General features: G+C 63.3%; 52 protein-coding genes, 2 tRNA genes and 1 other RNA gene (2 of these 55 cut by a window edge). 21 read left to right on the top strand and 34 right to left on the bottom strand.

Annotation, left to right across the window (positions count from 1 at the left end):
- A protein-coding gene (mptB, locus tag Q0877_RS03300) for a polyprenol phosphomannose-dependent alpha 1,6 mannosyltransferase MptB (RefSeq protein WP_299165701.1) crosses the window boundary here: on the bottom strand, positions 1 to 1,496 show its 5' portion. It extends 19 nt beyond the left edge of the window; only the first 1,496 of its 1,515 coding nucleotides appear in the window; its start codon is at positions 1,494 to 1,496; the stop codon falls past the left edge of the window.
- Between the two features lie 156 nt (positions 1,497 to 1,652).
- Between mptB and orn the strand changes: the two genes are divergently transcribed.
- The 4 genes from orn (at position 1,653) to def (ending at position 4,352) form a co-directional block, all read left to right on the top strand.
- Complete coding sequence (orn, locus tag Q0877_RS03295) at positions 1,653 to 2,261, top strand: oligoribonuclease (protein WP_299165700.1); 609 nt, start codon at positions 1,653 to 1,655, stop codon at positions 2,259 to 2,261.
- Between the two features lie 140 nt (positions 2,262 to 2,401).
- A tRNA-His gene (locus Q0877_RS03290) sits at positions 2,402 to 2,477 on the top strand.
- 123 nt (positions 2,478 to 2,600) lie between these two features.
- Positions 2,601 to 3,755 carry an acyl-CoA dehydrogenase family protein gene (locus tag Q0877_RS03285; protein WP_299165699.1) on the top strand — a complete coding sequence of 385 codons (1,155 nt, stop codon included), beginning with the start codon at positions 2,601 to 2,603 and terminating at the stop codon, positions 3,753 to 3,755.
- Positions 3,756 to 3,782: 27 nt separating this feature from the next.
- A complete protein-coding gene (gene def, locus Q0877_RS03280) occupies positions 3,783 to 4,352 on the top strand; it encodes a peptide deformylase (RefSeq protein WP_299165698.1) in 570 nt (189 codons plus the stop codon).
- 28 nt (positions 4,353 to 4,380) lie between these two features.
- On the opposite strand, the gene Q0877_RS03275 is transcribed toward def, so the two are convergent.
- On the bottom strand, positions 4,381 to 5,646 hold the full coding sequence (locus Q0877_RS03275; protein WP_299165697.1) for an MFS transporter: 1,266 nt from the start codon (positions 5,644 to 5,646) through the stop codon (positions 4,381 to 4,383).
- Positions 5,647 to 5,781: 135 nt separating this feature from the next.
- Positions 5,782 to 6,166, bottom strand: an RNA gene (gene rnpB, locus Q0877_RS03270) — RNase P RNA component class A.
- A 96-nt stretch (positions 6,167 to 6,262) separates the two neighbouring features.
- On the opposite strand from rnpB, the gene Q0877_RS03265 reads away from it, so the two are divergent.
- Entirely contained in the window at positions 6,263 to 7,030 is a 768-nt protein-coding gene (locus Q0877_RS03265; protein WP_299165696.1) for a YaaA family protein, read from the top strand.
- Between the two features lie 32 nt (positions 7,031 to 7,062).
- Here the strand turns inward: Q0877_RS03265 and Q0877_RS03260 are convergent, their stop codons facing one another.
- From Q0877_RS03260 to Q0877_RS03250, 3 genes are all read right to left on the bottom strand, one after another.
- A complete protein-coding gene (locus Q0877_RS03260; protein ID WP_299165888.1) occupies positions 7,063 to 7,953 on the bottom strand; it encodes a reverse transcriptase-like protein in 891 nt (296 codons plus the stop codon).
- 88 nt (positions 7,954 to 8,041) lie between these two features.
- Positions 8,042 to 8,782 (bottom strand): zinc ribbon domain-containing protein, encoded by a 741-nt coding sequence (locus Q0877_RS03255; RefSeq protein WP_299165695.1) that lies wholly within the window; start codon positions 8,780 to 8,782, stop codon positions 8,042 to 8,044.
- Between the two features lie 91 nt (positions 8,783 to 8,873).
- Positions 8,874 to 9,764: a Nif3-like dinuclear metal center hexameric protein gene (locus tag Q0877_RS03250; RefSeq protein ID WP_299165694.1), complete on the bottom strand. Its 891-nt coding sequence runs from the start codon at positions 9,762 to 9,764 to the stop codon at positions 8,874 to 8,876.
- Positions 9,765 to 9,875: 111 nt separating this feature from the next.
- Here Q0877_RS03250 and msrA point away from each other — a divergent pair, with 111 nt between their 5' ends.
- From msrA to epsC, 3 genes are all read left to right on the top strand, one after another.
- Positions 9,876 to 10,400 (top strand): peptide-methionine (S)-S-oxide reductase MsrA, encoded by a 525-nt coding sequence (msrA, locus tag Q0877_RS03245; protein WP_299165692.1) that lies wholly within the window; start codon positions 9,876 to 9,878, stop codon positions 10,398 to 10,400.
- Positions 10,401 to 10,473: 73 nt separating this feature from the next.
- Positions 10,474 to 11,409 (top strand): cysteine synthase A, encoded by a 936-nt coding sequence (cysK, locus tag Q0877_RS03240; protein ID WP_299165691.1) that lies wholly within the window; start codon positions 10,474 to 10,476, stop codon positions 11,407 to 11,409.
- A 25-nt stretch (positions 11,410 to 11,434) separates the two neighbouring features.
- Complete coding sequence (gene epsC / locus Q0877_RS03235; RefSeq protein ID WP_299165690.1) at positions 11,435 to 12,022, top strand: serine O-acetyltransferase EpsC; 588 nt, start codon at positions 11,435 to 11,437, stop codon at positions 12,020 to 12,022.
- 70 nt (positions 12,023 to 12,092) lie between these two features.
- Here epsC and gndA read toward each other — a convergent pair whose 3' ends face one another.
- Positions 12,093 to 13,529 carry an NADP-dependent phosphogluconate dehydrogenase gene (gene gndA / locus Q0877_RS03230; RefSeq protein ID WP_299165689.1) on the bottom strand — a complete coding sequence of 479 codons (1,437 nt, stop codon included), beginning with the start codon at positions 13,527 to 13,529 and terminating at the stop codon, positions 12,093 to 12,095.
- A gap of 207 nt (positions 13,530 to 13,736) precedes the next feature.
- Here gndA and Q0877_RS03225 point away from each other — a divergent pair, with 207 nt between their 5' ends.
- Positions 13,737 to 15,824 carry an acyltransferase family protein gene (locus Q0877_RS03225; protein WP_299165688.1) on the top strand — a complete coding sequence of 696 codons (2,088 nt, stop codon included), beginning with the start codon at positions 13,737 to 13,739 and terminating at the stop codon, positions 15,822 to 15,824.
- A gap of 68 nt (positions 15,825 to 15,892) precedes the next feature.
- On the opposite strand, the gene Q0877_RS03220 is transcribed toward Q0877_RS03225, so the two are convergent.
- From Q0877_RS03220 to Q0877_RS03205, 4 genes are all read right to left on the bottom strand, one after another.
- Positions 15,893 to 15,968: transfer RNA gene (locus tag Q0877_RS03220), tRNA-Val, on the bottom strand.
- 76 nt (positions 15,969 to 16,044) lie between these two features.
- Complete coding sequence (locus Q0877_RS03215) at positions 16,045 to 17,001, bottom strand: NAD-dependent protein deacetylase (RefSeq protein ID WP_299165687.1); 957 nt, start codon at positions 16,999 to 17,001, stop codon at positions 16,045 to 16,047.
- On the bottom strand, positions 16,998 to 17,483 hold the full coding sequence (locus Q0877_RS03210; RefSeq protein WP_299165686.1) for a redoxin domain-containing protein: 486 nt from the start codon (positions 17,481 to 17,483) through the stop codon (positions 16,998 to 17,000). The genes Q0877_RS03215 and Q0877_RS03210 overlap by 4 nt, the downstream gene beginning before the upstream one ends.
- The gene (locus Q0877_RS03205) at positions 17,484 to 17,903 is read right to left on the bottom strand and encodes a DUF3052 domain-containing protein (protein ID WP_299165685.1); all 420 of its coding nucleotides are present in this window, start codon (positions 17,901 to 17,903) and stop codon (positions 17,484 to 17,486) included.
- Between the two features lie 427 nt (positions 17,904 to 18,330).
- Between Q0877_RS03205 and aceE the strand changes: the two genes are divergently transcribed.
- The 6 genes from aceE (at position 18,331) to fabF (ending at position 26,199) form a co-directional block, all read left to right on the top strand.
- Positions 18,331 to 21,075, top strand: a complete 2,745-nt coding sequence (gene aceE, locus Q0877_RS03200; protein ID WP_299165684.1) for a pyruvate dehydrogenase (acetyl-transferring), homodimeric type — start codon at positions 18,331 to 18,333, stop codon at positions 21,073 to 21,075.
- Between the two features lie 132 nt (positions 21,076 to 21,207).
- On the top strand, positions 21,208 to 22,446 hold the full coding sequence (locus Q0877_RS03195) for a CdaR family transcriptional regulator (RefSeq protein WP_299165683.1): 1,239 nt from the start codon (positions 21,208 to 21,210) through the stop codon (positions 22,444 to 22,446).
- A gap of 78 nt (positions 22,447 to 22,524) precedes the next feature.
- Entirely contained in the window at positions 22,525 to 23,490 is a 966-nt protein-coding gene (locus tag Q0877_RS03190; RefSeq protein ID WP_299165682.1) for an ACP S-malonyltransferase, read from the top strand.
- On the top strand, positions 23,487 to 24,542 hold the full coding sequence (locus Q0877_RS03185) for a beta-ketoacyl-ACP synthase III (protein ID WP_299165681.1): 1,056 nt from the start codon (positions 23,487 to 23,489) through the stop codon (positions 24,540 to 24,542). Before Q0877_RS03190 ends, Q0877_RS03185 begins: the two co-directional genes overlap by 4 nt.
- A gap of 82 nt (positions 24,543 to 24,624) precedes the next feature.
- Entirely contained in the window at positions 24,625 to 24,870 is a 246-nt protein-coding gene (locus Q0877_RS03180; protein ID WP_299165680.1) for an acyl carrier protein, read from the top strand.
- 93 nt (positions 24,871 to 24,963) lie between these two features.
- Positions 24,964 to 26,199 (top strand): beta-ketoacyl-ACP synthase II, encoded by a 1,236-nt coding sequence (gene fabF / locus Q0877_RS03175; protein ID WP_299165679.1) that lies wholly within the window; start codon positions 24,964 to 24,966, stop codon positions 26,197 to 26,199.
- A 98-nt stretch (positions 26,200 to 26,297) separates the two neighbouring features.
- Here fabF and Q0877_RS03170 read toward each other — a convergent pair whose 3' ends face one another.
- The 18 genes from Q0877_RS03170 to ffh form a co-directional block, all read right to left on the bottom strand.
- Entirely contained in the window at positions 26,298 to 26,801 is a 504-nt protein-coding gene (locus tag Q0877_RS03170; RefSeq protein ID WP_299165677.1) for a DUF3145 domain-containing protein, read from the bottom strand.
- A 242-nt stretch (positions 26,802 to 27,043) separates the two neighbouring features.
- Positions 27,044 to 27,973 (bottom strand): tyrosine recombinase XerC, encoded by a 930-nt coding sequence (locus Q0877_RS03165; RefSeq protein ID WP_299165676.1) that lies wholly within the window; start codon positions 27,971 to 27,973, stop codon positions 27,044 to 27,046.
- Positions 27,974 to 27,992: 19 nt separating this feature from the next.
- The gene (locus tag Q0877_RS03160; RefSeq protein ID WP_299165675.1) at positions 27,993 to 28,556 is read right to left on the bottom strand and encodes a methylated-DNA--[protein]-cysteine S-methyltransferase; all 564 of its coding nucleotides are present in this window, start codon (positions 28,554 to 28,556) and stop codon (positions 27,993 to 27,995) included.
- A gap of 63 nt (positions 28,557 to 28,619) precedes the next feature.
- Positions 28,620 to 29,825: a DNA-processing protein DprA gene (gene dprA / locus Q0877_RS03155; protein ID WP_299165674.1), complete on the bottom strand. Its 1,206-nt coding sequence runs from the start codon at positions 29,823 to 29,825 to the stop codon at positions 28,620 to 28,622.
- Positions 29,822 to 31,360, bottom strand: a complete 1,539-nt coding sequence (locus tag Q0877_RS03150) for a YifB family Mg chelatase-like AAA ATPase (protein ID WP_299165673.1) — start codon at positions 31,358 to 31,360, stop codon at positions 29,822 to 29,824. Before Q0877_RS03150 ends, dprA begins: the two co-directional genes overlap by 4 nt.
- Positions 31,360 to 31,716 carry a YraN family protein gene (locus tag Q0877_RS03145; RefSeq protein ID WP_299165672.1) on the bottom strand — a complete coding sequence of 119 codons (357 nt, stop codon included), beginning with the start codon at positions 31,714 to 31,716 and terminating at the stop codon, positions 31,360 to 31,362. Before Q0877_RS03145 ends, Q0877_RS03150 begins: the two co-directional genes overlap by 1 nt.
- 104 nt (positions 31,717 to 31,820) lie before the next feature.
- On the bottom strand, positions 31,821 to 32,147 hold the full coding sequence (locus Q0877_RS03140; protein ID WP_299165671.1) for a DUF2469 domain-containing protein: 327 nt from the start codon (positions 32,145 to 32,147) through the stop codon (positions 31,821 to 31,823).
- A 7-nt stretch (positions 32,148 to 32,154) separates the two neighbouring features.
- Positions 32,155 to 32,868, bottom strand: coding sequence for a ribonuclease HII (locus tag Q0877_RS03135; protein WP_299165670.1), 714 nt, complete (start codon positions 32,866 to 32,868; stop codon positions 32,155 to 32,157).
- Positions 32,865 to 33,671 (bottom strand): signal peptidase I, encoded by an 807-nt coding sequence (gene lepB, locus Q0877_RS03130; protein ID WP_299165668.1) that lies wholly within the window; start codon positions 33,669 to 33,671, stop codon positions 32,865 to 32,867. Before lepB (Q0877_RS03130) ends, Q0877_RS03135 begins: the two co-directional genes overlap by 4 nt.
- A gap of 17 nt (positions 33,672 to 33,688) precedes the next feature.
- Positions 33,689 to 34,399, bottom strand: coding sequence for a signal peptidase I (gene lepB / locus Q0877_RS03125; protein ID WP_299165667.1), 711 nt, complete (start codon positions 34,397 to 34,399; stop codon positions 33,689 to 33,691).
- Positions 34,400 to 34,414: 15 nt separating this feature from the next.
- Positions 34,415 to 34,774 (bottom strand): 50S ribosomal protein L19, encoded by a 360-nt coding sequence (gene rplS, locus Q0877_RS03120; RefSeq protein WP_299165665.1) that lies wholly within the window; start codon positions 34,772 to 34,774, stop codon positions 34,415 to 34,417.
- A 202-nt stretch (positions 34,775 to 34,976) separates the two neighbouring features.
- A complete protein-coding gene (trmD, locus tag Q0877_RS03115; RefSeq protein ID WP_299165664.1) occupies positions 34,977 to 35,765 on the bottom strand; it encodes a tRNA (guanosine(37)-N1)-methyltransferase TrmD in 789 nt (262 codons plus the stop codon).
- Positions 35,765 to 36,355, bottom strand: coding sequence for a ribosome maturation factor RimM (gene rimM, locus Q0877_RS03110; protein WP_299165663.1), 591 nt, complete (start codon positions 36,353 to 36,355; stop codon positions 35,765 to 35,767). The genes trmD and rimM overlap by 1 nt, the downstream gene beginning before the upstream one ends.
- Positions 36,356 to 36,443: 88 nt before the next feature.
- A complete protein-coding gene (locus Q0877_RS03105) occupies positions 36,444 to 36,686 on the bottom strand; it encodes an RNA-binding protein (protein WP_026543804.1) in 243 nt (80 codons plus the stop codon).
- 1 nt (position 36,687) lies between these two features.
- Positions 36,688 to 37,092, bottom strand: a complete 405-nt coding sequence (gene rpsP, locus Q0877_RS03100; RefSeq protein WP_299165662.1) for a 30S ribosomal protein S16 — start codon at positions 37,090 to 37,092, stop codon at positions 36,688 to 36,690.
- Positions 37,093 to 37,278: 186 nt separating this feature from the next.
- Positions 37,279 to 38,163, bottom strand: coding sequence for a VOC family protein (locus Q0877_RS03095; RefSeq protein ID WP_299165661.1), 885 nt, complete (start codon positions 38,161 to 38,163; stop codon positions 37,279 to 37,281).
- An 86-nt stretch (positions 38,164 to 38,249) separates the two neighbouring features.
- Positions 38,250 to 38,966, bottom strand: coding sequence for an alpha/beta fold hydrolase (locus tag Q0877_RS03090; protein ID WP_299165660.1), 717 nt, complete (start codon positions 38,964 to 38,966; stop codon positions 38,250 to 38,252).
- A 61-nt stretch (positions 38,967 to 39,027) separates the two neighbouring features.
- On the bottom strand, positions 39,028 to 40,614 hold the full coding sequence (gene ffh, locus Q0877_RS03085; RefSeq protein WP_299165886.1) for a signal recognition particle protein: 1,587 nt from the start codon (positions 40,612 to 40,614) through the stop codon (positions 39,028 to 39,030).
- 114 nt (positions 40,615 to 40,728) lie between these two features.
- On the opposite strand from ffh, the gene Q0877_RS03080 reads away from it, so the two are divergent.
- Positions 40,729 to 42,174 (top strand): glucose-6-phosphate dehydrogenase, encoded by a 1,446-nt coding sequence (locus Q0877_RS03080; protein WP_299165659.1) that lies wholly within the window; start codon positions 40,729 to 40,731, stop codon positions 42,172 to 42,174.
- A gap of 91 nt (positions 42,175 to 42,265) precedes the next feature.
- Here the strand turns inward: Q0877_RS03080 and Q0877_RS03075 are convergent, their stop codons facing one another.
- Together Q0877_RS03075 and Q0877_RS03070 are read right to left on the bottom strand one after the other, a co-directional pair.
- Positions 42,266 to 42,604: a P-II family nitrogen regulator gene (locus Q0877_RS03075; RefSeq protein ID WP_299165658.1), complete on the bottom strand. Its 339-nt coding sequence runs from the start codon at positions 42,602 to 42,604 to the stop codon at positions 42,266 to 42,268.
- The gene (locus tag Q0877_RS03070; RefSeq protein ID WP_299165656.1) at positions 42,601 to 43,908 is read right to left on the bottom strand and encodes an ammonium transporter; all 1,308 of its coding nucleotides are present in this window, start codon (positions 43,906 to 43,908) and stop codon (positions 42,601 to 42,603) included. Before Q0877_RS03070 ends, Q0877_RS03075 begins: the two co-directional genes overlap by 4 nt.
- Positions 43,909 to 44,179: 271 nt before the next feature.
- Between Q0877_RS03070 and Q0877_RS03065 the strand changes: the two genes are divergently transcribed.
- Positions 44,180 to 45,919 (top strand): hypothetical protein, encoded by a 1,740-nt coding sequence (locus Q0877_RS03065; protein WP_299165655.1) that lies wholly within the window; start codon positions 44,180 to 44,182, stop codon positions 45,917 to 45,919.
- Positions 45,920 to 45,992: 73 nt separating this feature from the next.
- Here the strand turns inward: Q0877_RS03065 and ftsY are convergent, their stop codons facing one another.
- Positions 45,993 to 47,198 carry a signal recognition particle-docking protein FtsY gene (gene ftsY, locus Q0877_RS03060; RefSeq protein WP_299165654.1) on the bottom strand — a complete coding sequence of 402 codons (1,206 nt, stop codon included), beginning with the start codon at positions 47,196 to 47,198 and terminating at the stop codon, positions 45,993 to 45,995.
- A gap of 131 nt (positions 47,199 to 47,329) precedes the next feature.
- On the opposite strand from ftsY, the gene Q0877_RS03055 reads away from it, so the two are divergent.
- The gene (locus Q0877_RS03055; RefSeq protein WP_299165885.1) at positions 47,330 to 48,532 is read left to right on the top strand and encodes an MFS transporter; all 1,203 of its coding nucleotides are present in this window, start codon (positions 47,330 to 47,332) and stop codon (positions 48,530 to 48,532) included.
- On the opposite strand, the gene smc is transcribed toward Q0877_RS03055, so the two are convergent.
- A complete protein-coding gene (gene smc / locus Q0877_RS03050) occupies positions 48,507 to 52,079 on the bottom strand; it encodes a chromosome segregation protein SMC (RefSeq protein WP_299165653.1) in 3,573 nt (1,190 codons plus the stop codon). The two genes, Q0877_RS03055 and smc, sit on opposite strands and share 26 nt — an antisense overlap.
- A 282-nt stretch (positions 52,080 to 52,361) precedes the next feature.
- On the opposite strand from smc, the gene Q0877_RS03045 reads away from it, so the two are divergent.
- The 3 genes from Q0877_RS03045 to Q0877_RS03035 are packed head-to-tail and all read left to right on the top strand — an operon-like array spanning position 52,362 to position 56,946.
- Positions 52,362 to 53,384, top strand: a complete 1,023-nt coding sequence (locus Q0877_RS03045) for a 3-oxoacyl-ACP synthase III (RefSeq protein WP_299165651.1) — start codon at positions 52,362 to 52,364, stop codon at positions 53,382 to 53,384.
- The gene (locus tag Q0877_RS03040; protein WP_299165650.1) at positions 53,378 to 55,978 is read left to right on the top strand and encodes an alpha/beta fold hydrolase; all 2,601 of its coding nucleotides are present in this window, start codon (positions 53,378 to 53,380) and stop codon (positions 55,976 to 55,978) included. The genes Q0877_RS03045 and Q0877_RS03040 overlap by 7 nt, the downstream gene beginning before the upstream one ends.
- Positions 55,975 to 56,946 carry an NAD(P)-dependent oxidoreductase gene (locus Q0877_RS03035; protein WP_299165649.1) on the top strand — a complete coding sequence of 324 codons (972 nt, stop codon included), beginning with the start codon at positions 55,975 to 55,977 and terminating at the stop codon, positions 56,944 to 56,946. The genes Q0877_RS03040 and Q0877_RS03035 overlap by 4 nt, the downstream gene beginning before the upstream one ends.
- Positions 56,947 to 57,037: 91 nt before the next feature.
- Here the strand turns inward: Q0877_RS03035 and Q0877_RS03030 are convergent, their stop codons facing one another.
- On the bottom strand, positions 57,038 to 57,671 hold the 3' portion of the coding sequence (locus Q0877_RS03030) for a LysM peptidoglycan-binding domain-containing protein (protein WP_299165647.1). 275 nt of this gene lie beyond the right edge of the window; 634 of the gene's 909 nt are visible here — the last part of the coding sequence; its start codon lies off the right edge, out of view; its stop codon occupies positions 57,038 to 57,040.

The raw sequence follows: 57,671 nt of genomic DNA, 5'->3' as shown, positions 1-57,671 counted from the left end.
TCCTTCGGCGATGCTGGGCCCCGGAAGAGCATCTTCGTGCGCGGATCGAGCAGGACAAGGTAGGTCGCAAAAGCCACCCCGACGACCGCGGCGATCTGCCGCGCAGTCTGCAGGCTGAGCTCGATGTAGGGGAAGATATCCAGCTGGTCCGAGATCGCGTAGATCATGAAGAAGGACACGAGGAAGTAGAGGACCTTCACCTGCCAGTCGTCCCTGATCCCGGTCACCGCGAACAGGGGAATAAGCCATACGACGTACCAGGACTGGATCATCGGAGCCAGAAGTACGACGGCGGTAAGAGCCAGTGCCAGCCGGCGCACCAGGTAGGCATGGTCCCCCTTGAAAATGAACCAGGCAACAAGGACAAGCGACACTACAGTGCCGATCCTGTGGACGACGTCGGCCCAGGTCCATCCGTCAAAACCGAGGGCATCTCCTGTAAGGGCGACAATCATGCCGAGAAAGCCGATCGGCGCGTACCAGATCCAGACGCTTCCCGGTGTACTGAGGGCGCCCACCCAGCCGAAGCCAAACCCGTTGATGATGCCCAGAACCCAGAGAATGCCAAGCGACAGGCCGGCTGTGAGGGCCCAGCAAAGGAACTTGCGGGGCCAACTTGCCCCACGCCCGGCCCACATGAGTCCTATGAACGGCAGGAAGATCAGGGTTATCGGTTTGATGCCGATGGACAGCGTTACAAGGAGGATCGACGTGACGTATCGTCCCCGCGCAGCGAAGTAGAGTCCGGCCACTGCGAAGCCCATCATCAGTGAATCGTTGTGGATGCTGGCCACGAAGTTGGTGAGGAACAGCGGGTTGGCAACCGTGAGCCACAGGGCCCGGTTGGGATTGACACCGTGCAGTTCAGCGAGCCGGGGCACGTAGTACACGCACAATGCAACACCCACGATTGCCAGCAGGCGGAAGAGCAGGATTGACAGGTCCGGCTGCCCTCCGGTCAACCGAACCACAAACTCTTCCATCCAGAGAAAGATGGGCCCGTAGGGAGTGGGGCTCTGCGCCCACAGATCGTCCGCTCCGATCTGCAAATAGTTGGAGATCTGGGAGTAGCCGTCCTCGTAGGGGTTGAGCCCCGCGACCATGACCTGGCCTTGCGCGATGTACGCGAAAACGTCCCTGCTGAACAGCGGAAGAGCGAAACACATCGGTGCAGCCCAGGCAAGCGTTGCCGCCAGGATGGTTCGGCGTGTTTCGGGCCCCCATCCCTGCAGTCGTTGGCCCAGTCTCAGCCACGACCGCACCAGCAGCATCCCGCCAAGAGCAAGCAGGATGACGGAAAGGACAGCACCGACGGGTTCGAAGCGTAGCCAGATGATCACAGGCACTTGGCGAAGTTCCCTGGACGCGAGCGAAAGCCAGCCCACCCCGAACGATCCGACGAGCATGAGCATGGAGCCGACGAAACCTTGGATGATCGCAATCCGCGGACGCCCAATGTGCGCAGTCGCAACGGAGGCGGGCGCAGGGGCGGTCATTATGGGTGGATCCGATCGTCAGTCTGACAGGGCGGTGAAAATGGGTTCGAGGTTGGACGATTTTACCATTCAGACACCTTGACGGTGCCTCGGGGCACGCTACGCAACCGGTGCGCACAGGCGCGACGGCCATTGATGAACCGGTACATTTGTCGGGTGCCGATATCAAGTGAACCCATCGTCTGGATCGACTGCGAGATGACGGGGTTGGATCCTGTCGCCGATGCCCTGATTGAGGTGGCGGTCATTGTCACCGACTCTGAACTGAATGTCCTCGGTGAGGGGGTCGACGTCGTTATTGCTCCTCCCGCGGGCGCCATCGAAACCATGGGCGACTTCGTGCGCAACATGCACACCGAGTCCGGGCTCCTGGAGGAACTCCCCTCAGGCATCACAATGCAGGAAGCCCAGGAACGCGTGCTGGATTACATCACCGCACACGTCCCGGAACCGCGTCGCGCCCAGTTGGGTGGGAACTCAGTAGGGACCGACAGGATATTCCTTGCTCGTGACATGCCGGCGGTGGTGGAGCACCTCCACTACCGGGTAGTGGACGTGTCGACAATCAAGGAACTCGCCCGCCGCTGGTATCCGCGTGCTTATTTCCAAGCCCCGGAGAAGAGCGGTAACCACCGGGCGCTGGGAGACATCAAGGATTCGATCCGCGAACTGCAGTACTACCGCAGCACCATCTTCGTACCGGGCCCTGGACCCGATTCCGAAACCAGCAAGACAGCCGCGAGGGATTTGCTCGCCGAAGCGTGAGCGGCACCCTGCGGGTTACGGTGCGCAGGGTGCGGAAAATGTACGCAGAAAAGTGTGTAGAATTGTCTGCGCTGCCTCGTTCAGCCCCAGTACGTTCGCTTGGAAGCGAACCGTGCTCGGGCCGTTTTGTGAGGCACATGGTGGGTATAGCTCAGTTGGCAGAGCGCCTGGTTGTGGTCCAGGAGGTCGCGGGTTCAAACCCCGTTACTCACCCCATTGGCCCGTTGGCAGTAGCCGCAGGCTTCGGTGGCCGTCCTGGTTGTAGCGGGGCGGCCATTGGTATTTATTCGCTCGGCCCAGCGGCGTGGGAACAAGAATTCACCAGAAGGGGATTGCTGCATGAAACGCACATTGTTCGAGGAAGACCACGAACTCTTCCGGGATGTGGCGCAGGAATTCAACGCACGCGAGATCGCCCCGCACTACGCGCAGTGGGACCGGGATCATCTGATGCCGCGCAGCATGTGGCGCGCGGCCGGCGAGCAAGGACTGCTGGGCTTGGCCGTGCCTGAGGAATTCGGTGGCGCAGGCATGCCTGACTACCGCTTCCGGGTTGTCCTTGACGAGGAGTTCGCGCGCGCAAACCATCTCGCAGCAGGGCTGGCACTTCACCTGCACGATGACATGGTCCTCCCCCATCTGCTCGCCTACGGATCGGACGACCTCAAGCAACAGTGGCTGCCGGGAATGGTGACGGGTGAGAAAGTCACGTCTGTGGCCTGGACTGAGCCGGGGGCCGGAAGCGACCTCCGCGGAGTCCGGACCAAGGCAGTGCGCGACGGCGGTGAGTGGCTGATCACCGGGCAGAAGACTTTCATCGGAAACGGCATCAGCGGTGACTCTTCGCTCGTTCTCGCACGTACCGACGGGTCAACCGGGCGAGGCGGCAGCAATTCATTTTCCCTGTTTATGGTGGCGAAAGGTCCGGGCTACGAGACCGGCAAGCAACTGGACAAGATGGGGTTGAAGGCCTCGGATACGGCCGAACTCTTCTTCGATAACGTACGCGTTCCGGAGTCACACCTTGTGGGCGAAATGGGGCAAGGGCTGCGGTACGTGGCCGAACAACTGCCGCAGGGACGCCTGGCTATCGCCGTCGCGTCCTCGGCTGTGGCGCGGACCATGTACGAAGCCACTGTCCAGTACACGAAGGAGCGCAACGCCTTCGGCGAAAGGGTCATCGACTTTCAGAACACCCGATTCGAACTTGCGGATGTCCTGACGGAGGTTGAGGTTCTGGAAGCTTACGTTGACCGGGCCGTTTTGGCATTCAATGACGGTGAGCTCGACGCCGTCAGCGCTGCCGGGGTGAAACTGTGGGCCAGCGAGCGGGTTAAATCAATCACGGATCGTTGCCTCCAGCTGCACGGTGGATACGGCTACATCCTCGAATATCCGATTGCGCAGGCATTCCTTGCTGTTCGTCTCCTGAGCATCTTTGGCGGGACCAGCGAGATTATGCGCGAAACCATCGGCCGCAACATCGCCCGCTAACCCACCGGAGCAAGGAAGGTTCCCCCTATGCCTGTCCGCCCTATCACGATCGCCGGAGAGCACGTGCTGCACCGCCGCGCTGCCGAAGTTGAACAGTTCGATGAGGAGCTGCGCTCTCTCATCGCGGATATGTTCGAAACCATGGACGAGGCCAACGGTGTTGGTGTCGCGGCGCCGCAGATTGGAGTGGGGCTGCGGGTCTTCGTCTACGGCATGATGAATGATGACGGCGTGCCTCCTCGGGGGGTTCTGGTGAACCCCACGCTGGTCACCTCCAAGGTGTCAGGCGCCGAACCGGATGAGGACGAATCAGAAGGGTGCCTTTCCTTCCCCGGGGAGTCCTTCCCGCTCAAACGCGCGGACTGGGTGAAAGTCAACGGTTACGACGGCGACGGCAACGCGGTGGAATTCGAGGCAACCGGGTGGTTCGCCCGTTGCATGCAGCATGAATTCGACCACTTGAACGGCACGTTGTACGTCGACCGGCTGAATCAGCGCTATGCACGGAAGGCAAAGAAGGTGGCAAGGGCTAATGGATGGGGCCAACCGGGCCTGACCTGGATACCTGGCGTCGATCCGGACCCATTCGGTCACTAGTCAGTAGTGACAAGTCAGTAGTCGCTAGTCAGCCCGTAGTAACCCCGCGGTCAAGGTCCTCCAGACGCCGGACCGAGCGCAGAGGGCCCAAGAGTGCCACGAGGGGAGCTGTGGCAGCCAGCAGGACTCCCACCAGGACCGCGGCGGTAATGCCGAACATTTCGGCAAGAATCCCGCCAAGAATGCTCGCTATGCCCAGCATCCCCCAGCTGACCATCCTGGTTGCAGCGCCAAGCCTGCCCATCATCGCCGGTGGGCAGACACGCTGGCGGAAGCTTGTACCGACGACAATGTTCAGCGCGATCGAAATGCCCATGATGAACATCCCGGCCATCCCCACCAGCATCCCCGGGCCCGGCGTCATAATCAGCAGCGACGCGTAGCCCAGGACGCCGGGCACCATCGACCACCGCCACACCGGTCCGGATCCCAGCCGCTCGGTGAGCCGTTTGGCGCTCAAACCTCCGACGGCGCCGCCGACAGAGGTCGCAGCCATGAGAAGGCCGAGCCAGATTTCCGACTCCCCCAAGACGCGAATCACCAACAGCACCATCAGGGAGGCAACCATGCTTCCGCCCAGATTCCAGAGCGCTGCATTGAACAGGATTGCCCGAAGCGGCGCGGTACTGAAGGTGTACCGAAGCCCGTCCAACATCTCCGCGAAGATGCGACGCTCCCCCGTGACCACGCGTTCTTCCTCGATGTGCAGGGATGAGATAGCGGCCAGTGAAGCGAACGACGCTGCAACCTGCACCAGGAGCGTGTTGGAAGCCCCGAGCACCACCGTTAGCCAGCCAGCGATCCCGCGTCCTGCTGCATCCGCCGAAGCCCCGGAGGCAGTGATGATGCCGTTCCCCTCGACCAGTTCATCCCCAGAGAGGGCGCGCTGTACCAGCGCCTGGTCGGCGAGGCTGAAGAATACCGATGACAGTCCGGCGACAAATGCGACGACGAACAACTGCACCACTGTGAGCATGTCGAACCAGTAGGCGAGCGGCAGCGTGGCAAGGGACACTATCCTCGCCACGAGGGACCAGGCAATCACCGGCTTGCGCGGCCAGCGGTCTACCCACACCCCGATAGGCAGGCCAAAGAGCAGCCAGGGCAGGAAGGCCATTCCGGCCAGTGCGGCCACCGCGAAATCGCTTGCGGCGAGTTCCACCGCCGCAATGATGGGCAGGGCAACAGCAGCAACGGCCGTGCCGAAAACTCCGACTGTGGCTGACAACCACAAGGCTCTGAAATTCGGGTTGCGACGCACCAGGGAAACGCTGGATGCAGTCGTCTCGGCCATCCCCTTAGCGTAATGGAACGTATTGGGCGATAACCGCGGTTGTGGATGACCGGTCCGCAAGAAGTTTCAGACTCTTGACGAATAGGCCAAGCCGGTGAATTATGTCCGCTCGCCCGAGATGCGAAATCACCGAAAGGGATGGGTCGGCCGATACGCCGGGTTCTGTCCTGCAGGTCCGTGAAGACTGCAGTGGCGGCCATCCATCTACGAGCGCCGTTGCCGACGCCCTCCAGCGGCCTACCCGGACACTCGGGCGGGCAGCCCTCGATCGTGCCCTGTCTGGCCTTGCTCCGGGTGGGGTTTACCTAGCCGCTCCGGTCACCCGGTGCGCTGGTGGTCTCTTACACCACCGTTTCACCCTTACCCCGCCTGAACGAATCACCGGGGCGGTCTATTTTCTGTGGCACTTGCCTGCGGGTCACCCCGAGTGGGCGTTACCCACCACCCTGCCCTGCGGAGCCCGGACGTTCCTCGGGGGAAGCGACGAAAGTGCTTCCCACGCGGCCGCCTGGCCAACCCATCCACATCAATCCTACGTGTCGGAAGAGGCAGTTGTGGCCGGCTGGATCCAGTGCTGGTGAGATCCCAGCCGGCCGGACGCAGGTAAAGTGGTCGGGTGCTTATTCTGCTCCCACCCTCCGAAGGAAAAACGGCTGCAGACAACGGGCGTCCCCTCGACCTGGCCTCGCTGGCCTTTCCTGAGTTGACCGATGCCCGGCTGGAGGTGCTCGCGGCGCTTGCGAAGGCCAGCGCACATGACCACGCTCACGCCGTCCTCGGGGTGGGAGCCTCCCTGGCTGAGGATGTGCGCCGCAATACCGGATTGCGGGAAGCCGCCGCAGCGCCTGCACATTCGGTCTACTCCGGTGTGCTGTACGACGCGCTCGGATACCGGAGCATGACCCGCGTGCAGAAAATGAAGGCTGATGCCGCCGTCGTCATCATTTCAGGGCTCTGGGGCGCAGTCGGATTCGCCGACGCCGTTCCGGCCTACCGGCTCTCAATGTCGGTGAATCTGCCGGGCACCGGGAAGCTGGCGCCCTTCTGGCGAAAACGTCTCGCAGCCGTCCTCGACGAACGTGCCGGCGGTTCCCTCATCGTCGACTGCCGGTCGAGCACCTACGCCACAGTATGGTCCGGAACACCCGAGCGGACGGCCGCCGTCAACGTGTTCCAGGAACGGAACGGCAAACGATCGGTGGTTTCCCACTTCGCCAAGCACACCCGCGGTGAATTGGCTCGCCACCTCCTGACGCGGAGGGGGAAACAACCCGCGACTCCAGAGCAGCTGCTGCAGGCAGCATCTGAACGGTGGGTGTGCGAGCTTGTGCCCGCCACTGCCCGGAAAGCCGCCCAGCTGAACATCGTCCTGCCCGGCGCCTGATCGCCGCTGGTCCTCCCGGGCGCCGCCGGTTTCTAAGCGTCTGGCCCGGCGACGAGTTCCACTTCGAACCCCTCTGCGTTCTCAAGATAGGCCGCGTAGTGCTTCCGCCCGCCGGCATAGGGATGTTTGTCCCTGAACATCAGGGACCAGCCGTGACTGGCAGCCCGGCGCGCGAGCAGATCGACTTCGGCACGCGTACCTGCGTTGAACGCTAGATGGTTGACGCCCTGGCGACGGCGATCGTACGGCGCGGGAACGACGTCCGGGCCGGCCTCCAGCACGAGATATGTTCCGTTACCCGCCCAGCTCGCGCCGTCCTTCCAGGTGTCTTTCGGTACAAACCCCAGCCGCTCAAACAGCCAACCCATACTGGCCAGCGCTGCGTCGAGGTCCTGAACCCAGATCTCGACGTGGTTGAGGGTGCCGGTGGCTTCCCGGGGAGTATCGGCAACAGCGGCAGCCTCCTCGCCCGTCTGGACAGTGGTTTTGGGTTCGCCCGAATTCTTGGGCTTCCACGCAACGCCCGCCATGCCCGCGTCCATGGCCTCATTGGAGAGCCTGTCTGCGTCCTTGTTCTTCTCACGGGGAATCCACTCGTAGCGCACGCGCCGGGGATCGACAATACGGCGGGCCTGCCCAGCCAACTTCTGCATGTCGGCATGCTTGATCTTCCAGCGCCCGCTCATCTGTTCGACGATGAGCTTGGAATCCATTTTGACGAGGATGCGGCAATCCGGGTCAATCTCGTGCGCCAGCTCGAGACCTGCGAGAAGCCCCGAGTACTCAGCGACATTGTTCGAGGCGATTCCTACATAACCTGCCTTCTCCTTCAGGATGACGCCCGACTTGGGATCGCGGACAAGGGCACCATAGCCGGCGTGACCGGGATTCCCGCGGGAACCCCCGTCTGTTTCAACAATCAGGAGGTTGTGGACCGAGGTTCCGGCCCGTCCATCGGCAGCGGCAGCGGAAGCGTCGTCGAACAGGGTTCCAGCAGAGTCACTCACCCGTTCAGCTTCCCCACTCAGCCGAGCGCACGAGAATGCATCCGGAATCGGGGCAGAAGACAACGTCGTCGTCAGCCGCCTTGGAGATGTCGGCGAGGTCGCCAGGGCTGAGCTGCATGCCTGACCCCTCCGATCGGCCGTGAGAAAGACGGGCCGCGCCGACGCCCCGTCGGGCGAGCGTCTTTTCGTAGATCCCAAGCAGGGCGGGCTCAAAAGAAGCGGCCAGCTCATCCCGTGCTGCCTGGACCTCCCTGCGCTCTGCATCGATCCGGCCCAACTCCTCGTCGCGTGCCTGCTCGAGTTCGCGGAGCTGACTTTGAACAGCCTCCGAACGGTTTCGGGCGTCATCACGCGCTGCCTTTGCGGCTTCGACGCGTTCCATCACCTCGAGCTCGATATCTTCAAGGTCCGAGCGACGCCGGGTGAGCGAAGCGACTTCGCTCTGCAGCGCAGTGAGGTCCTTCGACGTACCCGAGCCGCTGTTCAGCCGCTGCTCGTCCCGCTCAAGCCTGGTGACCACTGCCTGCACGTCATCTTCCGCCCGGGTAAGATCCCGTTCAGCATCGCCGAGATTCGTTGCCGCAGTCACCAGCTCAGACTCAGCACCGGCTGCCTGCGCAGCCAGCACAGCCAGCTCGGGATTCGCCCTGGCGGCAGCCGCCTGCCGCTGCAGTTGGTTGAGCTTCGAATCATGAGCCTGCAGTTCAAGGAGCCGCAGTTGTTCCGCCTGAGGTGCTTTTGCCACCGATAGTCCTCCGCCGTCGCTAATTCCGTTGTCCGTCTACCTTATGGCACGTCGGTGAGGACAGAAACGTGCTGAATGGCCGGCCGACGACCTAGTTTCCGCCAGGCGTGAGCACGAAGTCCCAAGGGTCTGAATTGACGGTGCTTACCCGCACGTCAACTGAGAAACCCTGATCAGACAGGACGTTGGATAATGCGCTGGCGGCGGGCGTCAGCCAGAGCCACTCGCTGCCGAAGTGGGACACGTCGATGAGGTAAGGGCGCCCGTTCACCGCGGACTCCCGCGCTTCAAGGGCGGGGTGATGCCGCAGGTCCGCCGTAACGTAAACATCCGCCTGACTCGCACGCACCCGGTCGAACAGGTTGTCTCCCGCCCCACCGCACACCGCCACACGCCGAACGAGTCCGAAACGGTCACCGGCGACGCGCATTCCGCCGGCCACAGCCGGCAGTAGACCGAACACCAGTTCGGCGAATTCCCCGAGCGACATCACCTCCGCCAGATCACCGACCCTACCGATGCCTTCCTCCGGCAGCCCGTCCGCAGAACCGGCCAGCGGCTCAACGTTGCCCAGTCCGAACGCGTCTGCCAGCACATCCGAGACACCCCCGATGGCGCTGTCTCCATTGGTATGCACCGTAACCAGCGCACAACCCGACTCAATAAGCCGGTGCACCGCCGCGCCCTTGGCATGGGTGGCCGCCACTGAGTGCACGGCTTTCAGCATGAGTGGATGATGCGCAACGATCAGATCAGCACCCAATTGCACAGCATCGTCAATGACTGCCTCCGACGGATCCACAGCAAAGACGACCGTCGACACCTCGCGATCGGCACGCCCCACCACTAGCCCGACCGCATCCCAACCTTCCGCCAGGGATTCCGGCCACAACTCCTCGATCGCTAGCAGGACATCGCCGACGGTGGGCCTCGACCCGTTCACCTCGCCACTGTCCTGGACGCGCTCTTCGTCAGCTTCCATAGCCCTAGTTCTACCAGTTTCTTCAGGCCTGTTCCCGGTTCCGGGGATCCCCGCCATGGTCCGCAGCCGACTGGCGGGAATCATCGCGTCCATGGATGCATTGTTAAGACCATGATGACTTTCGTCCTTGGCGGGGGCTGCTTTTGGTGCCTCGATGCCGTCTACCAAAAAACCCGCGGCGTGACCGAAGTGGTGTCCGGTTATACCGGTGGCCATGACCCGGCTCCTCACTACGAATCAGTGTGCTCGGGTATCACCGGCCACGCAGAAGTCGTGGCCGTCAGCTTCGATGAGACGGTGGTTCCCGTTGAGGTGATCCTCGGCATCTTCTTCGCTTCCCACGACCCCACGACGCTCAACCGCCAGGGATACGACGTCGGCACACAGTACCGTTCGTCGATGTTCTACCAGGATGCCGGGCAGAAGGAACTGTTTGAGCGCGCAATTGAGCGGCATCAGGACGACTGGGCAAATCCGATCGTGACTGAGGTGGTGCGCCTCCCACGGTTCTACGTGGCGGAGGAATACCACCAGAATTTCTATGCCAAGCACCCCGAGCAGGGGTACTGCCAGGTGATTATCAATCCGAAGCTTGCCAAGGCACGGAAATATTACGCTGAATGGCTCACCGCATAGTTCTGCGAGTGGCCGCTGGCTAGGCTGGGCACAGTTTTGCTCCAATCCGTATGTAACCCCAGACAGGAATCTCATGGCACCGATTTACGACGACGTTACCCAGTTGGTAGGCCGCACTCCCCTGGTGCGTCTGAACCGCCTGACCGAGGGCCTGGACGCTCAGGTGGCTGTGAAGCTCGAGTTCTACAATCCCGCGAACAGTGTCAAGGACCGCATCGGCGTCGCAATCATCGATGCAGCTGAGAAAGCCGGCGCCCTGAAGCCGGGCGGCACCATCGTGGAGGGCACTTCCGGCAACACGGGAATCGCGCTGGCCATGGTGGGCGCTGCCCGCGGCTACAAAGTCGTGCTCACCATGCCCGAGACCATGTCCACGGAGCGTCGGGTTATGCTCCGGGCCTACGGTGCGGAGATCGTTCTGACGCCGGGCTCCGAGGGCATGCGCGGGGCCGTCGACCGGGCCAAGGAAATCGTCGCCTCCAGCGACAACGCCATCTGGGCGCGTCAGTTTGCGAATGAAGCAAATCCCGCTGTTCACCGCGAAACCACCGCCGAAGAGGTGTGGAATGACACTGACGGCCAGGTGGATATCTTCGTCGCCGGTGTAGGCACCGGAGGTACCGTCACCGGCGTCGGACAGGTCCTCAAAGAGCGCAAGCCGGGGGTCAAGATCGTAGCTGTGGAACCAGCAGACTCGGCGATCCTGAACGGCGGCGCTCCCGGACCGCACAAGATCCAGGGCCTGGGAGCAAACTTCGTTCCCGAAATTCTCGATACGTCCGTCTACGACGAAGTTATGGACGCCAGTGTTGAAGATTCCGTACGGGTAGCACGGGCACTTGGTACCCAGGAAGGCATTCTCGGCGGCATCTCCTCCGGAGCGATCGTGTGGGCCGCCCTTGAGCTGGCCAAGCGCCCGGAGAACGCGGGTAAGCTCATTGTCGCCGTTGTCTGCGACTTTGGGGAGCGCTACATCTCCACCGTGCTGTTCGACGACATCCGGGGTTAGTCATCCCTTCAAAAGAGAGTGGTTTGTGAGCTTCCTAGCGAGACTCCGAGAAGACCTCGAAGCCGCCCGGGCACATGATCCGGCCGCGCGGGGCGACGTTGAAAACGGCGTTGTCTACTCAGGCCTGCATGCGATCTGGGTGCACCGTCTGACGCACCGCATGTGGCAGATTCCCACGCTCCGGTTTCCCGCGCGGGTTCTTGCGCAGATGACACGCTTCCTCACGGGGATCGAGATTCATCCCGGAGCCACGATCGGTCGTCGGTTCTTCATCGACCACGGCATGGGAGTGGTGATCGGCGGAACCGCCGAAATTGGCGACGACGTCATGATGTATCAGGGGGTCACCCTCGGCGGGCGTTCGCTCGAGAAGGTCAAGCGCCACCCGACCATTGGCGACAGGGTCACGATCGGCGCCGGTGCCAAAGTCCTCGGGCCGATTACGATCGGCGCCGGTAGCGCGGTCGGTGCCAATGCCGTCGTCGTAAAGGACACGCCTCCTGACTCGATCATCACAGGCATTCCGGCGACCTTCCGCCATCGCGATTCCGCAAGGGAAACGTTGCCGGCGGTGGACCCGGCCGAGTACATCGACCCGGCCCTGTACATCTAGAAAATTCCTTCCAAGGTTAATCGGGAAAGCGCCCCGGCGGATGAGTCCGCCGGGGCGCTTTCCTGGGTTTCTAGTGGGTATCGACTGCTTCGACTTCCGAGCGGTCCTCGCCCCAGAGCGTGTGGAAGGTACCTTCGGCGTCGACGCGGTTATAGGTATGAGCGCCGAACAGATCGCGCAGCCCCTGGGTCAGGGCTGCCGGCAGCCGCTTACGACGCAGGCCATCGTAGTAGGCCAACGATGAGGAGAAAACCGGAACCGGGATGCCCAACTGCACTGCCGTGGCAACCACCCGGCGCCACACAGGAACCGCTCCGGCGATGGAATGCGCGAAGGCCGGAGCCAGGAGCAGGTTGGCTGGCTTTTCATCCGCAGCGTACGCCTTCATGATGTCATCGAGCAGCTCAGCGCGGATGATGCAGCCTGCACGCCAGAGGGAGGCGATCTCGTCGAGCTTGAGGTCCCAGCCGTACTCCGTTGCAGCAGCAGTGAGCATATCGATGCCCTGTGCATAACTGACCAGCTTCGACGCGTAGAGGGCCAGGCGCACGTCTTCGACGAAGCCCTCGGGCAGTTCAACGCTGCCCTCGTGCCCTTCGAGGATGCCCTGTGCAAGCTCGCGCTGGCCCCGCTGGGAGGAGAGACCGCGCGCGAAGACCGACTCCGCAATGCCCGAGGTGGGGCTGCCGAGCTCGAGCGCAGAGACGACGGTCCAGCGACCGGTGCCCTTCTGACCTGCCGAATCGACGACGACGTCAACGAAGGGCTTGCCGGTGCGCTGGTCCGTGTGAGCGAGGACCTCGGCGGTGATCTCGATGAGAAAGGAGGAAAGGGTTCCCGTATTCCATTCGGTGAAGATCTTTGCCTGCTCTGCCGGCTCGATCCCGGCAGCAGTGCGGAGGACGTCATAAGCCTCCCCGATCACCTGCATGTCGGCGTATTCGATTCCGTTGTGCACCATCTTGACGAAGTGACCGGCGCCATCCGTGCCGATCCAGCGACAGCACGGCTCACCGTTGTACTTGGCAGAAATCTTCTCCAGCATGGGACCAAGCGAATCGTAGGACTCACGTGAGCCGCCCGGCATGATGGAGGGGCCGAGCAGCGCTCCCTCCTCACCACCGGAAACACCGACGCCGACGAAGTGAAGGTTCTTCTCAGCCAGGGCCGCTTCCCGCCGACGGGTGTCCTCATAGTGCGAATTGCCGGCATCGATGACAATGTCCCCCGGCTCCAGCAACGGCTCAAGCTGCTCGATGACAGAGTCGACTGGAGCGCCGGCCTTCACCATGATCAGTACGCGGCGCGGCTTCTCCAGCGAGTCGACAAGTTCCTGAAGTGACTCCGTGCGGACGAAATCGCCGTCGTCTCCGTGCTTTTCAAGCAGCGCATCGGTCTTCTCGACCGACCGGTTGTGAAGGGCTACGGTGTACCCGTTCCGGGCAAGGTTTCGGGCCAGGTTTGCCCCCATGACGGCAAGGCCGGTCACGCCGATTTGTGCACTCATCAAGTCTCCATCTGCAGCTTGCCCCCATGGTCAGGGGCACATCATTTAGCGACGCCCCTGTGCGCCTTGGCCCTCCCACCCTATTACCGGGGTCACGTTCGAAGCCAGACGGCGCCTCGGTTCTCAGGTAATCCGTCGAAACATTAGGACGGGAGACCGGCGGCCTCAAGATGCGGGCACCGTTACCGAATTGATACCTTGTGTTGAATGTCTGCCACTTCAGAACGCACAGCGCCGGTTCGAAAGAACGGAAGCCGATCTGACTTCCGCCCGGATATTCAAGGATTGCGAGCTCTCGCCGTCCTTGGCGTGGTGCTGTACCACTCCGGTGTGTCCGCACTGCCGGGCGGCTACGCCGGCGTTGACGTCTTTTTCGTCATTTCCGGATTCCTGATCACCGGCCACCTGCTGTCAATGTTGCGGGCGGACGGCACCATCCGCTTCGCCCAGTTCTATTCCCGCCGTATACGCAGGATTCTTCCGGCTGCCCTGGCGGTGTTGATCCTGACAGCGGTGGCGTCGCTTTGCTTCGTGCCCCGCGTAGACGTACCGGGCACTATGCACGACGCCGCTGCAACAGCCCTCTACGTGCCCAACCTGCTTTTCGCGGTTCAGGGGACAGATTACCTTGCGGAAACCTCCCCTTCTCCATTCCAGCATTACTGGTCCCTCGGCATTGAGGAGCAGTTCTACCTCTTATGGCCGCTGATACTGCTCGGGGCCTTCCTCCTGGGGCGGCGCGTCGGGAAGCGGGCCGTCGTCGTCGTCCTGTCCGTGGTGGTTGCGGCGTCGTTCCTCTGCGGCCTGCTACTGCTCCACACCTACCCCGCATGGGCATTCTTCTCGCTTCCAAGCAGAGGATGGGAACTGGGCATCGGCGCTCTCGCGGCGTGTGCGCTGAGCAGTGCCGCCCGGATGCTCCCGGCATGGGCAGGACGTCTGTTGGTGTGGAGCGGTCTCGCTGGCATCGTCGCAAGCTTCGCCCTCCTGACCTCTTCGACAGCGTTCCCGGGGTGGGCAGCGCTGCTTCCGGTCCTTTCCACCGCTGCGGTGGTGGTCGGAGGCGTCAGCGGGGCGCAGCCGCGGGTCCTGACCAATCGGGTGATGCAGGCCCTCGGCCGCTGGTCCTACTCCATCTACCTCGTGCATTGGCCCCTCCTGACGATTCCCCAGCTTGCTGTCGGCGTCGAGAATGAATTGCCGGTTCCCATCACGCTCGTCCTCGGCGCACTCAGCCTGCCGCTTGCAGTGCTGCTCTACCGTTTCGTGGAGGAGCCGTTCCGTCGCCCGAACTCGTTTCGTCGCCGCGACACAGAAGCCCCGGTGCCGGCTGGACCTGCCGCTCGCCGCGCCCGATCGAAACGGGCGGTCCCGGCCATTGCGGTGGCGACCGCGGGTTCGCTCACGATCGCATGCTCGGCGTATGCGGTTGGCTTTCACATTGACCGGATTCCTGTCACGGCGACCGAATCCGCGCAGCGTGAGGCGGGCATGCCGTATCCGGCGGGCACCACTTTCGTCCCGGCCAATGTCACGCCGTTGCTTGAGGACGCTTCGACCAGTGCGCCACCTACAAACGCGGATGGTTGCCATGCGCAGGAGGAGCAGACACAACTGCAGACCCAGTGCGTGTACGGAGCTGCCGAAGGATCTGAAGACGTTGTCCTTTTTGGCGACTCGCACGCCGAGCAGTGGTTTGCCGGAGTAGAACTGTTGGCAGAGGACGCTTCGCTGCGACTGCACACGTTCACCAAATCCTCCTGCCCGGCAGTTTCGATTTCGATCGAGAACCAGGGCTCGCCATACACCGCATGTGACCAGTGGCGGGACAGCGCGCTGCGCGAGATTAGCGCTATGAAGCCGCGCCTCGTCGTGCTCGGCAGCTACGGAAAGGTGAGCCCTGTCGACGGATCCCACAGTCTCCGATCCCAGTGGGAGGAGGGTCTGAGAGAGACCATCAAGGCGATGCCGGCGGAAACCGAGGTGGTGGTCCTGGCTGACACTCCGGCTCATGATTCCGCCCCGGCTTCCTGCCTCTCACGGAACGTCGAACGCGCAACAAGCTGCGACGCCGAACGAGATGAGGCCATCGACCCGGAGCGGGCTGCTTCCGAGCGGAAGGTCGCAGTCGAAACCGGAGCGCACTTCGTGGACATGAACAAGTATCTGTGCGCTGACGATTGTCCCGTGATCATCGGGGACATCCTGGCCTACCGTGATACCCACCATCTGTCGGCTCCGATGGCGGAAGCGCTTGCACCCCGGTTCGTGGAGGAACTGCACCGTGCCCTCTGACTCCGACTGACTCGGACGCAAAAACCCCGCTGCCCGGACCGTGGGTCTCAGAACAGCGGGGTTTGTGGTGGTGGGTCCTACCGGGATCGAACCGATGACATCCACGGTGTAAACGTGGCGCTCTACCAGCTGAGCTAAAGACCCAAAGTTGCGGCGGGGCCGGAGAACCGCCCTGCGCCACGAGGAACTACTGTACCGGATCGACGCGCCCCAATGCCAATCAGTGCGGGGACCGACCGGCGTCTTCTCTTTCAAGCCCCGGCAGGGCCTCCGCGAGGTACGCCAGTGCCTCCGAAACCCCCAACTCGAGTTTCAACGATGCGAACTCGTCACCACGCGTCTGGCCCCTGTTGATGATGACAACCGGCTTCTGCTGTTTCGCTGCATGCCGGACAAAACGAAGGCCGCTCATCACTGTCAGCGACGATCCGGCCACCAGGAGGGCGCCCGAGTCATCCACCATCGCGTAGGCCCGCGCAACCCGGTCCTTGGGCACATTCTCGCCGAAATACACGAAATCCGGTTTGAGCATTCCACCACACACCGGGCATGGCGCAATGGTGAAGTCTGAGGTGTCATCGACATCAGCGTCCGCATCCGGCGCCACGTCGCCCGCGTTGCCTGTGCGCTCGAGATACCCGGGATTCAGGCGCTCGAGCAGGCCCGCAACCTCCTGGCGGCTGAAGGAACTGCGGCAGCCAAGACACACCACGCGGTCATAAGTTCCGTGCAGGTCCACCACATTGGTACTGCCTGCCATTGAGTGCAGCCGGTCCACATTCTGGGTGATCAGTCCAGCCAGGAGTCCGCGCTGCTCCATCTGCGCCAGGGCACGGTGACCGCTGTTGGGGTCCGCTCGTCGAAGGTGGTGCCAGCCGACGTGGTTTCGCGCCCAATAGCGCCGTCTCAGCGCATCATCACCAACGAACTGCTGGTAGGTCATTGGATTGCGAGGAACGGAATTCGGTCCACGATAGTCCGGGATGCCGGAGTCTGTGCTGAGACCGGCTCCGGTCAGGACGGCAAGGCGCTTGCCCGCGAGAAGATCGACGACAGAACGAAGGTTCGCCACCTGCTCTGTCGAGAGGGTCCTGGCCGCCGCACCGTCTTCCCTGGCGAAACCGGTCACTCCGAAGCCGGGGAGGGAGGAGGCATGCGGCAGCGGTGAGGAAGTCATTGCGGCAGTTCAGCCTGTAGGGGCAGGCCGCGAAGCGCTGTCGAGTAATCCGCGAAGGAGCGGCCCTGGCCAAGGGGAGCCTCGATTCTGGAGGTCAGGCAACCAGTGGGGTCAACGAAAAATGTGGTTCGGCGCGCATAGCCATCGGAGGTATCCAGAACCCCGTACCGTTCGGCCACCGCACCGTGAGGCCAGAAGTCAGCGAGGAGGTCGAACTCGTAACCCCTCTCCTCTGCGTACGTTCGAAGGGCGTATCGATGGTCGATCGAGATAGCGAGAACTCTCACACCACGCCGCTGAAACTGCTCGAGATTCTGCTGCAGTTCGTCCAGTTCATCGGTGCAGACGCGGGAGAACGCGAAAGGGTAAAACACGAGCACCGCGGAGGAACCGTGCAATGCGTCCAGGCTGACAAGCTCCCCATGCTGATTGGGGAGTTCAAACCCCGGGACCGCGTCGCCGGGCGCAGGGAAATTTGCCACCTACTGCTTGCGGCGCGCTACTAGCCTGGTTGCCGCCCAGTCGCGGGAGACCCCCGCTGAGGAGGTGGCGTGAAGCCCGGCGGTCGGTGCTGCCTCCTGAATTTCAGATGGAGGAACGTACCCGTCCCGGCCCGATTTCGGTGTCAGCAGCCATACAACACCGCCGTCATCCAGACTGGTCAGCGAATCAACGAGTGCATCCACCAGGTCGCCGTCGTCGGAGCGCCACCACAGGATTACACCGTCGACAACGTCCTGGTCATCCTCCGTAAGGAGCTCGGAACCGATCTCGTCTTCCAGTTCAGCACGGAAGTCGAAATCGACATCCTCGTCGTACCCAAGCTCCTGAACGAGGTCGCCGTCCTTGAAACCCAGTTTGCCCGCCACGCTTGTTGCTGTGGCGGCTTCGGCCTCGCTCACTTTTTTCCTCCCGAAAAACTGCAATTGTCGCTGCGCTTATTGCTGTGGCTGTCTCGATGGTGCCTCTGACCCCGGTTCCACAGTACGTTGATATGCATTATTACCAGCCAACACCCTTTAGCGCCACGCTTCAACCCGAGTACGCGGCAGACCGGCACGACGGCGGCGAGTCACCCCTCCTTCACGCGCAGCCTCGAAGGAGGGGTGACGGGAGAAACGTCAGGGGCATCGGCTTACCCTCTAGGCGTAACCTGCCGCGGCAGTACCCATTCAGCTACGCATCCAACACCCCGCAGGGCTAGAGTGTTCCAGTGAATCCATAGGTCCGGCGAACGCCGATCGGATTCTGACCGCTTCGACGAGCAACGGCCCGAAGCACGAAGTCGTAGACGTCGCAGACATAATCTGCGGATTGGGAGGGTTTGGCATGGTTGCTGATCAGGGGATTGTGGGTTCGGGTACCGGTGGGGATTCGGATCCGGAGGAGACGGCTGAGTGGGTTGAGTCGTTTGATCAGCTGGTTGATGTGCGTGGATCCGAGCGTGCCCGTGAGGTTTTGGGGCGTCTGCTCGCGCGTGCCGGCGGCCGGTCCGTGGGCCTTCCCAGCGTTGTAACGACTGACTATGTGAACACCATCCCTGTTGACGAGGAGCCTGAGTTCCCCGGCGATGAGGAGATCGAGCGGAAGTACCGGGCGTGGATGCGGTGGAATGCCGCGGTTATGGTGCACCGTTCGCAGCGCCCGGAGATCGGCGTCGGCGGTCACATCTCCACCTACGCCGGCGCGGCGACCCTGTATGAGGTCGGGTTCAACCACTTCTTCAAGGGCAAGGACCACCCAAGCGGCGGGGACCAGATCTTCTTCCAGGGACACGCGTCCCCGGGCATGTATGCGCGGGCGTTCCTGGAAGGCCGGCTCACCGAGGAGGATCTTGACGGGTTCCGGCAGGAGAAGTCCAAGGCCGGTCACGCGTTGTCCTCGTACCCGCACCCGCGGTTGATGCCGGAGTTCTGGGAGTTCCCCACGGTGTCGATGGGCATCGGGCCGATGAACGCCATCTATCAGGCCCAGTCCAACCGGTATCTGCAGAACCGTGGGTTGAAAGACACCAGCGAGCAGCAGGTGTGGGCGTTCCTCGGCGACGGGGAGATGGACGAACCCGAATCCCGCGGCTTGTTGCAGCTGGCAGCCAATGACGGGCTGGATAACCTGAATTTCGTGATCAACTGCAACCTGCAGCGCCTGGACGGGCCGGTCAGGGGTAACGGGAAGATCATGCAGGAACTCGAGGCGTTCTTCCGTGGTGCGGGCTGGAACGTGATCAAGGTCGTCTGGGGCCGGGAGTGGGATGACCTGCTTGAGAAGGACACCAGCGGGGACCTGGTGAAGATCATGAACGAAACCGCTGACGGGGACTACCAGACCTACAAGGCTGAATCCGGTGGGTTCGTGCGCGATCACTTCTTCGGTAAGACCCCGGCCACGAAGGATCTCGTGGCGGACATGACCGATGACCAGGTGTGGGGCTTGAAGCGCGGCGGGCATGATTACCGCAAGGTCTACGCCGCGTACAAGGCAGCCACGGAATTCAAGGGCAAGCCCACCGTCATCCTCGCGAAGACCGTGAAGGGCTACGGCCTCGGCCCCCACTTCGAAGGCCGCAACGCCACCCACCAAATGAAAAAACTCACGAACGCCGATCTGAAGGCATTCCGCGACTACCTTCGCATTCCTGTTACCGACGAACAGATCGACGATGACCTCTACAACGCCCCGTACTACCACCCTGGAGCCGACGCACCGGAGATCCAATACCTGCACGAACGCCGCAAGGCGCTTGGCGGCTACCTGCCGGAGCGGCGCACCAAGCATGCCGAGGTTGCCCTTCCCGGAGACAAGACCTACGAGGTAGCCAAGCGTGGGTCCGGCAAGCAGCAGGCCGCGACAACCATGGCATTCGTGAGGCTCCTGAAGGACCTCATGCGGGACAAGGAGTTCGGCAAGCGGATTGTGCCGATCATTCCGGATGAAGCACGCACGTTCGGTATGGACTCGTTCTTCCCAACGGCAAAAATCTATAATCCCAACGGCCAGAACTACCTGTCGGTAGACCGCGACCTTGTGCTCGCCTACAAGGAATCGATCCAGGGCCAGATCCTGCACGCAGGTATCAACGAGGCAGGATCAGTTGCGGCATTCACAGCTGCCGGAACGGCATACGCCACTCAGGGCGAGCCGCTGATTCCCATTTATGTCTTCTACTCGATGTTCGGTTTCCAGCGCACCGGGGACTCCTTCTGGGCCGCGGGGGACCAGATGACCCGTGGGTTCATCATCGGCGCGACCGCAGGGCGCACCACCCTCACCGGTGAAGGCCTGCAGCACGCCGACGGACACTCCCCCATCCTCGCTTCGACCAACCCCGCCGTGGTCACGTACGACCCGGCCTACGGGTACGAGATCGGTCACATCGTTCACGACGGGCTCGAGCGCATGTACGGAAACGGCAATGCTGTCTCCGGGTCCGACCCGAACGTGATGTACTACCTCACCGTGTACAACGAGCCCATACTTCAGCCTGTTGAGCCCGAGAACCTCGACGTCGACGGACTGTTGCGCGGCGTATACAAGCTCAGGGATGGGCAATCGGCGGAGAACGCTCCGAAGTCGCAGATTCTGGCGTCCGGTGTGGCCGTGCCGTGGGCGCTCGAAGCACAGCAGATTCTTGCCGAAGAGTGGGGCGTCTCAGCCGATGTCTGGTCGGTGACGTCATGGACTGAGCTTCGACGGGATGCCCTGGCCGCAGAGGAAGAGGCATTCCTCAATCCCGGCGCCGAAACCCGCGTCCCGTTCGTCACGCAGCAGCTCGGCGAAGCGCCGGGGCCGATCGTCGCCGTCACGGATTACATGAAGGCGGTCCCCGACCAGATCCGGCAATTCCTCCCACAGGACTTCGCCACCCTGGGAGCGGACGGCTTCGGCTTCTCCGATACCCGCGCCGCCGCCCGACGGTACTTCAAGATCGACTCGCACTCCGTCGTCGTACGCACCCTTGAACTCCTCGCCAAGCGAGGCGAGGTCGACTCGGATGCACCCCGCCAGGCAATCGAGAAGTACTCACTCCTCGACGTGAACGCGGGCACAACGGGGAACACAGGCGGAGAGTCCTAGCCCACACCGTTTCGGATTGAGCAGGGTCCGCCGGTTCCAGACAGGGAGCCGGCGGGCCCTGCTCTGTTAACCCACTGTTTGTAGCCTTCGTACAAAATGGAGCCTCGGTCGGCGGGGCCGTATGCTCGGATCATGGCATCGCCCACTCCCCCGCGCGGAACGTCCCTGCCCGCCCCGGATCCGGCAACTGTTGACCGGCTGCGCACGCAAATCGGTGCTCTGTCGACGGCCACGCTGAAGCAGTTGGATTCCTCTCTCCCCTGGTACCGCAATCTGCGTCCCGACGAGCGGTCCGCGCTTGGCCTGGTTGCGCAGAAGGGCATCGCCTCCTTCGTCAACTGGTACCAGAAGCCGGTTTCTCCTGCCTGGGTCCTGAGCGACGTGTTCGGAACAGCGCCCACTGAACTTACGCGTTCCATCAGTCTCCAGAAGGCACTCCAGCTCATCCGCGTCGTCGTGCAGGTGGTGGAGGATCAGGTCCCCGATCTCGCCTCTAATGCCGACCAGGGACTCCTTCGGGAAGCTGTGCTCAGGTATTCCCGCGAGGTCGCGTTCGCCGCGGCTGACGTTTATGCCCGAGCTGCTGAAACGCGGGGTTCCTGGGACACGCGACTTGAGGCCCTGGTGGTCGACGCCATCCTCCGGGGCGAGAGCTCGGATGCCTTGCGGTCGCGGATTGCAGCCGTCGGCTGGAAATCCCAGGCGCCAATCACCGTTATGGTAGGCAGCTCTCCCGCCGAACCAAATGCGATGTTCCTCAACGAGCTGCGGCGCATCACGGGCCGCCTTGCCGAAGACACCCTGGTCGGCATTCAGGGCGATCGGCTCATCCTGGTGCTTGGAGGCGTTCAGGACCGGGACAGCTCGTACGCCAGATTGAGCGAACTGTTCGGACCGGGAGCGGTAGTCTACGGACCGGAATCGGCCTCCCTGGTAGCCGCAAGCAGTTCAGCCCAGGCCGCGTTTGCCGGCCTCACTGCTGCCCGGGCCTGGCCTTCTGCGCCGCGTCCGGTTGCCGCTGACGACCTGTGGCCGGAGCGGGTCATCTCGGGCGACGAAACGGCCCGCAAGGCACTCCTGCGCAACATCTACCGCCCTCTCGTCGGCGCACAGAACGGTCTTGAGGAAACCCTGTCCGCGTATCTCGCCCTGGGTCATTCACTGGAAGCAACATCCCGCGAACTCTTCGTCCATGCCAATACCGTCCGCTACCGCTTACGGCGGGTTTGTGACATCACGGGGTGGGATCCGCTGCTTCCCCGCGAGGCATTCGTGCTACAGACTGCCCTCGTCATCGGGCGGCTCGCACCGCCCCTCAAGGGAGTGGCCGATCGTTCGCCGGCACGTACGGATAGGACTGCCTCGTTGTAGACTTCCTACAAAGTGACTTCGGGAGCTTCGTGCACCGGGACACCCTGCTTCTGACCGCTCATTTGGAAAGCTTGATACGTGCTTGCAATTCTCTGCCCTGGACAAGGCTCCCAGTCCCCCGGATTCCTGACCCCGTGGCTTGACGTCCCAGGCGTAAGCGACCATCTGGGCGCTCTCAGCGAAGTTGCCGGCGTAGACCTCCTGCGGCACGGCACCGTCTCCGACGAAGAGACCATCCGCGATACCGCCGTTGCGCAACCGCTGATAGTTGCCGCCGGATTGGTGGCTGCACGCGTGCTCCTCGGAGACACACCGCTGACATCCGCTACCGTCGTCGCGGGCCACTCGGTGGGCGAACTCACGGCGTCCGCCATTGCGGGAGCGCTGACTGAGCAGGATGCCGTCGCGCTCGTCCGCACCCGCGCCCAATCGATGGCCAGGGCTGCCGCTGCCACGCCGACAGGCATGAGCGCGGTATTGGGCGGAGACCCCGCTGACGTCGCCGCCAGCTTGAAGCGGCACGGACTGACCGCTGCGAACGCCAACGGCGGCGGCCAGACCGTTGCGGCGGGCACATTGGAGCAGCTGGCTTCCCTGGCTGCGGATCCGCCCCAGAAGGCGCGCGTCATCCCGCTGAAGGTGGCCGGAGCTTTTCATACGAACCATATGGCTCCCGCCGTGGAAGCTCTCGAGGCGCTGCGGCCGTCCCTTTCGCCCGCGGAGCCCCTTGCCACGCTGCTTTCCAATTACGACGGCGAACCGGTCGCGTCCGGAGACCTCAACCTTGACAGCCTGATAGCGCAGGTGTCCAGGCCGGTCCGATGGGACCTCTGCATGCAGCGACTGCAGGACATGGGCGTTTCAGGGGTGCTTGAACTTCCTCCTGCAGGTACCCTGACAGGGCTGGCGAAGCGTGGGATGCGCGGAACAGCCAGCCTGGCAGTGAAAACGCCGGAGGATCTCAGCGCCGCACGTGCCTTCATGGAAGAACATTCCCGTACTGCTCCCCCGGCCGACGCCCCCATCGCAGAAGGAAACGCGTGACTACACCAACCCTCAAACAGTCCACCCTGCGCGAGCACACACGCATCCACGGGCTGGGAGTTTTCCGCCCGGACGTGATCGTCACCAACGAGGACATTTGCCAGTGGATCGATTCCTCCGATGAGTGGATCCGTCAGCGCACGGGTATCGTCACGCGTCACCGGGCCGGCAAGGACACCAGTGTCATCGACATGGCGGAATCAGCAGCCCGTGCCGCCCTCGCGGACGCCGGCATCGAGGCTTCGCAGCTGGGCGCTGTGCTGGTCTCAACCGTCACGCACCCTTACGCCACGCCCTCAGCGGCAGCGCAGCTTGCTGATCGCCTCGGTGCAACTCCGGCGCCCGCCTATGACATTTCAGCGGCCTGCGCAGGTTACTGCTACGGGATCGCGCAGGCCGACGCCCTTGTACACGCGGGAACCGCTGAGTACGTACTCGTGGTCGGCGTGGAGAAGCTTTCGGATTTCATCGACAACAACGAGCGGACTATTTCTTTCCTGCTCGGTGACGGGGCCGGCGCCGTCGTCATCGGCCCGTCCGAAAGTTCGGGAATCGGCCCCTCTGTCTGGGGCTCGGACGGTAGCAAGCATGAAGCCATCCGCATGACGCACTCGCTGCTCGATGTCCGGGAGCTGTCCCTTGCAGCACTTTCAGAGGGACCGAACGCCCTTGCGGCGGCCGCAGAGTCCGCAATCTGGCCCACGATGCGCCAGGACGGCCCCACTGTGTTCCGATGGGCTGTATGGGAGATGGCAAAGGTCGCGCAGCAGGCTCTCGACGCGGCGGGCGTGCGGGCCGAGGATCTTGTAGCATTCGTCCCCCATCAGGCGAACATCCGTATCATCGACGAGATGGTGAAGCAATTGGGTCTGCCGGAGCACGTGGCTGTCGCGCGGGACATCGTCGACGCCGGCAACACCTCCGCCGCCTCGATTCCACTCGCAATGCACCGCCTGTTGTCGGAGAAGCCCGATCTGAGCGGCGGTCTAGCCCTGCAGATCGGTTTCGGTGCTGGACTGGTATTCGGCGCCCAGGTGGTTGTACTCCCATAGTTTTCCCGCTTCAAGCCGCAAGCCGCGGCCTGATCGAACGATCCGGTACCCGCCGGAACACACAAGAAGAAAAGGAGCCATCATGGCTAGCAATGAAGAGATCCTTGCAGGATTGGCAGAAATCGTTAACGAAGAAACCGGCCTCGCACCCGAATCGGTGGAACTTGACAAGTCGTTCACTGACGACCTGGACATCGACTCCATCTCGATGATGACCATCGTTGTCAATGCCGAGGAGAAGTTCGGCGTGCGCATCCCCGACGAGGAGGTCAAGAACCTCAAGACCGTCGGCGATGCTGTGGACTTCATCGCCAGCGCACAGTCCTAGTGACGCGCGGCGATGGCCTCCGAAAGGGTCGCCATCGCCGCCTCCCCAGGCAACCTTCCACACGGAAACGACGACGCATCGAAAGAGTGAACCATGGCACGCAAAGTAGTCATCACCGGCTTGGGCGCCACGACACCCATCGGCGGCGATGTTCCCACCATGTGGGAGAACGCGCTCAAAGGCGTCTCCGGCGCCCGAACGATCGAGGCCGACTGGGTTGCGGAGTACGAGCTTCCGGTGACCTTCGCTGCGCAGATTTCAACTCCGGCGAGCGAGGTCCTCACCCGCGTCGAGGCAAAACGGATGGATCCGTCCACCCAGTTCGCCGTGATTGCTGCCCGTGAGGCGTGGCGCGATTCCGGGATCGAAGAGGTAGACCATGACCGGTTCGCTGTCGCATTTGCAACGGGCATCGGCGGCGTCTGGACACTGCTGGACGCCTGGGACACCCTGCGTGCGAAGGGTCCGCGCCGGGTCCTTCCCATGACAGTTCCTATGCTGATGCCCAACGGCCCTGCAGCCGCCGTAAGCCTGGATCTGGGTGCACGCGCCGGCGCACACACTCCTGTATCTGCATGCGCATCCGGCACCGAGGCCCTCCATCAGGGTCTTGAACTGATTCGATCCGGCAAGGCTGACGTCGTCATGTGCGGCGGCGCGGAGGCCGCGATCCACCCGATGCCGATTGCGGCTTTCGCGTCCATGCAGGCGCTGTCCCGCCGCAATGATGATCCTGAACATGCCTCGCGCCCGTATGACGTCGACCGCGACGGTTTTGTGATGGGCGAGGGCGCGGGTGCCCTGCTGATCGAGGCAGAGGAGCATGCTCTTGCACGGGGGGCACGGATCTACGGGGAGCTGGCCGGCACATCTGTGACTGCGGATGCGTATCACATCACAGCGCCGGATCCCGGCGGCCTCGGTGCGACCAGGGCCCTGAAGGCGGCGATGTTCGACGCGCGCGTTCAGCCGTCCGACGTGGTGCACGTCAATGCTCATGCAACTTCCACACCGGTGGGCGACCAACCGGAGTATGTAGCACTGAAGACCGCCCTCGGTGACCAGGTGGATTCGGTCGCAGTCTCTGCCACAAAATCGCAGACGGGGCACCTGCTTGGCGCATCCGGCGCTGTAGAGGCGGTCATGACGGTACTTGCAGTCCACGACCGGCGCGCCCCGGTGACGATCAATCTTGAAAACCAGGACCCGCAAATCCCGCTGGACGTAGTGACGTCGGCCCGTGACCTTCCCTCAGGCGATATCGTGGCCCTGAGCAATTCCTTCGGATTCGGCGGTCACAATGCGGTCATCGTGGTGAAGAACGTCTAGCGATCCGTTGGTTGGATGAACAACGAACAAGGTCCGGGCACCAGTTGACTGGTGCCCGGACCTTGTTATTTTCAGAGGTTCTGTTTCAGAAGGGCGTGCTAGCCGACCTGATGCAGCCAGCGGACGGGCGCGCCCTCTCCTGCATGTCGGAAGGGTTCCAGTTCCTCGTCCCAGGACTCGCCCAGGGCCAGCGACAGTTCATGGTAGACCGCTGACGGGTCGCCCGCCCCTGCCTCGTAGGCGTATCTGATGCGGTCTTCGGAGATCATGACGTTACCGTGGACGTCCGTTGTGGCGTGGAAGATACCCAACTCCGGAGTGTGCGACCAGCGACCGCCATCCGCTCCGGCGCTCTGCTCCTCCGTGACCTCGTAGCGCAGGTGCGCCCAGCCCCTGAGGGCAGACGCAAGTTTAGCTCCCGATCCCTGCGCTGCAACCCAGGAAAGCTCCGCCCGAAACATTCCGGGCGCGGCAGGCTGCGGGGACCACTGCAGGTCTACCCGCTGGTCAATCACCGATCCGATCGCCCACTCAATATGAGGGCACAACGCAGAAGGGGCTGAGTGAATATACAAAACACCGCGCGCCATCACAACAGACATTCCATCCTCCATAGCTGTAGGTACGTCTTCCCCAACGACCTTCAACTCTCGGAGGTACTGCCCTTGTTGCAAAGTACTTGCTCAGTAGGAGTTTGCTTGGTATTAGTGTGCTCAGTCCACAGTTATTGAACTACGATCATTGTGCACTATGGCGACAGATAGCGCCACTGTGATTACTCACCCTGTAATTACCACGGCAGCATTCAGTGAGCTTCGACGGCACCTGCCTAAGCCGCGCGGGTTCAGGCCCTCGGATGGGCCTGCTCATAACTGCGCCGGAGGCGATCAACGGATACGTGCGTGTAGAGCTGTGTTGTTGCGAGGCTGCGGTGTCCAAGAAGCTCCTGGACCCCCCGCAGGTCTGCTCCCCCGTCCAGCAGGTGCGTGGCGGCCGTATGACGGAGGGCGTGGGGTCCACTGGCCCCGGAGCCTTGAACGGTTGCAAGGAGCTTCTCCACAATCGACCGGGCCTGTCGCTGATCCAGACGCCCCCCTCGGGGTCCGAGAAACAGCGCCGGTCCACTGTGTGAGGTGACCCACTGGTCCCTGCCACGGCTTATCCAGTCGTTCAGGGCATGGGCGGCCGGAACGCCGTAGGGAACAGTGCGCTCCTTGTTTCCCTTGCCTAGCACACGTACAGTACGCCTGCCGTGATCCAGGTCGTCGATGTCCAGTCCCACCAATTCGCCGACACGAATTCCTGATCCATAAAGCAGTTCCAGCACGGCCCAGGCGCGGAGGCCTTGAGGATCGCCCGCTCTTGCAGCCTCCTGGGTGGTTGCAAGTAACGGTTCGAGCTGCGTAACAGACAGCACGTCCGGGAGATTGTTCTGCCGTCGGGGTGCTTTGAGGCGAAGTGAGGGATTGTCGCTCAAAAATCCCTCCCTGGTTGCCCACGTCAGGAAGTTACGGACAGTTGCTGCACGCCGGGCAATCGTTGCCCGGGATAGCCCTTGCTGATCGAGGGAAGCCAGCCAGGACCTGAGACACCTGAGGTCAACTTCCGCAAGTGTCTCGATACCGCGGGCGGCAGAAAAAGATGCGAAATGCTCCAGATCGCCCCGGTAGGCGCGCACTGTATGAGCGGAACGGTTCCGTTCGTGGGACAGATAGCGGATGAATCCATCCATCTCGGGGGCGAATTGAGAATGGCTATCTGGTCGTGTCGTCATACTTCTGCCTCCAACCAATCTACGCGGCAGCTCCCGCGATCACTGCCGCTTCCAGTTCGAGCAGGGCACGTTTAACTGCCATGCCTGCCGCGTAGCCTGTAATCGCTCCGCCTGCACCTACTACCCGGTGTCCCGGGATAACAATCGACAGGGGGTTAGCACGGACCGCCGCCCCCACCGCCCGTCCCATCGACTCATTGCCCAGCGCGCCTGCTATGTCCTTGTACGTGCGTGTCTCACCGTACGGGATATCGGCGACAGCTTTCCAGACCCGGCGCTGAAATTCTGTCCCGTTCAACAGCGTGTATGGCACAGGCTCAGAGACTGTGCCATCGAAGTATGCTCGCAGCCAATCGCTCGTGAGCCGATACACTTCGGCGGCAGCCTCCCTATCGACAGCCGGTGAACCCTCCGGCGGTATCTCTTCGGCAAGGTTCAGCTGTTCCCTGGCGAAGGGCAGGCCCAGTAGAACCGGGGAAGGCTCCGGTGAGTGATACTCGTGGTAAAGGCCGACGAGCAACTCGTTCCGGGCGATCAGAACCAGTCCACCAATCGGGCTGTCAATTATTTCAAAGGTGTTCACAACTTGTACCTCTCTTTGTGCTGACTGCTGTATTGATCGTGATAAAGGACGGTGCGGGTCGGATTATCGTCGACGTTTCCGCCAGCCGCCGTCGTCGGCACGCTGTGCGAGTCCATCAGTCTCCAAACGACCGAGGCCCGCCAGAACACCGGGCACGCTGAGACCGGCAACCACTGCAAGCTTGTCCACCGAAGAAGAGACGCGAACAGGCAGCGCGTCCAACAGCAACAGGTCCTCCACGGTGAGGCCGTCGTGTATAGCCGGCCGCTCATCGTGCTTCTGGCCGGATTCCAGGATCAGCGGACCAGTGAGCTCCGCGACCTCCGCGGCGTCAGTGACGCAGATTGCACTTCCATCCCGCAGCAGGCGGTGGCACCCCGCTGAATTCGCGGATAGAACGGAGCCCGGAACAGCTCCCACCGCGCGTCCCAAACCGGCGGCGTGGTGCGCCGTATTGAGTGCTCCCGACCGCCACCGGGCCTCCACCACTACTGTGACTGAGCTGAGGGCAGCTATAAGCCGGTTTCGTTGCAGGAATCGGTAGCGGGAGGGCGATGAACCAGGTGGAACTTCCGAGATGAGCAACCCCTTCGCGGCGATCTCCCTCTGCAGCCCCTCGTTTCCGGCGGGGTAGTACCGGTCGACGCCGCAGGCGAGAACTCCCATCGTTGGCAGCGGATGGTTCTCACTCGCTCTACCCAGGGCCGCTCGATGTGCATGTGCATCGATACCGTAAGCGCCTCCGGACACCACGGTATAGCCGCGCGCCACGAGACCCCCTGCGATTTCACCGGTCAGCTGATGTCCGTAATTGGTGCTGTCCCGGGAACCAACTACTGCGACAACCCGGTTGGATGGTGGGATTGCAACCGCATTTTCGCCCCTCACCCACAAGCACAACGGTTCCTGCAACTGGAGATCTGCCAGCGCTGATGGCCACCAGTCGGACTCGGGCGTAAGCAGGGTACCTCCGAACCGACGCACCGTCTCCAGATCCCTGAGCGGTGCCAACGTGTCCACGCGTGCCCGCCATCCGTCAACCGCCTGTGCAAGCGCATCCGCTCGCATGGTATGTCCGTTTGCGGCAAGTACCTCAAGGAAAGTGCGGTGAAGCCTGGCACTACAGGTTGCCGCGCCAGTGGCAATCTGGAATGCCTCGGCCGGCCCCGCAGCCGCCACCAGAGCTAACCCGACGTTGTTGGAGGGTTCGATGAGCCGGGCCAGGGCGGCGCGTGCGACCTGCTCTTCGCTCCATCCAGAAGAGCTCATGCTGCATCCTCCTGCGTCCGGAACAGAAGTGCTGTGAAGACATCGTCCGGGATGGGCACAGTCCTTCCCGCCAGATCAGCGACGGTCCACGCCACGCGAAGGACCCGATCATAGCCGCGCTTGGTGATCACACCCTGCTCCATCTTGCTGTCCACCGATTCGGTTGCCTTCCGGGTGAGCCTGAGCTCGCCGTGAAGCAGTGAAGCGGGGATCTCTGCATTGGTGGACAAGTCCCATCTGCCGAGCCGCTCGTACTGGGCCGCCCGCGCTTCGGCGACGCGCGCCGCCACATCCGCGCTGGACTCAGCAGTGGCTGTCCCGGAAAAATCCCCGAGTGCCACCCGGTGGACTGCCATCTGCAAATCGACACGGTCAAGGAGCGGGGCAGACATCCTGTTGAAGTAACGCCGGCGCTGCTGGGCGGAACAGTTGCAATCGATACCCTTGCCAGTCGCCTTCCCACAAGGACATGGATTCGCGGCCAGGACCAACTGGAAGCGCGCGGGGTAAGTGGCGGTGCCTGCTGCGCGGTGGAGAACCAGCTCTCCACTCTCGAGCGGTTCGCGAAGCGCGTCGAGAATGCGTCGCTGGTATTCCGGCGCCTCGTCCAGGAACAGCACGCCGCGATGAGCTCGGGAAGCCGCTCCGGGCCGGGGAATTCCGCTGCCTCCGCCGATGATCGACGCTGCGCTGGCGGTGTGGTGCGGGCTCTCGAAGGGTGGCCGCCGCCGCAGTTCCCGGCAGGCCTCCGCGCTCCCCAGCGAATGTATGGCCGTAACTTCCATCGCCTGCTTATCTGTGAGGTCCGGAAGAATTCCGGGAATGCGCTCGGCCAACATGGTTTTTCCAGCCCCCGGTGGGCCGACCATCATCAGGTTGTGGGCTCCAGCCGCAGCGACCTCGACGGCGAACCGGGCTTCCGACTGGCCCGCCACGTCGCACATGTCTTTGGGAATGGGCGCAATACCCCCTTGCGTGATACCGGAAGGTGTTTCCAGTTGCGGTGAGGGCAGCTCAACAACTGCTGCGTCCGCTCCGAAGGCCAGGGCCACCTCGGCAAGCGAGTCGTAGCTTCTCACCTCAGCGCTTGGAACGAGCGCTGCTTCGGCGCCGTTCCCGTTGGCTACAACTACGCTGGTGAAACCCGCCTTCACCGCAGCCATGACAGCTGGGAGTATTCCGCGAATGGGCCGAAGTCGCCCATCCAGCCCCAACTCGGAAAGGAAGACGGTGCGGCCGCAGTTGCGGACATCGCCCGCCGCTGCAAGAGCAGACATCACAATGGCCAGATCGAAACCCGAACCCCTCTTGGGTAGCGACGCCGGAACCAGATTCACCGTTATCTTCCGGCGCGTGAGCGGAAGACCGGCGTTTCGCGCCGCAGCCCGAATTCGCTCCTTGGCTTCCGTCAGGGACGCATCTGGCAGGCCGAGCAGGACAAATGCCGGGAGTGTCTGTCCAATATCGGACTCGACCTCAACGATGTAGCCGTTGAGTCCCACGAGTGAAACGGCGTAAGTTCGTCCAAGCGGCATCAGCTCACCGCCCGCAGGTGTTCGACAACGGGTTTCCCTGTGCCGTCATCCAGAATCGCCACCGCGTCGACCCGGAAGCCCGAAAAACGGAGGTCATGAGAGCGCGCCCAACGCGAGGCGAGCAGGTACAACCGTTCCAGCTTTCCCGGCGTAATCGCCTCTAATGGATGACCGTACGCTTCGGAAGATCTGGTCTTGACCTCAACGACCACCAGTGTGGCGCCCTCAACCGCCACGAGGTCAATTTCCCCGAGCGCACACCGCCAGTTGCGGTCGATGACCCTCAGCCCCGCGTCCTCGAGATAGCTGGCAGCAATGGCTTCTCCCCGTTTGCCCAGCTCGTCCTTGGTTCTCATGAAAACACCTCCGGTACCAGCGTGGAACAACCGGTAGCCGAAGGTGTCGGGCAGGCAAGCTATGTGGGTAACTACAGGAAAGCGCCCCGGATGTGGAGCAGTAGTCAGGCTCCGAGCGAGCCGTCTTTTGGAAGCGGAATGTCGTCGGTCTTCGCCAGTTCCTCGACGTTCACGTCCTTGAAAGTGATGACTCGCACCGTCTTGACGAACCGGGCGGAGCGGTACACATCCCAAACCCAGGCGTCATTCAGGGTGAGATCAAAATAGATCTCGCCGTCCGCCGAGCGTGCCTGCAGGTCGACGTGGTTGGCCAGGTAGAACCGCCGCTCCGTCTCGACCACGTAGTTGAAAAGGCTGACGACGTCGCGGTACTCACGATAGAGCTGCAACTCCATGTCAGTTTCATAATTCTCGAGATCTTCGGCACTCATGAACCCATCATCCCCCAATTTCGGCTGCAGGCATGCCCGGATCGGCGCCCATACTACCCAGACGCCACGTCCGCCGATGTTCAACGCTGGACCCGAGACTGTCAATCGCGGCACGGTGCGCGGCTGTCGCATATCCCTTATTGATTTCCCAACCGTAGCCGGGATAGTTCTGAGCAAAATCGACCATCAGCCGATCACGTTCCACCTTCGCCAGCACACTCGCCGCGGCAACGCTCAGGCACTGCAGATCCGCCTTGATCCGGGTATGGACCGGGGCATCACAGTGCACTTCGACGGCTTCTGCATCATCGAACAGGGAGCCCTGCGAAAGCGGTGCCAACCAGTTGTGGTTACCGTCCAGAATGACCGCTTCCGGGTGGACATCCCGCGTCGCCTGCGTCCAGGCGCGGTTTCCAGCGGTGCGCAACGCGGCCATCAGCCCGGTGGAGTCGATCTCTGCCGCCGAAGCGTGTCCCACTCCGTGCGCCACTGCCCACCGTCGTATCCTGGGCACCAGCGCCTCCCGGTGAGGCGCAGCGAGGAGCTTGCTGTCACGGACGCCGCGCAGCGGCTTCACTGCTGTCAGGTCGACGACGACAAGCCCGACAGTGACCGGTCCTGCAAGGGCTCCGCGGCCTACCTCGTCACATCCAGCCAGGAAACGGTGCCCTTCTGCCAGGAACGACCGTTCATAGCGCAGCGTAGGTGCCTTCCCTCTCACGGCGTCGCTGGTTCCCGTCCGCTGCTGCTTTGTGGTGCATCAGGTACGTCAGCGAAAACGTCGGGGTAGTTGCCCAGGAAGCCCATGCGATCCAGGGGCCACGCAATGACCGCAGCCTTGCCCTCGACGTCATCGACATCGATGAAACCGCCGCCGGGCTTACCGGTGTTGGCGCGGGAATCCGCGGACGCGTTTCGGTGATCGCCCATGACCCAGATCTTTCCTTCCGGCACCGTGACGTCGAATGGCATATCCGAGGGACTGGCACCGGGGAAAAGGTACGGCTCGTCAAGAGCTTCGCCGTTGACCGTGAGTCGGCCGTTCGCGTCGCAGCAAATCACGCGGTCGCCCTCCAGACCGATAACGCGCTTCACCAGGTGCTGCTGGGACTCATCCGGCAGCAGCCCGACGAAAATGAGCGCATCTTTGAACCAGTTACTGGACGCCGTTCCAGCGGCCGGCTCCGGAAGCCAGCCCTGGGTATCGCGAAAGACGACAACATCGCCTCGCTTCAGCTCGAACGGTTCGGGAACGAGCTGATTTACGAAGATGCGGTCGTCGACCTCCAAAGTGTTTTCCATGGATCCTGAGGGAATGAAAAACGCCCGGAAGAGGAAGGTCTTGATGAGGAAGGACAGCAGTAACGCGACTGCGACGATGATGAGAACTTCCTTGGCCCAGCTGCCCAGGCTGCGCGCCACTGACCCACCGGACGGGGCCTCCTCGTCCGGACCGTCGAAACGGGGCGTACCTGCCGGATCTTCGGCGCCGTCGTTCGGGGTCCCCGGGTGGGCTTTAGCCATTATGTGTTGTTCCTCTGCTATGCGTTCCGGGCGAAACCGGCCGACGGCGGGTGATCCGACGGGCGTGGGATTGTCGTGAAGCGTTCGAAGCGCCAGAGCACATGGGTAGCCCGGCCGACGACCCGTTCCTCGGAGACAAGGCCACCGCCAGGGGCGCCCAACAGCGCCCGCGAGTCGAACGACTCCGACCGATGATCACCCATGAGCCACAACTTACCTTCCGGGACGACGACCTCGAACTCCGTGTCACTTGCCGCGTCCATGGAAAAAACGTAGGGCTCCTCGATGGCGTTCCCGTTGACTGTCAATCGCCCGGCGGGATCGCAGCAGGCGACGGTGTCACCGCCTGTTCCAAGCACGCGCTTCACATACGTTGTCTCGGAGGTGCCGAGGCCGAAGAAGTGCGCTGCATCGATAAACGTCTGCCTCAGCCCGCCTTCGCCGAGCGGGGCGAACGATCCCCTACCGTCGAAGACGACGACGTCGCCGGGCTGGATCTCTCCGAACGCGTAGTCGGTTCTGGATACCAGGACCCGGTCGTCCTCCTTGAGCAACGGCTCCATTGACCCGGACGGGATGTAGAAGACATCGACGAGGAGCGCACGGACGGCGATGACGGCAACGCACACGAACGCCACCGTGCAAAAGGCGAAGCGCCAGCCCGTGGTGCCGGGCCAGCGCTTCGGCTGGTGCCTGGAGGCTTTCCGCTCAACGGAAGATTCAGGCATGGGTAGAAAGGAAAGTTACTTGGCGGTCTTCGGATCGCGCTTTTCCTTGATCTTCGCAGCCTTGCCGCGGAGTTCGCGCATGTAGTACAGCTTCGCGCGGCGCACGTCGCCCTTGCTGACAACCTCGATCTTGTCGATCACCGGGGAGTGCACCGGGAAGGTACGCTCAACGCCGACGCCAAAGCTGACCTTGCGCACCGTGAAGGTTTCGCGGACGCCGTCACCCTGGCGGCCGAGAACGAACCCCTGGAAGACCTGAACACGGGTGTTCTTGCCTTCGATGATGTTGACGTGAACCTTCAGGGTGTCTCCCGCGCGGAAGTCGGGAACGTCGTTACGCAGGGAAGCTGCGTCCACATTGTCGAGAATATGCATCTGATTGCTCCTGGTGAACGCCACGGGTCATTCACGTTGGTCACAACGACGAAGACCTGCACGCAGGCAATTGCCGTTGAAGATTAGATACCGGTGCACCCTTTGGCGGATTCCGGTGTGCCGACCTGTTGGCTACGCTCCCCCTGTGGCAGGCGCGCACCGGTTGGCACGAACTTCAATTATGCCACAGCGAACTCAGCACTCAGGAATCGGACGACGGCGGTGCCGGCGCCATTCTTCCGTGCACCACGGTGTAGCCCTCAGCGGCCAGTACTGCCAGGTCGGCTGGCGTAAGCTTTCCCGCGTCCAGCTTCGCCAGCAGATCCGGCCGTCGGGACGCAGTCCTGCGCAGCTGCTCATCCCGCCGAAATCGCGCGATCCGGGCATGGTTGCCGCTCAGAAGTACTTCGGGGATGTCCAGCCCGCGCCAGGACGATGGCTTCGTGTACACCGGATATTCCAGCAGTCCGTCGGAATGCGACTCCTCCACAAGCGACTCCGGGTTCCCTACGACCCCGGGCAGCAGCCGTGCCACCGCCTCTACAATGGCGAGTACGGCCACCTCCCCGCCATTCAGTACATAGTCGCCCAGGCTGAGCGGGCGTACGTCGAACGATCCTTCGGCCCACTCGAGAACCCGCTCGTCTATCCCCTCGTAGCGGCCGCAGGCGAACACCAGGTGCTCTTCCCGTGCCAGCTCGTGAGCCATCGCCTGCGTGAACACCGCTCCGGCCGGTGACGGGACAATCAGGACCGGCCGCGCGTCTTGCCGCACGCTCTCGAGTGCCTGCGCCCACGGCTCCGGTTTCATGACCATACCCGCGCCACCGCCATATGGAGTGTCATCAACGGTACGGTGCCGGTCAGCTGTGAATTCGCGGAGGTTGTGAACCGTGAGGTCGAGCAATCCGTCCTGCCGGGCTTTGCCGATCAGCGAAAGTTCCAGTGCGGCGAGGTACTCCGGGAAGATACTGACGACGTCGATGCGCACTAGCTTTCGCCAGCCTTCTTTGCGCTGTCATCCTCGTCCTCACCGGACACCGTCTCACCGGGCTCCGCCTGGTTGGAGCCGGGCAGGTTCAGTTCGAGCAGGCCCTCCGGCGGGGTAAGAACCACGAATCCTCCCTCGACATCTACCTCGGGAACAATCTCCTCGACGAAGGGCACCAGGATCTCCTCGCCGTCCGACCGCTCGATGATGAGCAGATCCTGGACTGTCATGGTGCGCAGCGCGCTGACGCGGCCGACGACGTCGTCTCCGACGCGTGCCTCGAGTCCCACCAATTCGTGCTCGTACCAGGCATCGCCGTCGTTGTCAGCAGTGTCATCCGATTCGATGAAAAGCTGTGCACCGCGCAGCAGCTCGGCCGCATTCCGGTCCGGCACTTCCGCAAAGCCGAGAACAAGAATGTCTTTGTTCCAGCGCGCGCTGGAAACAGTCAGGGGTCCCTGCGCAGCCGGCTCAACCCGGAATACCGCCCCTGGCTCGAACCGCTCCTCAGGCGCGTCGGTGAAGAGCTGGACGGTTACTTCCCCCCGAATGCCGTGGGGCTTTCCGATACGGGCGACCTGCAGATCCATGGGTTCTCCGGTTTTTAGATGGCGTGTCAAACAAAAATCCGGCCCCAACACCTGCGTGTGGGGCCGGACTTCAAGCATGTGCTGCTGATCAGCGGCGGCGGTCGGTATCCACGACATCGACCCGCACCGGCTCGCCATCCGCCAGTGCGGAAATGACGGTGCGCAATGCGCGTGCCGTTCGGCCCTGACGACCGATTACACGGCCGAGGTCTTCCTGATGCACACGCACCTCGAGGGTCTCACCGCGACGGTTCGACTTGGAGGAAACCTGCACATCATCAGGGCTGTCCACGATTCCGCGGACGAGGTGCTCCAGCGCTTCAGCAAGCAATTTACTCAGCCTCGGTGGCAACAGCTTCAGGCTCGTCGGCCTTCTTGTTCTTCGGCGTGATCGCCTCGGGAACGATGACGGAACCCTTTTCAGGGGCCGTGAAGGCCTCCTTCGGAGCCTTGGTCTTCAAGGTGCCTTCCTGGCCCTCGATACCCTTGAACTTCTGCCAGTCACCGGTGATCTTCAGGATCGCGGCAACCTGCTCAGAGGGCTGTGCGCCGACGCCGAGCCAGTACTGCGCACGGTCGGACTTGACCTCGATGAACGAGGGCTCTTCGGTGGGGTGGTACTTACCGATTTCCTCAATGGCACGGCCATCGCGCTTGGCGCGTGAGTCCATGACGACAATGCGGTAGTACGGTGCGCGCATCTTGCCGAAGCGCTTCAGGCGAATCTTTACGGCCACTTGTGTGGTCACTCCTTGTTGATCAAAGGGCGAATCCCGGTTTCTGCACCCGTGGGGCGGGCCATACATTTGGGGGTTCTAGAGGACACAACGCACGCAGAGAGAGGGGCTGCGCGGATTGGGTACTAAGCCATTGTGCCAGAAGTTGGTGCCTGCATGCGACTTCTCGCAGTACCGGACCGGCTCCTAGCGGACAGCGACCCTGAGCTTGTTCCGCCACGGGTCTTCAAACCGCAACTCCCGGCCGGTGTGATGGTGCTTTATGCCGGCACCCTCCAGCCGTTCAGCAAGCGCGCCGACCTCATCGGAATGCGGCACCTGGATGAGGACCTCCCCGAGCCCGAGGGTGTCCTTGCGCGGACCCGCCCCCCGGCTGTTCCAGACATTCATCGCCATGTGGTGGTGATAGCCGCCTGCAGAGACGAACAGTGCCTGGCCGTGCCAGCCTGCAGTGCGCTCGAAACCGAGTGTACCCACATAGAACTTCTCCGCTGTTGCTACGTCCCCTACCTGCAGGTGGACGTGCCCGACGTCGGCCGCCGACTTCTGCTGGTTCGTCACCGACTCTTCGGTGAGGTTGCTTTCGAGGTACTGCTGCGGCGGAAGCGGCGCATTGTCCATGACCACGGTGCGCCGCCCCTCGCTTACAGTCCAGTCCCAGGTATCCCTTGGCTTGTCGAAGTAGAGTTCAATTCCATTGCCTTCAGGATCCGAGAAGTAGAAGGCTTCACTCACCAGGTGGTCCGCGCTTCCCACATAGCGGCCTTCTGCCGACTGAGCGACCTGGGCGGCGGAGGCAACCGTTGCGGCAAGATCTGCCCGATCGCCGAAAAGAAGCGCTGTATGGAAGAGTCCAGCCTCGGTCGGGGCCGGAAGTTTCAACCCGGCAGCCGGGGCGAGATGAATCAATCGCTCGCCGGCCCGCCCCAGGTACAGCCCGCCGTCGGATTCGGCGACGTCGACAAGGCCGAGCGCATTCCGGTAGTAGTTGGCCATGCGGTCAAGGTTTCCGACCTTGAGCATCACCGTGCCCATCATCGTGTCCGCGGGCAGCAGATCCTGAGCGTTCATCGTGTCCTCCAAGCGATGGTTCACCTCATGGCAACTACTTGAAGGTTAAAGTTATTCCCTCCGACCGGCCCCGTCAATGGCGCCCGTCAATTCACCCGGGCGGTGCCCACCCCAGTATGCTTTCGAATGAACTGCCGGATGAGTGCATCACCTTCTTCAGTGTCCTGAGGACGGTGTCCGCCTCCAACGATCCTGTGTACCGCTCCTGTTTCTGCCAGGTACTCAGCGACTTCTTCATAGACCGGTTCCCAACCACCGGTCAGGACGAGGGTGGGAACCCCGGGCACGATGGTGAGCGGTGCGGTCCAGGGCGGCGCCTGCAACCTGAGGCGGAGTGCGCGATGATGGTCTACTGCCGTGTTCAACGGCGGCGGCTCGGAGGCGAAGACAGCCCGGGCGAATTCCCTGGTGAATTCCGCGTCGGTCACGTCGGCTGCGCGTTCGAACAGCGGCTCGACCCGGGCGCGGTGCGCTGCTGTTGCGGGCAACTCCTTGGTGAGGGACAGGCACGCCGGCTCCGCCAGAACCAACGACCGGACCAGCTCAGGCCTTTCAACGGCCAGCATCATCGCCGCCACGGCGCCCTGCGAGGCCGCAACCAGATGACCGCCCTGCCCCAGCGCCTCCTCAAGGATGTGCTGATCAGCGTAGAAATCTGTTGGGAGCGGAGCAGCAACGGGATCAAAGCCGTGCCGGCGCAGAAAGAGGCAGTCAAACTCGAGTGCCATTCCGTGCTGCCGCGACCAGGCTGCCGCGCCAAAGCTTCCGGCTCCGTGGACAAAAACCACCCGATCGCTTTTCATGACATCAACCTAGCTGCCGCCTCTGACGAAACCGGCCGGGGGTTCGGAAGCGCTGAAGCGCCTATTTCCCGAGGAACTTCTCGAAGCCCTTGGGGAGGTTCAGCGATGAGGGATCGAAGTCGTTCTGCTGGCCGAAGGCTGCACCTGTGGGAACGGATGCACGCTGACCGTTCCGGCGGGCCTCGGCAGCAGCGGCCTCCTGCGCGGCCTTGGCGGGATTTCCCGAGCGCGGCTTTTTCTTTCCCTTGGCAGCAGCCTTGCCCTTCCGTGCACCGCCACCGTTGAAGCCGCCCGGGCCCGGCATTCCGGGCATACCGGGGATGCCGCCGCCGGCAGCCATCTTGCGCATCATCTTCTGCGCCTGCCCGAAACGCTCCAGCAACCCATTCACCTCGGAGACGTGGACGCCGGAGCCGCGTGCAATGCGGGCGCGTCGTGAGCCGTTGATGATCTTGGGGGCGACGCGTTCATGCGGCGTCATGGAGCGGACAATTGCTTCCACACGGTCAATCTCGCGTTCGTCGAAGTTCTCCAGCTGCTGCCGCATGTTGGCCGCGCCGGGCATCATCATGAGCATCTTCTTCATCGAACCCATGTTGCGGATCTGCTGCATTTGGGCGAGGAAGTCGTCGAGGGTGAAGTCTTCCTGGTCGGCGAATTTCTTCGCCATCCGGGCAGCCTCGTCTTTGTCCCATGCCTGCTCGGCCTGCTCGATCAGGGTGAGTATGTCACCCATGTCGAGAATGCGGGAGGCCATGCGGTCCGGATGGAAGACCTCGAAATCCGTCAGTGCCTCACCTGTGGAAGCAAACATCACCGGCTTGCCGGTGACCGACGCCACGGAGAGCGCGGCACCGCCGCGTGCATCGCCGTCGAGCTTGGTCAATACCACGCCGGTGAAATTGACACCCTCGTTGAAGGCCTGCGCAGTGTTCACTGCGTCCTGACCGATCATCGCGTCAATGACGAAGAGCACTTCATCGGGATTGACGGCGTCGCGGATATCCGAGGCCTGCTGCATCAACTCGGCATCGATGCCGAGGCGACCGGCGGTGTCCACTATGACGACGTCGTGGAGCTTGGTGCGTGCCTCGGCGACGCCCTGCCGGGCGACTTCAACGGGGTTGCCGGTGGCGGCCTCGAATTCGGAGCTCACGCCCGGGTGGGGCGCATAGACAGGAACGCTGGCCCGCTGCCCGTTAACCTGCAGCTGCTTCACGGCATTGGGCCGCTGGAGGTCACACGCCACCAGAAGCGGGCTGTGCCCCTGACCCTTCAGCCACTTGGCCAACTTGCCCGCCAGGGTGGTCTTGCCCGCGCCCTGCAGGCCGGCAAGCATGATGACCGTCGGAGGATTCTTGGCGAGGCGGAGACGGCGCGTCTCGCCACCGAGAATGCCCACCAGCTCCTCATTCACAATCTTGACGACCTGCTGTCCAGGATTCAGTGCCTGGGATACTTCAAGACCGAGGGCCCGTTCCTTAACCTGCGCGGCAAACGCCCGCACCACAGGCACGGCGACGTCCGCGTCGAGCAGGGCGCGACGGATCTCGCGGACCGTTGCGTCGACGTCGGCCTCCGACAGGCGGCCCTTGCCCCGGAGGTTCTTGAAGGTCGCTGTCAGCCGGTCTGAGAGTGAATTGAACACGGTGCGTGAACTGCTTTCCTCGAACTCAAGTGGATTCAACTATCTAGGGTAGCAACTGGGTTCACTCCTTTCGGGCAGCAGACAGCCACCCCCTGACAGTGGCAGGGTGTAAGGGTGACTACTCATGCGATTGATGAACAGGCATCCGGAAACCAATTTCGAGGCCAGGCAATCAGGACGCTGCTGATTCTCGGTGCTTCGGGTGACCTCACAGGCCGCCTGCTGCTGCCGGGACTCGCGCGGCTTGTGAGGAACGGCAAAGCAGAGGGAATCACCCTGGTGGGAGCGGGTTCCGACGCGTGGAACGCTGAGGATTGGCAGAGGCGGCTGGATACGTCCTTCGCCGCCGCCACGCCTGACTCGGGCGCCAGGAACGACGGCGGAGCGCTGGAACAGATCTGCGCTGCCAGCAGCTACCATCAAGTTGATGTGACTGCACAGGGTGCGCTGGCGGAACTTATCGCAGGGCTTCAGCCTCCGGTCGCCATTTACTTCGCGTTACCGCCGGCCGTCAGCGAAAAGGCCTGCGCCACGCTCGAGCCCGGGGATCTGCCCGAAGGTTCACGTCTGGTGATGGAGAAACCGTTCGGTACCGACAGGGAATCGGCGGCCCGACTCAACACGGTGCTCAGCCGGCTTGTGCCGGAGGACCACATCCACCGGGTTGATCACTTCCTCGGCAAAGCGACGGTACTGAACATTCTCGGGCTGCGTTTCGCTAACCGTCTGCTGGAGCCGGTGTGGAACAGCCTGCACATCGAATCCGTCGACATCGTCTTCGACGAGAAGCTCACCCTCGAGAACCGCGCACGCTATTACGACGGCGCCGGTGCTTTGAAGGACATGATCCAGAGCCACCTTCTGCAGGTGATGGCGCTGATCGCGATGAACGCTCCGTCAACCCTGCATGAGCGGGACCTGCGGGACCATATCGGATCGGTTCTCAGGGCGAGTTCCGTACATCAGGATTTCCGCTCCAGTACCCGGCGGGCGCGGTACACGGCCGGCAGCATCGACGGACGCGACGTTCCCAACTACGTCGATGAGAGCGGTGTCGACAAATCCCGGGGCACTGAAACGCTGGCGGAGATTGTGGTGTCGATTGACAACGATCGGTGGGCAGGAGTTCCGTTCCGGTTGCGCTCAGGGAAGTCACTCGGCCGAACCCGGAAGGAAGCGGTGATCACCTTCAAGCCGGTGAATCACCTGCCTGATGGTTTCACCGGGGTGGACTCCCCCACACAACTCCGGATCGGTTTCGGCCCGGACACGCTCCAACTGGATATTGACGTCAACGGGCCCGGGGATGTCTTCTGCCTCGACCGGACAACACTTCAGGCCGAGCTGAACGCGTCGGAGCTTCTGCCCTACGGCGAAGTCCTCGACGGCGTGCTGTCAGGTGACCCGACATTGTCCGTCCGCGGGGATACCGCTGAGGACTGCTGGCGCATCGTGGAGCCGGTACTGGCCGCGTGGAAAGCCGACGAGGTACCGATGGATGAGTACCCCGCCGGGTCCGACGGACCTGAATCCTGGGCGTTGCATAGAGATGATGCGTAACGATCCACCGAGGTGGCATCTGCGGAATGACGCAACTGTGGCGGACTGGTATGCACCAGTCCGCCACAGTTTTTCGGGGGGTCACATCGAACTACAGGGCCGCGTCGCCGCGCTCTCCCGTCCGGACCCGGACGGCGTCTTCGACAGGGAGGACCCAGACCTTTCCATCGCCGGCGCGGCCGGTGTTTGCCGTCGAGACAAGCACGTCCACGATGTCGGTGACCGACGCGTCTGCGACCAGAACCTCGACGCGGGCTTTCTGCAGCAGATCCACCGTATACTCGGCTCCCCGGTAAACCTCCGTGTGGCCCCGCTGGCGACCGTAGCCGCTCGCCTGGGTGACGGTGAGGCCCTGAACCCCGTAGTTCTCGAGTGCTCCCCTCACACTGTCCAACTTGTCCGGACGAACGATCGCTGTCACGAGTTTCATGAGTTCACCTTCTGTTGCGCCGGGTCGGCGGCGGGCGCCTGGGCAGTTGCAGAGAACGGGTGGAATTGCCCTCCGACACCGAGCCCGCCGAATTCGTATGCAGTTTCTGCGTGTTCGGAAAGGTCTACGCCAGACACTTCGTTGTCAGCTGTGACCCGGAAGCCGATGGTTTTGTGGATAGCAAGGCCGATCAATGCGGTCATCACCGCGGACAGGGTTACCGCTACGAGGACGGAGACGATCTGTGCAACGAGCTGGCCGCTTCCGCCCCCGTAGAACAGCCCACCGCCGTCGCCATCAACGGGTAGCGCAATGAAGCCGATCGCAACGGTTCCCAGGGTTCCGGCAACCAGGTGCACGGCCACCACGTCGAGGGAATCATCGAAACCGAGCTTGTACTTCAGACCTACTGCCAGCGCGCATACCGCCCCGGATACCAATCCGAGACCCACAGCGCCGATTGGACTCACGCTTGCGCAAGCGGGGGTGATTGCAACCAGGCCGGCGACGATACCCGAGGCTGCGCCAAGGGAGGTGGGACGGCCATCACGGAAACGCTCCGTGACCAGCCAGCCAACCATTGCCGCCGCAGGTGCTGCCATGGTGTTCACCCAGATCAGCCCTGCCTCCTCGGCAGTACCTGCGGCACCGCCATTGAACCCGAACCAGCCGAACCACAGCAGCGCCGCTCCAAGCATGACGAGTGGAACGTTGTGCGGACGGTGCGCCGGGTCCTTGCCGAAGCCCTGCCGCTTTCCGAGAATGATCGCGAGGACCAGGGCCGCAACGCCGGCACTGATGTGGACGACGGTTCCACCGGCGAAATCAATGGCTTCACCAACTGCACCGCCGATGGCGCCTTCAGCGCTGAGCAGCCCGCCGCCCCACACCATGAATGCCAGCGGGCAGTAGACGGCCGTGACCCAGATGGGCACGAACAGGGACCAGGCGCCGAACTTGGCGCGGTCGGCGATTGCGCCGCTGATCAGGGCGACGGTGATGATAGCGAATGTCACGCCGTAACCGGCGCCGATCATGTCTTCAGTGCCGATGAGCCCATTAAGGCCGAATGAGGCGAAGGGGTTTCCGAAGACTTGGGCAACCCCGTCGCCCCCGGTCATTGAATAGCCCCAAAGCACCCAGACGATTCCCACCAGCCCGACGGCGATGAAGCTCATCATCATCATGTTCAAGGCTGCTTTGGCACGGGTCATGCCGCCGTAGAAAAATGCCAGTCCGGGGGTCATGAGCAATACCAGGGCGGCGGAAACCATGACCCAGACGTGACCTGCTGTCAGATCCATCGTTACGTCCTCTCGCGAGTGGCGGGCACTTCCCGCTGAAAGAAGTTTCACAATCGCGTGTTTCGGCACCTTGGGAATTGTGTTGCCGGGACGTTACGGCGGACCCGCTGGAGTAAAGAATGCAAATCGGCGAAGTTTCGAACATGTTTCAAGAGGATCCCGGGGCGCCTTCCTGACGGCCTTAGCTCGTTGTCATCGGCCGGCGCTCGGACGATAGTCCAGAAGCGGTTAAGCTGGATTGACGCTGGATCCCAGCCTGATATGGAGAAGTATGTCTCACCCGCCCAATGAATCGAACTACCCGTCACCCCGAGACGGACACGAAGCAGACCCGCCCCGCCGCCGTCGTCCAAGTCCCCGCATCCTCGTGGGCACTTCCGCAGCGCTGGCTGCGTTGGTAGCGGCCGGCTTGATCGGCGTCTCTGTGATCGGGAATGATGGCCGGACTGACCAGGGCGTCGACATCGGCACGCCTCCGCCGGTCTCTGGCGCGACGCCGCCGCCATCCATCGCTAATGAGACATCGCCTCCTGCACCAGAGGCGCTTCCTCCTGCCCCCACTGTGTTCTACCAACAAGCGGGGCCACCCGCGGGGTCTCCGCTGGAGGCCGTCGAGCCGATGTCCATCGACGTCAGTAACGAACAAACGGGCACCATGCTGCCTACCGGCCTCATCGGTATCTCTCTTGAGGCCACGGACCTTGCGAGTCCTCAATTGTCGGGCGACAACGCCGAAATCGTTTCGAGTCTGACAGGACTGGGGAAGCCGATGCTCCGGTTCGGCGGCAACGCGGTGGATCGCCGATTTTTCTGGACCTCGACCGGTGAGCCGACTCCGTCCAATCTCACCGGAGATGAGGCGCACCCCGTTCGCGCCGTGGGTCCGGCTGATCTCGAACGGATCAATACCCTTCTCGAGGCCGCAGACGCGACCATCAGTCTGACCGTTGACCTCGCCCATTTTGACCCCGCACGGGCGGCCGACATGGCGAAGCACGCGACCGGTATTTTTGGAGACCGGTTGGTCGGCATCACGGTCGGTAACGAGCCAAATGGATATCCAAGCACCGGGCTTCGTCCGGACGACTGGGGCGTGGAGGAGTATCTCGGCGAACTGAAGCAGTATGCAGACGCCATCTACGCAGTCGCCCCCGATGTGCCCATTGTTGGCCCGGGTACCTATTCCGAGTCCTGGTGGGAACCGTTTGCGCAGGCCGACCTGCCGCAGGAGAAAGTCCTGTCATTTCATCATTACCCGCTTTCGCAGTGCGATGGTGCAAAGGACCCTCTGGGAGAGCCGATCATGGAGAACCTGATGGCTGCGCCGATCCACGAGCGGGCGCAGGACTACCGGTTGCAAGCGATGGCGCCCGCCAACGCGGCCGGCTTGAGCACGTGGATCCCCGAGACCGGCATTTCCGCCTGTCCGGGATCGAATGAAACCACTGAAACCCATGCTTCCGCGCTCTGGACCGTGGATTACGCGCTCAGCGCCGCAAAGCTCGGTATCCCGAAGCTCAGCTTCCATAGCTCCCTCATCACCTGCCAGGGCGGACCTCCCATGTCCTCCATCTGCACCGGCGGCGCGTACCTGCAGCCGGACGGCACCTTCCATGAGCGGGCCAACTGGTACGGCCAGTCACTCGTCGCGGAGATGCCCGCGGGCTGGTTCCTCGAATCATCGCAGAGCGGCGGCGGCCTTGCCTACAGCTACGCCGTTCAGCACGACGACGGCAGCCTGAGCGTCATTCTGGTCAATGAGAACAATCCGGAGACGGCCGCGCAAACCGATGTCACAATCAGCTTGCCGGACGGCGCGCACACCGGAGTCATGACGCAGATGAACGGGCCTTCCTACGGCGCCGAGAATGAAACGCTGATTGATGGACGGGAAGCTCCGCCGATCCCAGCCGCCGACCGCCCCTCAATTCCGGGCTTTGTTCCGGGAACTACTGAAGTCGCTCTCCCGATCACGGCGGGTACGGCAACTGTCTTCACGTTCACGTTCTGACACAGCGTCAGCTGGAAAGAAAACGCGCCGGAGAGGCATCCTCTCCGGCGCGTTTTCCGTTGGCAGGCAGCGGTCAGTTCAGCAGCGCGTCGACGAATTCCTCAGCGTCGAAAGGCGCCAGGTCATCAGCGCCCTCACCCAGACCGATCAGCTTGACCGGCACCCCCAGCGAGCGCTGGATTGCGACGACGATGCCGCCCTTGGCGGTGCCGTCCAGCTTGGTCAGGACAATTCCCGTGATGTTGACGACCTCAGCGAACACCTTCGCCTGATTCAGTCCGTTCTGACCGGTAGTGGCGTCAAGGACGAGCAGCACCTCATCCACGGTGCCCTGCTTCTCAATGACGCGCTTGACCTTGCCGAGCTCGTCCATCAGGCCAACCTTGTTCTGCAGGCGGCCGGCCGTGTCGATCATAACGACGTCGACCTCGCCTTCAATGCCGGCCTTGACAGCCTCAAAGGCCACCGAGGCAGGATCGGCGCCGTCGACGTCGGACTTCACTGTGGGTACCCCGACCCGCTGTCCCCAGGTGGCAAGCTGCTCGGCAGCGGCTGCGCGGAAGGTGTCGGCGGCTCCCAGGAGCACATCCTTATCCTCGGCGACGAGGACGCGGGCGAGCTTCCCGACCGTAGTGGTCTTGCCCACGCCGTTCACCCCGACAACCATGACGATGGCTGGGCGGTCGGCGTGGCGGTCCGTGGCCAGCGAACGGTCCATCGTGGGGTCCACGAGCTTGATCAGCTCTTCACGGAGCATCCCCTTGACCTCTTCCGGACTGCGGCTGCCGGCGATTTTCACGCGTTCGCGAAGGGCGTCCACGAGTTCGCCGGTCGGTGCGGTGCCCAGGTCGGCCAGGAGAAGGGTCTCCTCAATCTCGTCCCATACGTCCTCATCGATGCGGTCCCGGGACAGCAGCGCCAGGAGCCCCTTGCCGAGCGCGTTGTTGGACTTCGCGAGCCGGGCGCGCAACCGGGCGAGGCGTCCCTGCACGGGGTCCGGAGTCTCGACCGGTATGGTCTCGACGCCGGTTTGCGTCTCCTCGAGGTCACGCAGGTCATCCGGAACGACGACGTCGGGTCCGGTATCGAGGTCACCGGGCCTTTCGAGCGTGTCGGTTCCTGCGCCGCGTGAGGCGAGGCCGCCGTCGTCGTCGAGGTCGCGGGTGGTGGTGTAGGTGCCCGGGGGCGTGCGGCGGGAGCGCACCAGCAGGGCCGCCAGCGACCCAAGCACGGCCAAGGCTACGACTATGTAAATAGCTATCGGAAGGATCTCATTCACGCTCCCAAGCTTCTCACACGGCCACCGGGCGGGCCCGGCCGAAGAAACTGGGAGAATCATGAATCGTGGTTGCTTTCAAAAACTTTCCCGGGCGGGCCAGATTCCGAGCGCGTGCAGAAGATCGGCCGCGCCTGCCGCGCGAACTCAAGGTACTGATTGCCGCGGCTTTCGTGATCGCGATCGGTTTCGGGCTGGTTGCACCGGTGCTCCCCCAGTTTGCGCAGAGCTTCGGAGTGGAGGCAACGGCCGCGGCCGTCATCGTCAGCGCGTTCGCGTTCACGCGGTTGGTCTTCGCCCCGGCCGGCGGCAAATTCGTCGAACGCCTCGGCGAACGGCCCGTCTATGTGGCCGGACTGCTGATCGTGGCCCTGTCAACGGCGGCGTGCGCGTTTGCCGCCGACTATTGGCAGTTGCTGATCTTCCGGGGGCTCGGCGGTATCGGCTCCACCATGTTCACCATTTCCGCGATGGGCCTCATCGTCCGGCTGGCGCCCGCCGGGATACGCGGACGGGTGACGGGCGCTTATGCCTCCGCCTTCCTCCTCGGCAGCATTGCCGGGCCGTTCCTGGGCGGCCTGCTGGCCGGGTTCGGCCTACGTGTTCCGTTCCTTGTCTACGCCGGCGCCCTGCTGGTGGCTGCCGCGGTCGTCTTCTTTCAACTCAAAGACACCACCACCACCCGGGGCGGCCGCAAGGGTGGTACTGCCCAGCCCGTGCTCACGGTGCGGGAGGCGGTCAGGAACTCGGCATACCGGGCCGCACTGGTCTCAGGGTTCGCCAACGGCTGGGCATCGTTCGGGGTCCGGATGGCGCTCGTCCCGCTATTCGCGGCGGCGGTACTCGGCGCCGGACCCGAAGTGGCGGGCATCTCGCTGGCCTTCTTCGCAGGGGGTACAGCGCTGGCGCTCACCGTATCCGGCAGGCTCGCTGATTCACTGGGTCGGAAACCACTGGTGCTCACAGGGCTGGCAGTCAACGGCGCCGCCATGGCCTGCCTGGGCCTGACCGGCGATGTGACGACGTTCCTCGCCGTCTCAGCGGTTGCCGGCATTGGTGCGGGAATCCTCAATCCCGCTCAGCAGGCTGCCGTCGCCGATGTCATCGGGAACGACCGAAGCGGCGGCAAGGTGCTGGCAGCCTTCCAGATGAGCACCGATACGGGAACAATCTTCGGGCCGATTCTGGCCGGGCTCCTTGTGGATGCTTTCTCCTACGGCTGGGCCTTCGGGCTGACCGGCGTCACGGCGCTGGCGGCATTCCTGATGTGGACGGCCGCCCACGAAACGCTGGCGGACGCGGACCGGTCCGTCAGGCGTCGACCAGCCGCTGGCTGATCACCGTGGACACGCCGTCACCCCTCATCGTTACGCCATAGAGCGCGTCCGCTACCTCCATGGTGCGTTTCTGGTGGGTGATCACGATGAGTTGGCTCGATTCCCGCAGTTCCTCGAAGATGGTGATCAATCGGCCAAGGTTGGTGTCATCCAGTGCCGCCTCCACCTCGTCCATCACGTAGAACGGTGACGGGCGGGCCTTGAAGATCGCAACCAGAAGCGCGACGGCGGTGAGTGACCTCTCGCCGCCGGAAAGCAGTGAGAGCCGCTTGATCTTCTTGCCGGCCGGCCTCGCCTCCACTTCGATGCCGGTGGTCAGCATGTCATCTGGTTCGGTCAGTACCAGGCGGCCCTCGCCGCCGGGGAACAGGCGCCCGAAAACCCGCTCGAACTGCTCTGCCGTGTCGCGGTAGGCGGCGGTGAACACCTGTTCCACCCGCTCGTCGACCTCACGGATGATGTCGAGCAGGTCCTTCCGGGTGGCTTTCAGGTCCTCCAGCTGGGTGCTGAGGAACTGATGGCGTTCCTCCAGCGCCGCAAACTCCTCAAGGGCCAGCGGATTGACCTTGCCGAGCGCCGACAGGTCCCGCTCGGCCCGTTTGAGGCGCTTCTCCTGCTCCTGCCTCACGAAGGGAACACCCTCGCGCACGGGATTCCCGTCGTCGTCGACCGTTACCCGCAATTCCGCCCACTTGTCTGCCGCGCTGGGTGCGGCCGGAACAGGCTGGTCGGGACCGTACTCAGCGAGAAGATGGTCCGCAGTGAGTCCGAGCTCATCGATGGCCCGGTTCTCAAGAGCCTCGATCCTGAGGCGCTGCTGGGCGCGCGCCAGTTCATCCCGGTGCACGGAGTCGGTCAGCTCCGCCAGCTCGGTGAGCAGCGACTCATTGCGGCTGCGGACCGCGGAAAGCTCCGATTCCCAGGCCGTCCGCACTTCTTCGGCGGCATCGCGCGCCCGGCCGGCCCGCTCAACAGAGATGTCGAGAAAGGCGAGCGCTTGCTGCGCAGCCTGACCCACCGCAGCGGCCTTGGCGCTCTGTATCCGCCGGACCCGTGCCCGTTCCGCCGCCTGTTCCCGCGCCGTCCGTTCGGTCTGTGCAGCATGTTCAAGGGACGCAGCCCGGTTGGCGGTTGCGCGCAGCTGCTCCTCAGCGCTGCGCAAGGCCAGCCTCGCTTCCATTTCCGCCTGGCGGGAGTGCGTGGCAGCCAGCGCGAGCATGTCGCGCGTCTGGGTGTCGGGCTCAGCCTCCGTCGGTGCGTCCTGCGCCTGTGCCAGCCGCGCGGTGATCTCCTCAAGCCGGTCCTGCTCTGCGGCAAGGTTTCCCTCCGCTGCCTCGGCCAGGCGGGTCAGCCGTTCTGTTTCACCGGACGCCGAACGCAGCACCGACCCGAGCTGGCCCAGCTTCTCGGCGACGGCGGCGAGACGGGCATCTGACTCGTGAAGCCGCTCCAACGCTGCATCTGCCCGATCCTGTGCCTCCTGCCGCCGCGCGGCCGCCGCGGAGAGTCCGAAGCGCGAGCGCTCGTACCGTTCGGTGGCGGCGCGGAGGGCTTCGGTTGCGTCATCCACGGCAGCCTGAATTTCGAGCGTCCCCGGCGCTGCGGCGGTACCTCCGCTCACCGATACCGCTGTGTAGACGTCGCCTTCGCGGGTCACTGCCGTCAGTAGCGGGCGCTGTTCCACCACCTCGGCGGCGTCGCTGAGAGAATCAACGACGACGACGGCGGCCAGCAGCGTTTTGACGGCACCTTCCAGCCCGCCCCGGGCGGTAACCAGCGAGGCCGCTGCACGGACGCCGTCGGGCAGTGCTCCGGCCTCCGCTTCAACCGGAGATGATCCGGCAACCAGTAACGCAATCCTGCCGGCGTCGTCGTCCTTCATCCGATGAAGCGCAGCACCGGCCCCTTCCAGTGAATCCACTGCCACACCCTCGGCAAGCGTGCCGAGCGCTGCCGCGATCGCGGTCTCGTAGCCGGGCTCCACCGAAAGCAGTCCGGACACGGGACCAATCACGAAATCGAGGCCGGCGTCCAGTAGTGAGCGCGACCCGTCCTTGCGCTCCAGACCCAATCTCAGCGCTTCGATGCGTGCGTGCAGGGCGTCGCGCTCCCGCTCCGCCGCCCGTTCCTCCGTCCGCAGCTCCTCGAGCGTTGCAAGCACGGCGTCGAGAGCGGCGCCTGCTTCCTCGTAGTCGGCGTCGAGGCTTTCTTCGCCTTCCTCCGCACCCGCCACCTGTGATTCAAGCGCGGTGAACTCGCTTTGCGCGTGACGACGACGCTCACCCACTTCGACGACGGATCCCCGTAGCCTTCCAAGCTCCGCCTCTGCCGCCTCCACCCGGGAGCGTGCCGCGCCCACCTGGCCAGACAGCTTCGCCAAACCCTCGCGCCGGTCCGCAGCCGCGCGCAGGAGGGAGGCGAGGCGCTGCTCCTCGGCTGCCGCTGCGTCTTCCGCTTCCGCACGCTGCTCAAGCGCGTCCTCAAGCATGTCCGACCGCTCGGCGATAAGTTCCTGCAGCTCAGCCTCTTCCGCACGGACAAGCGCGGCCTGCCGGTCCAGCTCATCGGGATTGCGCCCTGTCTCCCCCGCAGGGTCCTCCGACCCCAAGAGACGACGCCGCTCGTCGGCCAGTGCGCCCAGGGAGCGAAACCGTTCGCGCGCGGAGGAAAGACGGTACCAGGCGTCGCGCGCTGAGTTCAGGCGCGGCGTCGCCTCTGCGGCAAGGCGCTCGAGTTCGGCCTGCCGGGACCGCGCCGATTCCAATTGGGCTTCGACTTCCGTCCGCCGGTCCTTCAGCGCCGCCTCGTCAGCAATCTCCTGTTCAAAGGAAGCGGTCAGCTGGACGAGGTCGTCCGCCAGCAGTCGGGCACGCGCATCGCGGGCCTCGAACTGCACCTGCTGGGCACGGCGGGCGACGTCAGCCTGCTTCCCAAGGGGAGTCAGCTGCCGTCGAAGCTCGCCGGTGAGGTCGGTGAGCCGGGTCAGGTTTGCCTGCATCGCCTCCAGCTTGCGGACAGTTTTCTCCTTGCGACGGCGGTGCTTCAGAATCCCGGCGGCTTCCTCAATGAAACCGCGGCGGTCTTCGGGGGTTGCGTGCAGGATGCGGTCAAGCTGGCCCTGCCCGACGATGACGTGCATTTCCCGCCCGAGCCCGGAGTCGGAGAGGAGTTCCTGGATGTCGAGCAGCCTGCAGTTGCTTCCGTTGATGGCGTACTCGGAACCACCGGCGCGGAAGAGCGTGCGGGAAATGGTGACTTCCGAGTACTCGATGGGCAGAGCCCCGTCGGCGTTGTCGATGGTGAGCGACACCTGGGCACGGCCCAGCGGCGGCCTGCCGGAGGTGCCGGCGAAGATGACGTCCTCCATCTTCCCGCCGCGCAGTGTCTTGGCCCCCTGCTCGCCCATCACCCAGGCCAGGGCGTCGACAACGTTGGACTTGCCGGACCCATTGGGGCCGACGACGGCGGTGACGCCGGGTTCAAAGTCAAAGGTCGTTGCAGAGGCGAAGGACTTGAAGCCTCGAACGGTCAGACTTTTCAGGTGCACGGTTCTCGGGATCTCCAGAAAGGGATTATTAGCCTCAATCTACTGCGTCCGCGGCAGATACAGCAGCATTTCCGCGGGCATCCCGGCCCCTGGCTCAGGAAAGCCAAGATGCCGTTATCGGCTGGAGGAACTAGGCTTTCCTCAGGATCGTTAGTAACCGAAGTATGCTTATCATTCTCAGATTGGCATCAACTGCCGGCAAAGCGCTATCGGTTCCGGTGCAGCGAACAGCGGACCAGCGGACTACCCCGCGAGGGAACAGACGGACACAAGGCGGGAAATTTGACCGGTAATTCCAACTTCCGACATCACAACACCGCGCTCCTGGGCGTGGAAAGTGTTGAGGCACCGGTCATTGTTAGTTCAGCAGAATTCGATCGCATCCTCTCACCGGCGTTGAAGCGCCTGCGGCTCTCCAAGGGTCTCCTTCAGCGCGTCGCCGGAATAACCGAGCGGCGCTGGTGGGCGCCCGGGACGGGGTTCGAGGACGGCGCCATCGAAGCGGGCGCGAAGGCCCTCGCGTCCTCGGGAATCGAAGCCTCGCAGATCGGACTGCTGATCAACACGTCCGTCTCGCGAACCAACCTCGAACCATCTGTCGCTGTGAAGATTCACAATGGCCTTGGCCTCCCGTCCTCCGCCATGAACTTCGATGTGGCTAACGCCTGCCTCGGATTCGTCAACGGCATGACCCTCGCAGCGAACATGATCGAAGCCGGTCAGATTCAGTACGCGATGGTCGTGAACGGCGAGGACGCACAGGCAACCCAGGAAGCCACTCTCCGCAGGCTGAATGAGCCCGGCGCTACGCGGGAGAGTTTCATGCAGGAGTTTGCAACGCTGACTCTCGGTTCCGGCGCCGCTGCCGCAATCCTCGGGCCCGCGGACCTCCACCCCGGCTCCCACCGCGTCCTGGGCGGGGTGGCACGTGCCGGAACGGAACATCACGAACTTTGCGTCGGAGGCATTGACGGCATGTATACAGATGCGCAAGGGCTTCTGGACGGCGGCCTGGAGCTCGTGGTTGATGCCTGGACGGAGGCCCAGCAGGACTGGGACTGGGCGGACATGGACCGCTATGTAACCCACCAGGTGAGCACCACCCACACCAAAGCGATCATCGAGGCCGTCAAACTCGACTTGGCCAGGGTTCCCCAGACCTTTCCCCTGTGGGGCAATGTCGGGCCCGCGTCGCTGCCCATGACGTTGGCGGCGGAAGCGCAGACCCTAACCACCGGCGACCGGGTGCTGTGCATGGGGGTCGGCTCAGGACTCAACACGGCGATGCTGGAGATTGCGTGGTAGCACTTCCCGGCGTCGACCCCTCGTGGTCGGCCTACCTCGACGTGCCGTCAACCGCCGGCGTGGATCCGGCTGGAACGATCAACCGGTGGCATTATCTGGACAACCTGCCTTCCCTTACCGGCGATCTCCGGGGCACGCTTCTGTGCGTCCATGGCAACCCCACCTGGTCCTATCTCTGGCGCAGCCTCCTCGGGGAGGGCGCCCGACACGGCTGGCGGGTGGTCGCCGTCGATCAACTGGAAATGGGATTTTCGGAGCGGACGGGTCGAAAACGGAGGCTCACTGACCGCATCCGCGACCTCGAGGACTTTGTGTCCTCGCTTGGCCTCAGCGGACCGTTCGTCACCGTCGGACATGACTGGGGCGGCGTCGTCAGTCTCGGTTTCGCGGACCGCAATCGTGCGGACCTTGCCGCAGTGGTTCTCACCAACACGGCAATTCATCAGAATCCGGACTCCCCCATCCCCGCACCCTTGCGCCTCGCGCTGAGCGGAGCTGTCCACCGGCTGGGAACGTCCACCACAACCGCTTTTCTCGACACAACGCTCGCTCTTGCGCGGCCGCGTCTGGCCGCGGATATACGGGCGGCTTATCGGGCGCCCTACCGCACCGCGAACCGGAGACGGGGCATCGAGCAGTTCGTCGCTGACATCCCGGTTGGCCCCGAGCACCCAAGCCATGCTGAACTGATCCGCATTGCGGAGGGGATCCGCAGCCTCGACGTGCCTGTTCTCATGCTGTGGGGGCCGGGCGATCCGATTTTTTCGGATACCTATCTCGATGACCTCGCCGAGCGCCTGCCTGAGGCGGATGTGCACCGGTTCGAGGGCGCCGGCCACCTCGTCGCTGAAGACCGTAACATCGCCGAGCCCATCTTCGATTGGCTGCAGCATCGCACCGCCAACGACGACGGCAGACAAGACCGGCTCTCCGCCGCCTCATTCACACCGCTGTGGCACCAGATCCGGGAGCTCGGCAACGGATCCACTGCGGATTCACTGGCCGTCGCCGACATGGGACAGGACGGCGTGGTGGCACGATCGCTCTCCTGGAGCGAGCTGGACACACGCGTAAGCAGCCTCGCCGCAGCACTGAACCGCATCGGCGTCGCTGCCGGAAGCAGGGTCAGCCTGATGGTTCCGCCGGGCATCGACCTGACAATCCTGATCTACGCCTGCCTGCGCCTGGGGGCCGTCATTGTGGTGGCCGACGCCGGGCTCGGAGCACGCGGCCTGAGCCGGGCAGTACGCGGCACCGTGCCGGACTTCCTCATCGGCATCGAGCGGGCGTTGGTTGCCGGACGGCTATTCGGCTGGCCGGGTGTGCGGGTCAGCGTCGGCTCCCTATCGGACCTGCGGGCGCGCTTCCTCGGTGTGAGCCACCGCCTCGAAGACCTCGTTGCGGAGAACTCCGCTTTTGCCGGTGGTGATCCCCATCCCGACTCCGACGCGGCGATCCTCTTCACCTCGGGATCAACCGGGCCCGCCAAAGGGGTGGTGTACAGCCACCGCCAGCTTTCCGCGATGCGGGATACTCTCGCTGCCACGCTTGATCTGGTGCCCGGCAGTGCGCTGGTTGCCGGTTTCGCGCCGTTCGCACTGCTCGGCCCTGCTCTTGGAGCAGCCTCGGTGACCCCGGATATGGACGTCACCGCCCCGCGGACTCTCACCGCACGTGCGTTGTCTGATGCGGCAGCAGCAATCGACGCCACCACGGTCTTTGCTTCTCCTGCCGCTCTGCGCAATGTTCTCGCCACCGCCTCGGGCATTACGGCCGACGGTGAACAGGCGCTGCGGAGGATAAGGGTTCTGCTGTCCGCAGGGGCGCCGATCCCCGTAGAGCTCCTGGAGCAACTGCAGCCGTTGGTGCCTGAAGCATCGCTGCACACGCCGTACGGCATGACCGAAGCTCTGCCCGTCACCGACATCCAGCTGGAGCAAATCCGCGAGGCTGGTGCCGGAACAGTAACGGGAGCGGGCAACGGTGTCTGTGTGGGCAGGGCTGTTCCGGGTGCCGAGATCAGCATCAGTGCACTGGATGCTGCGGGTCTTGCGGCCGGTGAGCCTTCGGATAGTCCTGGGGTGACCGGTGAAATACTCGTCCGCGCTCCGCACGTCAAGGAGCGGTACTACCGGCTTTGGATTACCGAACGAGCTTCCTCCCGGACCGCGGGCTGGCACCGCACGGGCGACGTCGGCCACCTCGACGCAAACGGCCGGCTCTGGGTGGAGGGCAGGCTTGCCCATGTGATCACTTCCGCGGACGGCGTGCTGACTCCCGTGGGTTCCGAACAGGCGATCGAACAGCTCGAAGAGATTCGCCAGGCGGCCGTGGTGGGTGTGGGTCCGGCGGGCACGCAGGCCGTCGTCGCCGTCGTCGTCCCTGCCAGTGACGCCGATGGCGCGGCTCTTGCCCCGGACAGCCTGGCTGAGCGGGTCCGGGAATCTGTTCGCCCAGGCGGGGTCCAACTTGCTGCTGTACTGAAGCTTTCTACGCTTCCAACCGACATCCGGCACAACGCGAAGATTGACCGAGCTGCAGTGGCCGTGTGGGCCGGAAGCGTTCTTGAGGGGCGCGGAAAGAAGAAGCCGTGAAGGTCCTTGTCACCGGAGCGAGCGGAATGCTCGGGGGTGCCGTGGCCTCCCTGCTTGTGCAGACCGGGAACGCTGTCCGAACCTTTCAGCGCCGGCCCTCAGGCGTGCCGGGGGCTGTGGACGTGGCCGGTGAGCTGAGCGACCGTGCAGCTGTGCAACGTGCCGTCAAGGGAATCGATGCAGTCGTTCACCTCGCGGCCAAGGTGTCCTTCACCGGCGACGCGGCGGATTTCCACCGGGTCAACGTAACCGGCACCGCCGAGCTGCTGGAGACAGCGCGGAGAGCGGGCGTCCAAGGGTTTGTTCACGTCTCCTCGCCGTCAGTGGCACACGTTGGGCGGTCCCTGGTGGGGGTCGCTGCCGAACCCGCTGACCCTGAGCACGCTCGCGGGTCCTATGCGCGCACCAAGGCGCAGGCGGAACTTCTGGCGCTGGAGGCGGACGATGGCCGGATGCCGGTCGCCGTCATCCGTCCGCATATCGTCTGGGGACCGGGTGACACCCAACTGGTGGAACGTGTCCTCACCCGGGCAAGGTCCGGCAGGCTGCCGCTGCTTGCCGGTGGCACCGCGCTCGTTGACACAACCTACGTGGACAATGCGGCGACGGCGATCGCTGCCGCTCTTGAGCGCCTTGAACACGTTCACGGGGTGCCGCTGGTGGTGACCAACGGGGAACCGCGGCCCATTGGCGAACTCCTTGCCCGCATGTGCGCGGCGGGAGGCGTCCCGGAGCCCCGGAAGTCTGTTCCCGGCTGGCTCGGCAGGACGGCAGGCAGCGCTGTAGAAACTCTTTGGCGCCGTTCCAGGGCTGACAGTGAGCCTCCGATGACCCGCTTCCTCGCGGAGCAGCTCTCCACGGCTCACTGGTTCGACCAGCGGCGAACGCGAGCACTCCTTGACTGGAAGCCCGGGGTGAGCCTGGACGATGGCTTTGCACGGCTCGCACAGCATTATGGCGGCGCCTGACCGGTACCCGGCGGGTAAAGCGAAAGGGAGAACCGGTTTCCCGGTTCTCCCTTTCGCTTCTCAGATTACTTCGGGTGTGCGCTATGAATCTCTAGAGACGCACGAAGAACGATCCGGCCAAGTCGCTTAGTGGGTGCTCCATGGTGAGGTTTGCACCATTCATTCCACTGCTGATGACCTGTCCGCCACCCGCGTAGATTCCAACGTGTCCGGGCCTGATAACGAGGTCACCCGGCGCCGGAGAGCTCACCCTGGTGCCGTAATCAGCAAACTGCAGAGGGCCGAGATCGCCGACCGGCATACCGGCTGCGGCCATCGCAATCTCGACGAGACGGGTGCAGTCTTGAACAGTGCCAGCGGCAAGCTGTGCACGAGCCGAAGCGAGAACGGTCGCACCCGCTCCGCTCGATGCCCCGTCAGCCACCTGAATGTTAGTGGAGGAAGCTAGGTTGATGCCCATGTTGCTGGTGTCTGCCGGAGCGACAGCAGCTGCCTGGACCTGCGGTGCAGGTGCGGCTGCGGGGGCAGCAACCTGGATCTGCTGTACAGGAGCGGCAGCAGGCGCCGGAGCAGCAGCAGCACTGCCGGACAGGCTGATGACCTGGCCCGGGTAGATAACTGAATCCCAGCCGAGGCCGTTGGCAGCGAATACGGCGTCAAGGCTGACGCCGTAGTTTGCCGCGATCGAGCCGAGGGTGTCACCGGACTGTACGGTGTGGGCGGGA

It is taken from the genome of uncultured Arthrobacter sp., from assembly GCF_947495145.1.
In the GTDB taxonomy this organism is placed as follows: Bacteria; Actinomycetota; Actinomycetes; order Actinomycetales; family Micrococcaceae; genus Arthrobacter_D.
The sequence above is the reverse complement of the archived record's forward strand: the minus strand, read 5'-3'. Positions and strand labels throughout refer to the sequence as shown.

Bases quoted from the DNA above. Each gene is read 5' to 3' on its own strand.
- Q0877_RS03095 (WP_299165661.1), bottom strand. From the start codon at position 38,163: ATGAACGCTCAGGATCTGCTGCCCGCGGACACGATGATGGGCACGGTG.
- Q0877_RS03215 (WP_299165687.1), bottom strand. From the start codon at position 17,001: ATGACTTCCTCACCGCTGCCGCATGCCTCCTCCCTCCCCGGCTTCGGA.
- lepB (WP_299165667.1), bottom strand. From the start codon at position 34,399: ATGCCTGAATCTTCCGTTGAGCGGAAAGCCTCCAGGCACCAGCCGAAG.
- def (WP_299165698.1), top strand. From the start codon at position 3,783: ATGCCTGTCCGCCCTATCACGATCGCCGGAGAGCACGTGCTGCACCGC.
- lepB (WP_299165668.1), bottom strand. From the start codon at position 33,671: ATGGCTAAAGCCCACCCGGGGACCCCGAACGACGGCGCCGAAGATCCG.
- Q0877_RS03170 (WP_299165677.1), bottom strand. From the start codon at position 26,801: ATGTCTGTTGTGATGGCGCGCGGTGTTTTGTATATTCACTCAGCCCCT.
- Q0877_RS03140 (WP_299165671.1), bottom strand. From the start codon at position 32,147: ATGAGTGCCGAAGATCTCGAGAATTATGAAACTGACATGGAGTTGCAG.
- Q0877_RS03225 (WP_299165688.1), top strand. From the start codon at position 13,737: ATGTCTGCCACTTCAGAACGCACAGCGCCGGTTCGAAAGAACGGAAGC.
- Q0877_RS03165 (WP_299165676.1), bottom strand. From the start codon at position 27,973: ATGACGACACGACCAGATAGCCATTCTCAATTCGCCCCCGAGATGGAT.
- msrA (WP_299165692.1), top strand. From the start codon at position 9,876: ATGATGACTTTCGTCCTTGGCGGGGGCTGCTTTTGGTGCCTCGATGCC.
- Q0877_RS03285 (WP_299165699.1), top strand. From the start codon at position 2,601: ATGAAACGCACATTGTTCGAGGAAGACCACGAACTCTTCCGGGATGTG.
- aceE (WP_299165684.1), top strand. From the start codon at position 18,331: ATGGTTGCTGATCAGGGGATTGTGGGTTCGGGTACCGGTGGGGATTCG.
- gndA (WP_299165689.1), bottom strand. From the start codon at position 13,529: ATGAGTGCACAAATCGGCGTGACCGGCCTTGCCGTCATGGGGGCAAAC.
- Q0877_RS03195 (WP_299165683.1), top strand. From the start codon at position 21,208: ATGGCATCGCCCACTCCCCCGCGCGGAACGTCCCTGCCCGCCCCGGAT.
- Q0877_RS03180 (WP_299165680.1), top strand. From the start codon at position 24,625: ATGGCTAGCAATGAAGAGATCCTTGCAGGATTGGCAGAAATCGTTAAC.
- Q0877_RS03250 (WP_299165694.1), bottom strand. From the start codon at position 9,764: ATGGAAGCTGACGAAGAGCGCGTCCAGGACAGTGGCGAGGTGAACGGG.
- Q0877_RS03075 (WP_299165658.1), bottom strand. From the start codon at position 42,604: ATGAAACTCGTGACAGCGATCGTTCGTCCGGACAAGTTGGACAGTGTG.
- cysK (WP_299165691.1), top strand. From the start codon at position 10,474: ATGGCACCGATTTACGACGACGTTACCCAGTTGGTAGGCCGCACTCCC.
- Q0877_RS03070 (WP_299165656.1), bottom strand. From the start codon at position 43,908: ATGGATCTGACAGCAGGTCACGTCTGGGTCATGGTTTCCGCCGCCCTG.
- Q0877_RS03145 (WP_299165672.1), bottom strand. From the start codon at position 31,716: ATGAGAACCAAGGACGAGCTGGGCAAACGGGGAGAAGCCATTGCTGCC.
- dprA (WP_299165674.1), bottom strand. From the start codon at position 29,825: ATGAGCTCTTCTGGATGGAGCGAAGAGCAGGTCGCACGCGCCGCCCTG.
- fabF (WP_299165679.1), top strand. From the start codon at position 24,964: ATGGCACGCAAAGTAGTCATCACCGGCTTGGGCGCCACGACACCCATC.
- rimM (WP_299165663.1), bottom strand. From the start codon at position 36,355: ATGGATCTGCAGGTCGCCCGTATCGGAAAGCCCCACGGCATTCGGGGG.
- rplS (WP_299165665.1), bottom strand. From the start codon at position 34,774: ATGCATATTCTCGACAATGTGGACGCAGCTTCCCTGCGTAACGACGTT.
- Q0877_RS03090 (WP_299165660.1), bottom strand. From the start codon at position 38,966: ATGAAAAGCGATCGGGTGGTTTTTGTCCACGGAGCCGGAAGCTTTGGC.
- Q0877_RS03065 (WP_299165655.1), top strand. From the start codon at position 44,180: ATGTCTCACCCGCCCAATGAATCGAACTACCCGTCACCCCGAGACGGA.
- Q0877_RS03275 (WP_299165697.1), bottom strand. From the start codon at position 5,646: ATGGCCGAGACGACTGCATCCAGCGTTTCCCTGGTGCGTCGCAACCCG.
- Q0877_RS03150 (WP_299165673.1), bottom strand. From the start codon at position 31,360: ATGCCGCTTGGACGAACTTACGCCGTTTCACTCGTGGGACTCAACGGC.